This is a genomic window from Proteus sp. STS61-E, from assembly GCF_040932335.1.
Taxonomy (GTDB): domain Bacteria; phylum Pseudomonadota; class Gammaproteobacteria; order Enterobacterales; family Enterobacteriaceae; genus Proteus; species Proteus mirabilis_B.
Genome location: NZ_JBFQGE010000005.1, coordinates 1 through 57,671, shown reverse-complemented (window position 1 = coordinate 57,671; position 57,671 = coordinate 1). Strand labels below are relative to the sequence as shown.

The window sequence follows — 57,671 nt, the reverse complement described above, 5'->3', positions numbered from 1 at the left end:
TGGAATAATCACTTCTTTGCGATCGAAGTCAGTCACTGTGGTTGCCCTAATACGAATTCGGCTAACTGTGCCGGAATAAGTACCAATAGTAACCGTATCACCAATTCTGACGGGTCTTTCGAACAAGATAATTAAGCCAGATACAAAGTTGGCAAATATTTCTTGTAAACCAAACCCTAAACCAACTGTTAAAGCCGCGGCTAACCATTGCAATTTCTCCCATGCTACACCTAATATTCCCAGTGATACGATGGTTCCGATAGCAATAATAATGTAGGTCAAAATGGTTGTGATCGCGTAAGAAGCACCTTGTTGCAGTTTTATACGGGATAAAATTAATACTTCTAATAAACCCGGTAAGTTTCTCGTCATAAACCAAGAAATTGCCATAATAGAAACAGACAATAATAGATCAGCAACAGTAACTGCCTTAACAACATTACCGAGTTCTGTTGGTAAATTGTAACTCCAGAGCGTTATTCCATCTAAATAGGTAAAGACCGTAATAAAATCAGACCAGATTCCATAGAAACTAGAAGCAAAGATGATAAATAAGATCATCGTTGTCAGTCTTAATGATTGCTGATTGATTTGATCCATATCCATTGGTGGCTCTTGAATTGGTTCAAGGCTGTTATCTTCACCTTCTTTTTTCTCTTTTAACATAGCTTGCCTACGTTCAAGAGCTCGGCGATAAGCAAGCCTTCTAGCCGCAACAGTTAATCCGCGTAAACTGGCGTGGTACGCAATAAACCACAACATAAGCAGATATAAACTGTCGATCCAACGATTTGCCAAACGTAACGCCGTATAATAATAACCAAAAATAACCAGCCCCATTAAAATTAAAGGTGAAAACGTTAATAAGGTAATCACAACGGTTCTAACAACATGGTTGCCTTTCTCTTGCCACATTTCACGGCAAAATGGCAGTGCGAAGAAACTAATACCAAATAACGAAATAATCGCAATCAACTGCCCAATAACATCGCCCACCAGTAATAATGGATTATTAATCCCATAAGCAGAAAGCAGAATAATAGGCAACATAGGAAGAGAGAGTCGCAATAAACGTTTACGGTTTTGCTGGACCCGTTCTACTGGAATTTTGAAATGTTTTACTGCAACACCATTGTCAGACATTAAGCGATAAGACCATTCAAACATCAGCCAAAATACCGCAAATTGCCAAGCGAAAGACCAGATAAATTCTTGCTGTACATTAAAGCTATTGATTAGCCAATATCCTATCGCTAAGACGAAACAAGATAGTGGTAATGTTTTTAGAAAGACAATTCCCAGCGCGAGTGGTGTATGTAGCTGTGAATCTTTATTGAGTTTATTAATATCCCCATTGAGTTTTTCAAACTGGATATCAAGTTTCTTACGCTGCCAAATCAGTATTGAACCGAACAAAATTAGCGCAATAAGAACAGGAAGTGATTTCTTAGCCCCGATCAGCAGATTTTCATTTGACCAATTAAGTTTAAAACCTTGAAATTCAGCAACAGCCTGAGCAGGAAATGTTGAGAACCAATTGAGATTAATCGGCTTATTACTGCTTACCCAGAAAATTTGCTGAGCCAATGTATTTTCGAGTGAGCTCACTACACTGCGTAATTGCTGTTGATCCATTTGCAGGTTAATCGAACCTGAGATTTGATTACCCAATTGATTATTGAGCTTATCAAGTAATTCACGTCGAGCGTCAACAAGCAATTCTAATGCACTACGTAGCTCTTTTTGTGCATTAGGATCTGTCACTTCAGGATGAGCTACTTGGTATTCATGCATCAACTGATCAATATAAATACTGGGCTGTATTATCTGATCGCGTTGTTTGTTTATTTCAAATTGTTCTAAACGTAAGTCTGCAATTTTATCCGGTAGATTATTAATGAAAATGCCATCAGGTAAATCGACCTGCTCTTCAAATAAGATACGGGAAAGCAATAAGCTTCCTTTGAGCACATCAATTTGCTCTTTTAAATTTCGCTCAGATTGAATGGCTCTGTCTAAACGATTTTTTACCATTAAGCTATGGCGATTTAACTCATTATTATTTTGCGTTGTAACAATCAGCTTATCACTAAGCTGCTTATTGATTTCTGTTTGCGCTAAATAAAAAAGATTACTATTAATGACCTGATTTTCAAGCCCTGCGCTTTGCGCTTCTTTCGCTGTTTCTTCTGAACTGTCTAAACGCTTATCACTAATCGCTTCTTGAATTAGTTGAGCATGTTCTTGGGAAAGATCGATGTAAGCAGAACTATAATCACGCTGAAGTTGTAATAGGCTTTGCAACTGCACATTAGATTGTAAGGTGCGCTTTTGATAATTATTCTGTTGTTGAAGATAGTATTGCTCCAATTGCAATAACTGTACTGCTGAAGGTCGCATTTGCGCTTTATCTGCACTGCTTTTATTCAATAATGTTCTTATTTGTTGCAGTCTTTCTGAGTTATTAAATAACACAGATTGCGCCCTTTCAGGTTGTGTTTGTAACACAATAAGTTCATTGCTGTAATTTGCTAAATCATCTTGAGCTTTTTGTAATGATTGTAAAACGCTCTCTAATTGTGACTCTAACGTTGCTAACGGTAATGCTTCCAGTGACTTTTGATAGTCTTCCGCTTCTTTATTAGCGACTTTCTGTTTTAATTGATTAAGTTGATATTGTGCATTACGCAGTTTTTCAGGTAATTGCTCTACGGTTTTGTCATAACTCGCTAATTTTTTTTCTAACTGTTGAATGTTATCAAGTAATAAGAGCGATTGTTCAAAGTCAGCAATCGTTAATTTATCTTCTGCACTTAATTCACTACGTTTGTTTAATAAATTAAGCTGGTTTTGGATGCTTTCTTGAGTAGGTAAATTACTGGGGACCGCAGCTAAAACAGAGGTGATGGAGAAACTCCAAATAATAAAAATAATAACCGAGACAGAAACAACCGTCATTATTCGATTATTAAACTGAGAGATAAAAGTTTGAGTACGCATCGTTAAGCAACTTGTTCAATTAATATTGAAAAACTGTTTATTATTATAATCCAATTGCTTTAAATTGGCAGTGTAAACAGCACAAGTTGCTTGATTTGTTTCTCGCCTGAGAAAACGAAATGGCGATCAGAAAGTCAGTATTTTATCAGCGTCTAATGTCCACTGAGCTAAATCTACTAATGTGCCTAACTCTGCACCATCAACAAGTGGTAACTCACTGATACCACGGGTATCTGTGCATGTTTTACAGAGTTTAACTGGAACATTCTGTGCTGTTAAAATTTCCAACATTTGCTGTAAGTTATAACCTTCTTTAGGTTGTTGACGAGCTAAAGCCCCTGTTACGGCATCTGACATTAAAAAAATATTTAATTCAGTTTCTGGATGCTGCTCTTTTAATGTTATTGATAAACGCAGGGCGTTAAATAATGATTCATTACCATAAGCTGCACCATTAGCAATAACTAATACCTTACTCATAAACATCTTCCTCAAGTTTAATAATAAATTAAGATGGCGTCGATATTCTCATATTTGCGCTGTGCTTTATCATATCAATAAAGCTATCAACCAAATATTGACATTCATCTTTGATAGAAAAACTTTCTGGTGAAAATAACCAGTTTTCGGCAAGGCCTGTCATCATTGCTCTTAACATGATGGCGGATCTTCTTAAATTAAGGTCGGCAGGAAGTTGTTTTTTTTCAATACAACGAGATAAAGACTGTTCTATTCTGGAGTGATCGGCTGCACACAATTCTCTGCGAATTTCAACAATTGGTGTCATTTCACCGACAAATTCGCATTTATGGAAATATATTTCTAAAAGTGCATTATGTTTGGGATCTTCGACAATCGATGTCAATATGTAAATAAGCAATTCTCTTAATACAAATAGTGGATCATCTGGGTATTTTGTTTGATACTCTATTTCTAAAGATTCTATTTTTAAGTCGGTGAGTTCGCACGCTTCAGTAAATAAATCCACTTTATTTTTAAAGTGCCAATATATTGCGCCACGGGTAACACCTGCCGCGGATGCAATATCTGAAAGTGATGTGGCAGAAACGCCTTGCACAGTAAACAGCCTAAGTGCAGCATCAATAATCTGCTGTTTTGTTTCTTGTGCCTGCCGTTTAGTTTTTCGTGCCATTAATCCTCGATTTTGACTGAAGTTAATTTACATACATTCATGTATGTTTGTACTATACATCGCAACCAATCATCAACTTAATTATTTTTATCCCGGGAAACAACGTTTGAATAGAGGTTTTCTTATGCGAAAAAACAGAGGGGTTTTGCCTCTGGCTCTGTTAGTGCTATCAGGCAGCTTGGTTCTTGCTGGATGTGACGACAAAGCTAAACAGTCTGCTGGGGGTCCACCTCCTGCACCGGCTGTCGGTGTTGTGACTTTAGGAGCACAAGCTCTGACAATCACCACTGATTTACCTGGTCGTACATCAGCCTTCCGTATTGCTGAAGTTCGTCCTCAAGTTGGCGGCATTATTTTAAAACGCAATTATACCGAAGGTAGCTATGTAGAAGCAGGTACATCTTTGTACCAAATCGACCCAGCTATGTTTGAAGCAACTTTAAATAGTGCACAAGCTGAACTGGCTAAAGCTAAAGCTAATGCTGAAATAGCTCGTCTCACTGTGGAGCGTTATAAGCCTCTGCTGGGTACAAACTATGTCAGTAAACAAGATTTTGACTCTGCAACTTCTCAGTATGCACAGGCTGTTGCCGCTGTTAGAGCAGGCGAAGCTGCTGTAACAACAGCAAAAATTAATCTTGGATATACCAAAGTAACGGCACCAATTTCAGGTCGTTCAGGTAAGTCCAGTGTCACCGAAGGCGCGCTTGTCGCTCCGGGTCAACAAGTTGCACTGACTACTGTTCAACAAATCGATCCGATCTACGTCAATGTGACTCAGTCGAGTGAAGATTACCTGAAGCTCAAAAATGAAATTGAAAGTGGTGTTATTCGTCAAGAGCAAGGCAAACCTGTTGTTCATTTAACACTGACTAATGGGCAAGCTTACGCAGAGAAAGGTCATTTAGAATTTTCTGATGTAACTGTTGATGAGACAACAGGCTCAATTACTATGCGTGCTATCGTACCTAACCCAAATGGGGAGTTATTACCAGGTATGTTTGTTCGCACTAAATTAGAAAATGGTATTCGCCAAAATGCAGTTTTGATCCCACAACAAGCTGTTGTTCGTACTGCTCGTGGTGATGCAACTGCAATGGTTGTTAATAAAGACAACGTTGTTGAAGTTCGTACCATCGAAGTGTCACAAGCTGTTGGTAATAAATGGCTCGTTAATAGTGGTGTTCAGGCTGGTGAGCGCGTTATCGTTTCTGGATTGCAAAAAGCAAAACCAAAAATGACTGTTACGCCTCAAGAAGAGAATTTAGATGCGAAGCCATCACCTGAACAAACTGAGCCAGCTAAGAATCCTCAATAAGGAGTCGGTGATCCATGCCTAAGTTTTTTATAGATAGACCGATATTTGCGTGGGTAATTGCGATAATTACCATGCTCGCAGGTCTTCTGGCACTCATCAAACTGCCTGTTGCCCAGTATCCAACGATTGCGCCGCCAGCGATTTCTATCTCTGCGGTTTATCCTGGTGCTGACGCCACCACTGTGCAGAACACCGTTACCCAAGTTATCGAACAGAATATGAATGGTATCGATAACATGGTGTATATGTCTGCGACCAGTGACTCAGCAGGTATGATGAATATCACTCTGACCTTTGAAGCAGGTACTGACCCTGATATCGCGCAAGTACAGGTGCAGAATAAACTGCAACTTGCCATGCCGTTATTACCTCAGGAAGTGCAACAACAAGGGATTAGTGTTGATAAATCCTCAAGTTCATTCTTGATGGTTGCAGGGTTCATCTCAAGTGACGGCTCAATGTCACAAGATGATATTGCAGACTATGTGGGTGCAACGATTAAAGACCCGTTAAGCCGTGTAACTGGCGTGGGTGAAACCCAATTATTTGGTACCCAATACGCAATGCGTATTTGGTTAGATCCAGATAAATTGGTGAAATATAACATGACAACACTTGACGTTATTGGTGCAATTAAAGCGCAAAATAACCAAGTGGCAGCAGGTCAATTAGGGGGTACACCTCCTGTTCCTGGTCAGCGTTTAAATGTATCAATCATTGCTCAAACTCGACTCAATAACGCAGAGCAATTTAGCGATATCCTGATGAAGGTCAACACAGACGGCTCACAGGTTAAGCTAAAAGATCTCGGTGTAGTTGAAATGGGTGCTGAAAGCTATAGTACCATTGCTCGCTTTAATGGCTTACCTGCTTCTGGTATCGGTATTAAATTAGCAACGGGTGCTAACGCATTAGATACAGCCACCGCTGTGCGTGCTGCATTAGCTGAAATGGAGCCGTTCTTCCCAGCAGGATTAGAGGTCGTTTATCCTTATGATACAACGCCATTCGTTAAGATCTCTATTTTTGAAGTGGTAAAAACGCTTGTTGAAGCTATCATGCTGGTATTCGTAGTTATGTATCTGTTCTTACAGAACTTCCGTGCTACGTTAATCCCAACAATTGCAGTACCTGTTGTATTATTAGGTACCTTCGCCATACTCTCAGCGTTCGGTTATTCGATAAATACCTTGACGATGTTCGCGATGGTACTTGCCATCGGGCTTCTGGTGGATGACGCCATCGTTGTGGTAGAAAACGTCGAACGTGTTATGCAAGAGGAAGGTTTATCACCTAAAGAAGCAACACGTAAATCCATGGGACAAATCCAAAGTGCATTGGTCGGTATCGCCCTTGTACTTTCTGCGGTATTTATTCCAATGGCATTCTTTGGTGGTTCAACAGGTGCGATTTATCGCCAGTTCTCTATCACCATCGTATCAGCAATGGTTCTGTCTGTTTTCGTTGCCTTGATTTTAACACCTGCACTTTGTGCGACCATGTTAAAACCTGTACCGAAAGGCAGTCATGGTGTGCAAACTGGTTTCTTTGGTTGGTTTAACCGTACCTTTGAAAAGAGTAGCCATCACTATACTGACAGCGTATCCCGTACACTTCGTGGTACTGGTCGTTACTTATTGATTTACGTTTTATTAGTAGCGGGTATGGCGTTAATGTTTATTCGCTTACCTGCATCGTTCTTACCTGAAGAAGACCAAGGTGTATTACTGACAATGGTTCAGTTGCCAGCTGGTTCAACGCAAGAACAAACGCAAGACGTATTAGAAAGAGTAAACGACTACTTTAATACCGATGAAAAAGAACTCGTTAAATCTGTCTTTACCGTTAGTGGCTTCGGCTTCGGCGGTCAAGGTCAAAATATGGGTCTGGTTTTCGTTGTATTGAACGATTGGGATGAACGTAAAGCAGATGAAGACAAAGTTCCCGCAATTGTAGGTCGTGCCAATATGGCATTATCCCAAATTAAGGAAGCCTTTGTTTACTCATTTAATATTCCAGCGATTGTTGAGTTAGGCTCTGCCGGTGGTTTCGAATTCGAGTTAGTGGATAAAGCTAACCTCGGTCATGAAAAACTCATGGAAGCTCGAAATCAACTACTTGGAATGGCAGCACAACAGCCTCAAATGTTAATGGGTGTGCGTCCTAACGGTCAGGAAGATACTTCACAGTATCGTCTGTATATCGACCTAGAAAAAGCACAAGCTCAAGGCGTTGCAGTGAGCGATATCTATTCAACATTAGGTACAATGTTTGGTGGTAGCTATGTAAACGACTTTATCGACCGCGGTCGTGTTAAGAAAGTTTACGTTCAAGCGGGATCTGAATTCCGTATGTTGCCACAAGATATTGGTAATCTTTATGTTCGTAACAATGTCGGTCAGATGGTTCCATTCTCATCGTTCATTGATACAAGTAAAGATCCTTGGTTATACGGCTCTCCTCGTTTAGAGCGTTATAACGGTTTACCAGCAGTTCAAATTCAAGGTAGTGCAACGCCAGGTCAAAGTAGTGGTGACGCAATGCTGATGATGGAAGATCTCGCAAGTAAATTACCAAGCGGTATCGGTTATGAATGGACAGGAATGTCATATCAAGAACGTTTATCGGGTAACCAAGCGCCTGCGCTGTATACCATTTCCTTGATAGTTGTATTCCTCTGTCTTGCTGCTCTTTATGAAAGCTGGTCAGTACCATTCTCCGTTATGCTAGTCGTTCCACTCGGTGTTATTGGTGCGCTTGCATTAACATCAATAAGAGGCCTTGAGAACGACGTTTACTTTAAGGTTGGGCTCTTAACAACCATTGGGTTATCGGCGAAAAACGCAATCTTGATTGTTGAATTCGCCAAAGACTTGATGGAGAAAGAAGGTAAAGGACTCATAGAAGCAACGCTAGACTCTGTTAGAATGCGTCTACGTCCAATTCTAATGACTTCACTGGCCTTTATGTTAGGGGTTATTCCTCTAGTATTAAGTAATGGTGCAGGTTCTGGTGCTCAGAACTCAGTAGGTACAGGTGTATTCGGTGGTATGATTGCCGCAACTTCCCTTGCTATCTACTTCGTTCCTATTTTCTTCGTCGTGATCCGTAGACGATTTGCGAAGAAAAATGAAGATTTAGAGCATCCAAATCATTCACACTAATTTGAATGAATTTGAGTAAAAATGCCAAAAAGGTCGCGAAAGCGACCTTTTTCTTTATCTGTTGATGTATTGTTTAAAATGAAAACTTATCTCATTATATTATTTTTAGGAAATATCTCTTTAATCAATAAATTCATTTTATTTTTTTTCTTATATGCGACTTTTTGTCAAAATTAAACAGCTCTGTTATTTATAAATAACAGCGATAATTATGCCTCATTTACACGCTTAAACATTCAAATCACAATAAAAACAAGTATAATCATCACGTTAAGAAGAATAGCCTTTAATTGGGGTTTCTCGATTTTTACGAAAATAGACAAAATTCTGTTGTTCAGATAGTGACTTATGCAATAATAGTGCTATATTAAGCAAAGAAATACTTATTGTATAAATTTTAAACTCATTTGTGTGTAATTGAGTGTTTAGTATTGTCTTTCGATATGCTATTACTTTGTTAGAAATAATAAATATAATTATTAAACTCTTTTAGCATACGAGTAAATATAAACACCCATTTTCAAATTTATGTTTTTTATTAATCCATTAATGAATTATGTGATGTATCCTATTAATAAGCTCATCTTTAAGTATTTATCATTATTAATGAATATTTTCTATTAATTCAATTACGATATGTTATGGACGAATATTCACCAGAAAAAGTAGATTTAGCCGAATTGTCGTTTCTATGCGAAGAGCTATTACAGCAAGCTTTAGGCTCATTAGATAAAGGCAACACAGTTTGGCACAATGATCTGAGTAGCACAAAAAGCGTTGACCTTAATGTCTTAATTGAACACATTATGGACTTCAGTTGGAAATTTAAGATTAAACACCCAGATAAACATGTAATTAACACGCTTATAGAAGAGTACCTTGAAGAGACTTATCGTTTATTTGGTAATACATCAATTTCTTACTCAGATATCAATAATTGGAAAGAGTTAAACCAATCACTTTTAACTCTAATTGCCAAAAACCCAAAAAGTTATATTAAGTAATTTTAATTATCTTTAGTTTTATTTTAATAATAGAGAAAAGACAACATGACTAAGACAGACTATCTAATGCGTTTAAGAAAATGTACTTCAATCGAGACATTAGAACGTGTGATTGAAAAAAACAAATATGAACTCTCTGATGATGAGCTGGAGCTGTTTTATTCAGCAGCAGACCACCGTTTAGCAGAACTCACAATGAATAAGCTATATGATAAAATTCCAGCGTCTGTTTGGAAATTTGTAAGATAATCTAGTTCTATTTAATTGCCTTAGTTTTATTTTTGCTATTTTTATTTTTTATAGTAGTAGGGTTATTAGTTCTTAATTTAGATATCGTTTTATTCACGTTTTCTTATCAGTAGAATGATTACACACCATCATGCCGTTGACTTATTACGGCATGACTGCACTGCTTTGCCCAAATATTCTTTCCATTTATAAACACTGTCGCAGATTTCCCAATAATAATTGATACATTAAGCACACTATTTTCTATTTAATAATATCGATTCTCAAGCCCACAGAAAATGGGGCTAAAAACACACTTATAAAGAGTAAAAATATTAGAAAGAGGGATAAAATTCTTAGAGGATAACATTTATGAAGGGCTAGAAATTGGGTGGGGCCTTGCCAGCGACATCCCGGCACACGCGACACCTGCCATGGCTGCTTCCTTCCGGACCTGACCGAGTTAACAAGTTAGCGTTGCGGGAGAACCAACAAGACCCCATAGATTGTCTTATTGCTAAGACGTCACGCATTATGTTTTAAACTGACTTAAATAGCAAGGAAAGCAAGCCTAAGTGATGATTAATTACCCAAATCTGCACTCACTGATTATTCAATTGCCTTTAACGCTCTTTTTGCCTCTCATAAATTCATCAAAAAGTATTCAATAAGCTGATAAATAATAATCTCCATCAACTCTGTGCGTTTATCACTAGGTTGCGATCTAAGAGAAAAAAGGAGATTATTTTTTATCTTCTTAGGATTGTATATAATCAACTTTATAAAAAATAACCAGATCTAATGATACAGGTACACTATGAGTCAGGCATTGAAAGATCTCATCAATTTGATGGCGCTTGAAAAAATAGAAGAAGGTCTATTTAGAGGTCAAAGCGAAGATTTAGGATTACCTCAAGTTTTTGGTGGGCAAGTTGTAGGACAAGCACTATACGCTGCAAAACAGACAATTGCTGATAACCGTTATATCAACTCATTTCATAGCTACTTTTTACGTCCTGGTGATAGTCATAAGCCTATCGTTTATGATGTGGAGTTTATTCGTGATGGCGGCTCATTTAGCACTCGTAGAGTCAGTGCTATTCAGCATGGTAAACCTATTTTTTATATGACGGTTTCTTTTCAAGAATTTGAAGAAGGTTTTGAACATCAAGATGCAATGCCTGATGTTTCTTTTCCAAATGAACTTATCTCACAACATGAGATTTTAAAGAAATTAGCGCCTAAATTACCTGAACCGATTAAATCTTTAGCGCTACGAGAAACACCTTTTGAGGCGCGTCCAGTACAATATTTTAGCCCTTTCGGCTACTCTAAAGCGCCTGCTGAACGCTATGTTTGGTATCGTAGCCGTGGTGAAATGCCATCTGATCCTTTCTTACATCAATACTTGCTTGGCTATGTTTCTGATTTTGACTTTTTACCAACCGCTCTCCAACCTTATGGTTTAGGCTTTATGGATACAAGTCTGCAAGTTGCTACGATTGACCATTCTATGTGGTTTCATCGTCCATTCCGAGTGGATGATTGGTTGCTTTATGTGATTGAAAGCCCTTCAGCATCAGGCGGTAGAGGATTTGTGAGAGGTAAATTCTTTAATACAAATGGTCAGCTAGTGGCGTCTTCTGTTCAAGAAGGGGTTATTCGCCAAAAACGTACTAAACATTCAAAATAATATCTTGGCATATTCCCCCCTCAAAAGAGGGGGAATAGACAATTACTGTTGATAAGCTCTTTCACCATGAGTTGTTAAATCTAATCCATCATGCTCTTCCTCTTCTGAAACACGTAAACCCACCAGCTTATCTGCGATTTTAAAACTGATATAAGCGACAACACCAGACCAAATCACAGTGATCACAACACTCATGAATTGAATTAAAACCTGTTTAATCAGTGTCATATCATCGCTATATCCCACACCACCTAAAAATGAAGCCGTAAATACCCCCGTTAATAGACAACCTGCAATACCGCAAGTACCATGAATACCAAAAACATCACAAACATCATCAGCTTTTAACCAGCGCTTTAAAACAACAACTCCCCAAAGCCCAATAATTCCGCCCATGACACCAATAAATAAAGCGCCCATCACTCCGACCGTGCCAGCAGCAGGCGTAATCGCCACTAACCCTGCAATACAGCCTGAACAACTGCCTAACATAGAAGGTTTGCCTCTGGTGATCCATTCTGATGCAGTCCAAGAAAGTACGGCTCCTGCGGTTGCAATGACTGTATTTAAAAACGCTAAAGCCGCAATTGCATTTGCACTGCCAGCAGAGCCTGCATTAAAACCGAACCAACCGATATAAAGTACAGCTGTACCTGTAAAAACCATGGGTAAATTATGGGGTTTAAGCGCTGTATGCTGGCTATCACGTCGATTACCAAGTAAGTAAGCACCAACAAGTGCCGCAATAGCAGCATTAATATGTACGACCGTTCCACCAGCAAAATCTAATGCGCCATCATCGATTAACCAGCCACCTTCTCCCCATACCATATGCGCAATAGGAATATAAGAAAAAGTGAACCAAATAATCGTAAAAATAAGTAATGCAGAAAAACGAATGCGCTCTCCTAATGCCCCAACAATTAATGCAACAGTGATAACCGCAAACGATCCTTGAAAAGCAACATGTACATATTGATTAATTGAGCCAGATAGTGAATCCAGTGAGACATTATTCAAAAAAGTAAGTGACCACCCACCCCAGACTTTATTACCCACAGTAAAAGCCAAACTGTAACCAAAAGTTATCCAAAGAATGACCACAACACTAAAGATCATCATCACTTGTGTTATCAATGAAAGTACGTTTTTACTTCTTAGTAATCCCCCATAAAACAATGCAATACCGGGTATAGTCATAAAAAAGACCAAAGCAGTACATATCAACATAAAGCCATTATCCGCCTTATCAACAAGCGCTGTTTCAGTCGCAAATGCAGATGAAGAAAAGTGTGTAAGCACTAACATCAATAGCAAAGAAAGTAAGCGTTTCATCGAATATCTCCTTTAAAGTGCTTCATCACCAGATTCACCGGTACGAATACGAACTGCCTGCAATAATTCCAAAACAAAAATTTTTCCATCACCAACTTTTCCTGTATCCGTTGCTTGCATAATCGCTTGCATAACTGGCTCAAGTTGCTCATCACAAATAGCGAGTTCTATTTTTACTTTTGGGAGAAAATTAACTTCATACTCGGCCCCTCTATACAGTTCGGCATGTCCTTTTTGCCGCCCATACCCCTTTACCTCACTGATTGTCATTCCCTTTATGCCTAACTCAGAAAGTAACTCTCGTACTTCTTCTAATTTAAATGGCTTAATAATGGCGATGATATATTTCATATAAACCTCGTCGATATTTAAAAGAACAAAGTTTATATAGCAAAGCAAAAGACATGCCATTATTTAACTCATTGATAAAATGATTAAATATCGAAACTTAGAATAATTAAAATCGAAAAACTCACAGAATTGGTGCAAAAAAATGACTGCCATTTTGCTCAAAGCAAGATAATCGGGAAATAAAAAAGGGCACATACATAAAGATGATGTGCCCTTTAAAATTATATTTTTTATTTAAGGTTATTATTCTACTTCAATAGGCTCTTGTTCTTGTAAAGACTCTCTGACTTGCTGTAATTGATACATATTATAGTATCTGCCTTTTTGTGAGAGTAACTTAGCATGATCACCCTGCTCGACAATTGCACCACGATGAAGCACTACAATTTCATTGGCTTCAATAATAGTGGAAAGTCGGTGAGCAATAACAATCAGTGTCGTTTTTTCCCTAACCACTTTTAACGCCTTCTGTATGGCTTGCTCTGTTCCTGAGTCAATATTTGCTGTTGCCTCATCCAGAATAAGAATACGAGGAGGTATTAATAGTACACGCGCCAATGCAAGTAACTGCTTTTGCCCAGCAGATAAGCGACTACCTTGCTCACCAAGTTCTGTTTGTAGCCCTTCAGGTAATGCTTTAGCCCACTGATCAAGTTGTACTGTTTCTAGTATCTGCCATAAATGTGACTCATCACATTCACGCCCTAATGTAATATTGTCATGCAGTGAACCTGACAGTAAAACAGGATCTTGCTGCACCATCGCAATACCACTGCGTAATGCGGCGTGAGAGTATGCTTCTAACGGTTGATTATCTAAAGAGATACTCCCTTTTTGCCAAGGGTAATTTCCCATTAATAAACTGGCTAAAGTACTCTTACCGCTTCCTGTGTGCCCAACAAATGCGACAAAATGACGAGCGGGAATAGTTAAATTGATATCTTTTAATACCCATTGCTCATCACGATACGCAAACCACAGAGAGTTAACGTCAATATGACCTTGGGTGATGATATGTGATGATGAACCGTAGTGCTGCAAAGGAGCATCCATTAGTTCAAAAACACGCTCACCAGAGACAACTGCCTGTTGTAAAATCGATTGTTGCGATGTCAGGGTGATCAAGGGTTCATTTAATCGACCCAAATAACTAATAAATGCATAAATAACCCCAACACCAATAACAGCACTGCCTTGATACCCAAACAGCATTAATAAACCACATAGAACCAACGCAGAGAGCATACTTAGTAAAGGACGTAATAACAGGCCATCAAGTTTTAACGCTTTCATACGTGCTTGGTAATGTTGCCAGCTGTCATCTGACATTCTTTCACCAAATCGAGCTTGTTGCCTAAATTGCTGAATAACTGACATACCATTGATGACCTCGTGGAAGCCATCATTTATATTGGCAAGGAAATGGCGCACATTACGAACTATTGGCGTACTAAGTCGCTGATAAAGCATCATCACACCGATAACGGCAGGGAAGATTGTCATCGCGATTAATGCCATTTGCCATTCTAATAAGAACATGGCTATCAGCATTACAACCACTAAAGCAATCGCTCGGAATAATGTCGGTAACACGTTCACAAACAAATCTTTAATCGTCTCGGTATCATTTGTTACACGAGAAATTAACTGCCCCACAGGTTGATTATCGAAAGCACTTAACGGCTGTTTTAGTGCCGCACTCATCACATCCGTGCGTAATTGTTGCACAACCCCAACGGCAGCATGATTAAACACAATAGCTTGATAATAGTGAAGTGTGGCGGCTATCACCTGTAAAAGAATAAAAGCTAACGCCAAACCTAATGATGACATTAATTCCACATTATTTGTGGCGACTTTTGCATCAATAAAATAACCAACAATTAATGGGCCACCCACTTCTGCAACGGCGGCTACCCACAACATAATGACTCCCCATGTCATGGGTTTGCGATAGGTTTTGCCATAAGTCAAAAGACGCTTTAATGCAGGTAATAGCGCTTTAACGGATTTATTTTTATTCATCGTCATCCAGCGCGGCCTCTAATTGCTGATAATGGTACATATCTTGATACCAACCCGGTATTGAAATTAATTGCTGATGTGTACCTTGCTCTATAATCTCACCTTGTTTTAAAACTAAGATATTCGTAGCACCAACTAATGCAGATAAGCGGTGAGCGCTAATAATTAACGTTCTATCTTTTCGCCATTGCGACAAGTTTTGCAAAATTTGATATTCAGTTTGCCCATCAACAGCGGATAGAGCATCATCTAATAATAAAATTTCAGCATCCAATAATAGCGCTCGAGCGATAGAAATACGCTGTTTTTGCCCACCAGATAACATCACGCCCTTTTCACCTACCTGCGTTTGATACCCTTCAGGTAAGCGTAAAATATCCTCATGAATATTTGCCAGTTTCGCAACAGACTCTATTTCTTCTTTTGTCGCATTAGGACGACCTAAGGCAATGTTTCCCGCAATGGTATCTGAAAATAGGAATGGTGTTTGATTAACAACTGCCAAGCGTGCTCGCCATTCATCAAGTTTCAATTGATAAATAGGTATGGATTGAAAACAAATTTCACCTTCAGTCACATCGTAAAGTCGTTGAATAACGGTAAGTAATGTACTTTTTCCACTCCCAGTCATTCCACAAATACCCAACATTTCACCGGGTGATAATGTGAAATGAACATTTTTCAGTGATTCTGTTGTTTGTTCAGGATATTGGAAACGTTTGATATCAACAGATAGCACACCTCGACCTTGCTTTGGTGATAATTCACCATCAATCATATCGAGTTTTTCATCCAATAAACTATTAATTCGGCTATAAGCAGCACTGCCACGCTCAACAATATTGAACATCCATGCTAATGCCAGCATTGGCCAGATCATTTGCCCCAAATACATCACAAAACTGGTTAATTCACCCAATGTCATTTTGCCATTAATAACAAAATAGCTTCCACCCGCAACAGCGAGTAAATTAGCAAAACCAATAGCCATGAAAATAGTAGGATCGAATAGCGCATCAATTCGTGCAACACGCATATTTTGGCGTCCAGTTTCTTTTGCTACATCATCAAAACGAGAGGCATGTTGTTGTTCTAGACCGAATGATTTGATCATGCGAATACTACTCAAGCTTTCTTGTGCTTGATTATTGAGTGAAGAGAAAAGTGCCTGTGCGGTTTTAAAGCGACTGTGTAGTTTATCTCCATATCGCTTAATCAAAATAGCCATGATTGGCATAGGTAATAATGAAATTAGTGTTAGTTCCCAACTTAACTGAATACTCATCATGACAAGCACAGCAAGCCCCATCACCATAGAATCCACTAAGGTCAGTACACCTTCGCCCGCTGCGAAAACGACTTTATCAACATCATTTGTGGTACGTGCAATTAAATCACCAGTACGATAACGGTGATAAAATGAAGAGGATTGTTGGTTAAGTTGTTGGTAAATTTGCATCCGCAGTTTTACTGCGAGTTGATAAGATGCACCAAATAACCAAAGACGCCAAAAATAACGCAAAAGATAAACTGCGAGGGCAATTAATACCATCACACCAATCCAATTCATTACTTGGCTAAACGTCAGACTATGGTTATCGACACCATCCACAATGATCCCAACAATCTTCGGAGGGATCACCTGTAATACTGCGATAACCATCAATAAGAAAATGGCACCTACATAACGACGCCATTCACTGAGGAAATACCAACTGAGCTGTGAAAATAGAGCCACGCCTTAAATCCTAAGGTTATACAAAAAATAAAAGTGCCAGTTGGTAAAGATGAACCTTATTCAGGTATCGGCATTGCCGTTGTGTATTTAATTTTTTCCATTGCGAAGTTAGAAGTCACGTCAATAAGACCCGGTACGCCATTAACCATACGCTTATAAAATAGGTCGTAACTTTTCATGTCTACTACTTCAACATGCATTAGATAATCACACTCACCCGCCATTCGATAGAATGTCAGTACTTCTGGCATTTGCTTAACAAATGAAACAAACTGTTCGTACCATTCGCTATTATGTTGCTGTGTTCTAATCATAACAATAACTGTTAGACCTAGCCCGATTTTTTCACTATCAAGCAGCGCAACACGCTTACGAATATACCCCTCATCCTCTAGTCTTTTCAATCGTTTCCAGCAAGGTGTTGAGGTTAGGTTAACAGCCTCAGCCAAAGTATTCAGTGAGAGGCTTGAATCTTCCTGTAACAGCGCTAATAGTTTACGGTCAATCTTATCTAACATAGATACTCCTTCAAAATATGCCCCTACAAAAAATAATGATAACCTGCCCCTTACTATAAGAGTAATCATCTAATGATAAATCGGTAATAAATTGCCATAATATATGTACTTTTATGCGTACTAATCCTTATAGAAATTCAATATTCAGGAGTATTCTGATGAAAAAAACGGTCGTTGTCTTTAGTGGTGGACAAGATTCGACAACCTGCCTTATTCAAGCGTTGGAAAAGTACGATGAAGTACATTGCATTACGTTTAATTATGGGCAACGCCATAAAGAAGAAATTGAGGTAGCACAAAAAGTTAGTCAATTACTGGGGGCAACTGCGCATAAAGTTTTAGATGTAAGTTTACTTAATGAACTCGCTATCAGTAGCCTAACTCGCGACAATATTCCTGTTCCTGATTTCAAAGAAAGTGAAGAAAGTGATATTCCAAGTACCTTCGTACCGGGTAGAAATATTCTTTTCCTCACTTTGGCGGCAATTTACGCTTATCAAATTGGGGCTGAGAGTGTCATCACAGGTGTTTGTGAGACTGATTTTTCTGGTTACCCTGATTGTCGTGATGAATTTGTAAAAGCACTGAATCATGCTGTCAGCTTAGGTATTGCACGTGATATTAAATTTATCACCCCATTAATGTGGCTAGATAAAGCTGAAACTTGGGCTCTTGCTGATTACTATAAAAAGTTAGATTTCGTTCGTCACGAAACCTTAACTTGCTATAACGGTATTCAAGGTGATGGCTGTGGTGAATGTGCAGCCTGTCATTTAAGACAACGCGGATTAAGCACTTACTTAGCCGATAAAACACCTATTATGCAGGCAATGAAACAGAAAGTGGGCCTTAAATAAGCATCATAATTACTTTGCTTATTATCATGACTCCCCTCTGTTCTATTTGCTTATGCAGTGATAACTCTTCAGATATTATCACTGCATTAAATCATCTTTATTTAGTCTTATATCATTGAGTGGGAGATCTCTAATACTCTCTTTGTGTATTAGGATGATTGACGTACATACTCAAGCTTCTCTCTTAACTGATCTGTTAATGTCAGTGCTTTTTTGGTGTTAATGTCTACAAGAACAAAAGTGATTAATGCATCAGAGATAAGTGCACCGTCTTTTTTTCTCACGATCTTCTGAGAAAGTACGCCACTTTTAATCCCCACTTCAGCAACATTACAATCAATCAGTAACTCATCGCCTAAACTTGCAGGTAAGCGATAATTAATATTGATATTAGCAACGACTAATGCCAAGCCATTGCGCTTAAACCAATCAAAATCTAAATGTTGTTCAATCCAATCCCATCGGGCTTGCTCTAAAAACTCGAGATAACGTGCATTATTCACATGTTCAAAAACATCTAAATGGAAGCCATAAACTTTAATTAATGTACTCATATCAATTTATTACCTCTTGATTATTCTAATAAACTTTTTATAAAGTTTTTTTGCGATACCATAAATATAGCCAAGAAAATAAATTTAGTAATTTCTGATATAGGTTTATTTCGTTTTCTTTCAGAACAGAAAATGCTAAGAAAACGTGTTTCTCTTATCAAAAAAAATCAAAGAGAAACACGGGACTTTCAATCAATATTCACGTTTTTGCTATCACTTATACCTACATCGTATAAGAATGAACACCTTAATTAATAACGATAAAATCACGATTTTGATCAACCAACTTCATACCAATTCCAAAAACTTTTTCAAGTTCATCGATAGAGGTAAAACGTCCTAACTGCTCGCGATAATCAATAATGGCCTGCGCTTTTGCTTTTCCGATCCCTTTCAATCCCATTAATTCATCTACTGTTGCCGTATTTAAATTAACTTTACCTTCTGCATTGGCTTTATTTTCTTTAGCATCACGATCAACTGAGGTGTGAGTTCCGATAGAAACTGTTGGTGTTGAAGTCGGTGTTTCTTCTGCATAAGAGAGAGGAGAAAACCCTAATCCCAAAGCAAGACAAATAGAGGCCATAAAACCTGACAACATTCTTTTATCCATCTTCATAATCATAATTTCCTTTTATTCAATAATTTTAAATTCAATAGCAAACAGAGATTTCTGAATGCAGAAAAATAATGCCAATATATTGATAAATCGACAATTGTATAAAAAGAGAACTACGAGAAAGCAGGAAAAATAAATATGAACAGAAGAAGCATTACAAAAAATTGTCGGGCTTGCTCTCAAATGTGAACTTTTCTAGAAATGGAGTTATTAGCTTAAATTATCAAAGACTGTTCGCCATAAAAAAAACCCAGCTTTATGCTGGGTTTTTAATGTAATAACTCAAAATTGATTATTGATAATCTTTATCAAAAATTTCAATTTTAGCGTTATCTTTTAGGTCACGTAACATAAGTTGTAACGCTTCTTCGCCCATCTGAGCACGATAGAGATTAGTCATAAACTCTAGTTGTTCAGCTGTTGGTTTTCCATCTGTTACGCTGTCTAATTGAATGAGGACGACTTTGGTACCAGGTACATTAGTCATACCATATTCTTTTTTACCTTCAGCAGGTTTTGGCATAGAGAAAATAGCGGTTTGTACTACATCTGTTGCAGATGAGTGAACAATGCTTTCTTCACTACCAAACGAAATATTGGCAGCTTTCAGTGCTTCTTCGCCTTTGCCTTCTTTCAATGCAGCTAAAAGTTTTTGAGCCTGAGCATTCATTGCTTGTGATGCTTTTTGCTGTTTAACTAGCATAACGACTTGATCACGCACTTTATCTAATGGTTGACTTGCTGAAGGCTTATAACCTTCTACACGCACGATAAATGCGCTGTCATTACCCAACGTCACCATGTCTGAATTCATGCCTGTTGGGCCATTTTCATCCACTAATGAACCACCAAAAATTAACTGGGTGAGTTTTTCATTATTTAATGGTGCAGGAACTGTGTTTTCATCAAACCAATCAGTATTAACAACAGTTACATTGCCCGCTTTAGCCGCAGGAGCTAATGTGTCGTTGTCGTTAGATGCAGCTTGACTCACTTTTTGTTGTAATGCGAAGAAATCGTCAATTGCTTTATTTTCACGCATTTTTGCCAGTAAATCTGTTTTCACTTCATCAAACGGTTTTACAACAGATTGTTTAATATCATCAAGGCGGAAAATTGCGTAACCGTTGCTGATTTTAACAGGTGCAGAAATTTGGCCTTTTTCTGTCAAACTTGCATTAGCTAGCTCTGGTAATTCTTGACCGATAGTTATCCAACCTAAAGAACCATTTTGTTTTTTAGAGAAGCTATCAATAGATTTTTCTTTCACTAACGAAACAAAATCAGCGCCTTTTTTCAGCTCTTCTTCTGCTGCTTTAGCGGCTGCTTCATCAGCTAGAACTAAGATGCTGTATTGTTTTTGTCCTGCTGCTGTGAATTCATCAATATTACTATCGTAGTAAGCCTTCGCTTCTTCATCAGTAATGTTGATGTTATTAAAATCTTTTTGAGCATTTAATTGAATATAGCTAATTTTAAATTGCTCTGGCGCGATGAACATTTGGTTATTTTGCTCATAGAACGCTTTCACTTCTTCATCAGATGCCGTTTCTTTTTCAAGGAATGGCTGAATGTCCAATGATGCTAAACGTACATTACGGCTTTGTAGCATCAAGCCTGCAAATTCTTTAACTTCGCTATCTAAGGCAAAATCTGTACCTTGAATAGAAAATTTCAATTGCTGATTGATAAGGTTTTGACGAATACCTTCTGCGAAGGCATCAGCATCAATATTATTGCCTTTCAATAAATCGACATATTTTTTATTGTCAAATTTGCCATCAGTTTGAAAGTAAGGAAGTGCAAAAATAGCATCTCTAATTTGCTGATCACCGGCTGAAATACCCAGATTTTGTGCAAATTGATCAAGTAATGCTTGGTTGATCAGCATATCAAGCGCTTGTTGGCGAATAAGTTTCTGACCTTCTTCCGATGAAGCAAGAGCAGCAAAATTTTCACCCATATCTTGTTGTAATTGAGCACGACGTTGCTGATAAGTTTGCTCTAATTGAGAACGGCTAATTTTATATCCGTTAACTTCAGCAGCATCATTAACGCCTGAACTAAAGAGATATCCGCCCACACCAGTTAGGACGAAGGAGAGGATGATCACAGCTAATAATATCTTTATAAATGGATTATTAGCAGTGGAACGAATGTTGTCCATCATAACGAGACGAGGCTCCGTTTGGTGAAATAAAAATTATTTTTATGGGTGTTACACGACTATTTTGAGCACAGCGAAAAGATAATATGCCCATGCTGGCTTAATATCAAAATGTCGCGACACGCGACAATCATTAAAAACAGCCAGTCCCGTATTAATGCGCAGTCTTAACACGCACTTTCTATAACTAAGAAAAAACTAAACAGCATTATTTGATTCATTGATTACGACAACCATTTAACCCATCACTGAATCATTCATTGTTGTCTATTTCAGTTATAGAACAACGCGTCATTCTATCAAATGACTACTTCAGTTTCACGTCTTATCGCCAGAGAATACAAGGTTTAATCGTGATTTATAACCTAAAAAAAGAAAAGCGCATCTCAAAAAGATGCGCTTCATTTTTTAATTGAGTCGTTTTCTGTTTATCCATAACGTTAAGCTAATAACAAATTGGCAGAAAATAAGTTCAACTATTATTGATTAACTGCGTCTTTTAAGCCTTTACCTGCACGGAATGCAGGAACTTTTGCAGCTTCAATTTGAATTTCTTTACCTGTTTGTGGGTTACGGCCAGTACGAGCTGCACGATCACGTACAGTGAAAGTACCGAAACCTACTAATGCTACATCATCACCTTTTTGTAAAGATTCAGTGATAGAAGCAACCAGAGCATCTACAACACGACCAGCTGCCGCTTTTGAGATATCTGCATTTGCAGCAATTTTGTCGATCAGTTGAGTTTTATTCACGCTTTCATCCCCATAATTTTATGCGTTATTTTTCACCATTAATGGCAAATTTTGCAAACGTCGTTATATCAAGCCTTTTTAGATATAGCAAGACCGATAAAACAGCATTTTTAATTAAAATCCCAATTAAATTAGCGACACAAAAAAAGGCTGGCAAGCTTTTATTACTTATCCAGCCTTTTTTTTAGCTATAATTTATGACTAACATCACTCTTTAGTGTGATTTATCAGTCACAACTTCCATGCCAAACGGCGAATTTTGCAGGGCTAGCGATAAAACTTCCTCAATTGTTTTCACCGGGTGAATATCCAGGTCAGCAACAATATTTTCAGGAATTTCTTCTAAATCACGTTTATTTTCATCAGGGATAAGAACTGTCTTAATTCCACCACGATGTGCAGCAAGTAACTTTTCTTTCAGTCCGCCAATTGGCAATACTTGTCCGCGTAACGTAATTTCGCCCGTCATTGCAACATCCGAACGTACAGGGTTACCTGTTAGGCTTGATACCAATGCAGTACACATTGCGATACCTGCACTTGGACCATCTTTTGGTGTTGCGCCTTCAGGAACGTGTACGTGCATATCACGTTTTTCATAGAAATCGCCATTAATACCAAGTTTATCAGCACGAGCACGAACCACGGTCATTGCCGCTTGAATAGACTCTTGCATCACTTCGCCTAAAGAGCCAGTGAATGTTAGCTTGCCTTTACCCGGTACACTTGCTGTTTCAATAGTCAGTAGATCACCACCAACTTCTGTCCATGCAAGTCCTGTAACCATACCCACTCGGTTTTCTGTATCAGCACGACCGTAGTCAACTTTACGAACACCTAAGTAGTCTTTGAGATTATCTTCGTTAATCTCAATATGTTTGATTGTGCTATCCATTAGCAGTTGTTTTACTGCTTTACGGCATAATTTAGAGATTTCACGTTCTAAACTACGTACACCCGCTTCACGCGTGTAATAACGAATAATGCCCATAATTGCGCTGTCATGGATTGTCAGCTCACTTGGTTTTAACGCATTACGTTCAATCTGTTTTGGTAGCAAATGTTGCTTAGCAATATTCAGTTTTTCGTCTTCGGTATAGCCTGACAAACGAATAACTTCCATACGATCTAACAACGGTGCTGGTATATTCATGGAGTTAGATGTCGCCACGAACATAACATCAGACAGATCGTAATCAACTTCCAGATAATGGTCGTTAAATGCGATGTTTTGCTCTGGATCTAACACCTCTAACAGTGCAGAAGCCGGATCGCCACGCATATCTGATGACATCTTATCAATTTCATCTAACAGGAAAAGTGGGTTTTTGACGCCAACTTTCGCCATTTTCTGAATTAATTTACCTGGCATAGAACCGATGTAAGTACGACGGTGACCGCGGATTTCAGCTTCATCACGTACACCACCTAACGCCATACGAACATATTTACGACCTGTTGCTTTAGCAATAGATTGACCCAGTGAGGTTTTACCTACACCCGGAGGCCCTACCAAGCACAAGATTGGCCCTTTAATTTTGCTAACGCGAGATTGTACCGCGAGATATTCAAGGATACGTTCTTTAACACGCTCTAAACCATAATGGTCAGTATCAAGAACCTCTTGCGCTTTCACTAAGTCTTTTTTAACTTTGCTACGGCTATTCCAAGGAACTTGAACCATCCAATCAATATAACTACGTACAACCGTGGCTTCAGCTGACATTGGCGACATCATTTTTAATTTCTGAAGTTCCGCTTCTGTCTTCTCTTTTGCCTCTTTCGGCATTTTTGCAGCATCGATTTTACGTTTCAGCGATTCCATTTCATCAGGTGCATCATCCATCTCACCTAATTCTTTTTGAATCGCTTTCATTTGTTCGTTGAGATAATACTCACGCTGACTCTTTTCCATCTGCTTTTTAACGCGGTTACGAATGCGTTTTTCAACTTGTAGCAGATCGATTTCTGATTCCATCATCGCCATTAAATATTCAAGGCGTTCTGTAACATCAGACATTTCAAGTACAGCTTGCTTATCTTTTAATTTCAGCGGCATATGAGAAGCAATGGTATCTGCTAATTTCGCTGATTCTTCGATAGCATGTAATGAGGTTAATACCTCTGGCGGAATTTTTTTATTCAGCTTGATATAACCTTCAAACTGATTAATTGTTGTACGATTTAAGACTTCTTGTTCACGCTCATCAACAGCTGGCGTTTCAAGGTATTCTGCTTTCGCCTGAAAGTACTCACCATTATCAGATAACATCGTAATTTTGGCACGACGAATACCTTCAACAAGGACTTTTACTGTTCCATCAGGCAATTTTAGCATCTGTAAAACAGACGCCACTGTACCAACAGAAAAAAGATCATTAACACCTGGTTCGTCAGTAGATGCATCTTTCTGCGCAACCAGCATAATTTGTTTGTTGTCGTTCATCGCAGCTTCTAAGCAATGAATGGATTTTTCACGACCAACGAACAACGGGATCACCATATGCGGATATACAACGACATCACGTAATGGCAATACAGGTATTTCAATACGTTCTGGACGCTCAGGATTCATAGAGCTCTCTCTTCGTTTTTAGCTTAACGCTTTTACAGGTAATTTTATTCGCATGTCACCAAATAAAATTAATTCCACGGATTGTCAAAATATATAAGGGCACTTTTCTGACATTCAATAGCCTTACCCATTAAAAAAACAAAATGAGGGAAAATTCCCTCATTTTTATTGCGTTGGCGCGCTTTATCTTAAATTTCTCTCTTATTTTGAGAGAAAACTAGATAATGTCAGACAAGAGACATTGCCAAATTACGATGCATTATTCACCTGATGCCTGGTTTTCTGGTTGACTATAAATAATCAGCGGCTCAGATTTTCCATTGATGACACCTTCATCAATAACAACTTTCTCTGCATTTTCAAATGAAGGAAGGTCATACATCGTATCAAGTAATGCTGCTTCAACAATTGAACGTAAACCACGAGCACCTGTTTTACGTACCATCGCTTTTTTCGCAATTGCAGTCAGCGCTTCCTTACGGAATTCTAAATCCACACCTTCTAATTTAAATAATGCCTGATATTGCTTAGTCAGTGCATTCTTAGGTTCTTGTAAGATTTGGATTAATGCTTCTTCGTTTAATTCGCCTAGCGTTGCAACAACAGGTAAACGACCAATAAATTCAGGGATAAGACCAAATTTAATCAGATCTTCTGGCTCAACTTGGGCTAATAATTCACCTTCGCTAGCTTTTTCTTTTTGGCTTTTAACTTCTGCACCAAAACCGATACCTGAATGTGTATTTAAACGCTGTGCAACAACTTTATCGAGCCCTGCAAATGCACCACCACAGATAAAGAGGATCTTAGAAGTATCTACTTGTAAAAACTCTTGTTGTGGGTGCTTACGTCCGCCTTGAGGAGGAACAGAAGCCACAGTACCTTCAACTAATTTCAATAATGCTTGCTGTACACCTTCACCAGACACGTCACGAGTGATTGATGGGTTTTCAGATTTACGAGTGATCTTGTCAATTTCATCAATATAAACAATACCACGTTGTGCTTTTTGCACATCGTAATCACATTTTTGTAGCAGTTTTTGAATGATGTTTTCAACATCTTCACCCACATAACCCGCTTCTGTCAGCGTTGTGGCATCTGCCATAGTAAAAGGAACATCAAGGTAGCGTGCTAATGTCTCTGCTAATAACGTTTTACCGCTACCAGTAGGGCCAATCAGCAAAATATTACTTTTCCCTAGCTCAACACCATTGGCTTTATCGCCATTACGCAGACGTTTATAGTGGTTATAAACGGCAACAGCCAAAACTTTTTTAGCCAATTCCTGACCGATAACATAGTCATCAAGGTGCTTACGGATTTCATGTGGCGTTGGCAATTCACTGCGTTCATGATGAGGTGCCAGTTCTTTTATTTCCTCACGAATGATATCAACACAAAGATCGACACATTCATCACAGATATAAACCGACGGACCAGCAATCAATTTTTTTACTTCATGCTGGCTTTTACCGCAGAAAGAGCAATACAGAAGCTTCCCTGAGCTATCTTTGCGCTTATCTGTCATCAGTCAACCTCACTTAGTTATTCCTCTTATCATTTATAAGAAGAAGAAAGTCTTTTTACATAAATATTGATAGCCGCTTCCTTTGCGTCATTGACCAACAAAGGAAACGTATTAATTCAGTTACTATTACAACGTGTAATGATTAGCTACGTTGAGTATAGACTTTGTCCACTAATCCGTATTCTAACGCTTCGTTAGCGGATAAGAAACGATCACGCTCAGTGTCTCTTTCTATTTCTTCAATAGATTTACCTGTATGTTGAGCCATCAGCTCATTCATACGGGATTTTACTTTCAAAATTTCTTGAGCATGAATTTGAATATCTGTTGCTTGACCTTGGTAACCACCTAACGGTTGGTGGATCATCACACGAGAGTTAGGTAAGCAAATACGTTTACCTTTCGCACCAGCAGATAGTAAGAAAGCGCCCATTGAACACGCTTGCCCCATACAAATTGTACTAACATCTGCTTTGATATACTGCATGGTGTCATAGATAGACATACCCGCAGTAATTACGCCACCTGGTGAGTTGATATACAGATTGATGTCTTTCTCTGGGTTTTCTGCTTCTAAAAATAGCATTTGAGCAACGATAAGATTAGCCATGTGATCTTCAACTTGGCCAGTCAGGAAAATAATACGTTCTTTTAATAAACGTGAGTAAATGTCGTAAGAACGCTCTCCTCGCGAAGTTTGCTCTATAACCATCGGCACCAGAGCCATATTAGGTGCGAATTGTTCCTGTGTGTCGTTAAATGACATGTCTGTCTCCTATTGCATTCTTATTGGTGCCAATGACAACAATTTTACTTGAGATAATTGATCATGACCATTTCTAATGATCTAATCTCTCACAAGACATTCAAGGCGCCTCGCGAGGAGTGATAAAGAGAATATAGAATTATCTGGAGATAATCGCTCAAATTTCAAGGCAAAATTTGATAAATATATACAAACTGAAAAAAACCCGTGGTAAAAACCACGGGTTTTTGCTTAAAACCGATATTCGCGGTTAAGAATTAACCCATTTGAACTTCGTTCATCAGTTCAGTGAAGTTAGTTTCTTTTTCAGTTACTTTAGCATTTGCTAAGATTTTTTCTACCGCTTGCTCTTCTAACGCAAGATTACGAATGTTGTTCATCAGTTGTTCGTTCTTGTTGTAGAACTCAACAACTTCTGATGGATCTTCGTAAGCTGAAGCCATTTCGTCGATCAGTGCATTCACACGGTCGTCTTCTGCTTTCAGTTCATTACTATTGATCACTTCACCTAACAGTAATCCAACGATTACACGACGTTTAGCTTGTTCTTCGAACAGTTCACGTGGTAATTGCAGAGCTTGTTTCTCATCACCACCAAAACGTTGAGCTGCTTGACGTTGCAGAACTTCGATTTCGCTGTCAACAGCGGCTGCTGGTACGTCAACTTCGTTTGCTTTAACTAAGCCATCAATAACTTGTGATTTAACACGAGTACGGATTGCATTTTTCAGTTCACGTTCCATGTTTTTACGTACTTCAGCACGTAAACCATCAACAGAACCATCAGCAATACCAAAACGCTTGATGAACTCTTCAGTTAATTCTGGCAGTTCACGCTCTTCAACTTTTTTCAGGTTGATAGCGAATTGTGCTTTTTTACCTTTCAGGTTTTCAGCGTGGTAATCTTCTGGGAAAGTCACATCGATTGTGAATTCTTCGCCAGCTTTATGACCGATAACGCCTTCTTCGAAACCTGGGATCATACGACCTTGACCCATTGCCAGTACGAAATCTTCAGCTTTTCCGCCTTCGAATTCTTCACCGTCAATAGAACCGTTGAAATCAACAGTTACGCGATCTTCTGCTGCAACTTCGCCGTCTTTGTCTTTCCACTCTGCTTGTTGCTTACGCAGTGTTTCTAACATGTTATCAACGTCTTCGTCTTTAACAGTAACAACAGGTTTTACAACTTCAATGCTTTCCAGATCTTTCAGTTCGATTTCTGGGAAAACTTCGAATTCTACAGAGTAAACAAAGTCTTCACCTTCTTTGTATTGCTCTGGTTTGTAGTCAGGCGCGCCAACTGGGTTTACTTTGTTTTCGATGATAGCGTTAATGAAATTACGCTGCATCAGGTCACCCAGAACATCATTCAGTACTGACATACCGTAACGCTGTTTAACCATAGACATTGGAACGTGACCTTTACGGAAACCATCAATGCGAACAGTTTTAGCAGCTTTTTTCAGTTCACTGTCTACAGCAGTTTGGATATCAGCGGCTGGTACGGTGATTGTGACACGACGCCCTAGGCCTTGAGTCGTTTCAACAGAAACTTGCATCTTGTTACCTCAAAATAAGTTTTAGTGCTCGGTCTACTTTAAAGGAAACTAACATGATATTGACATGTTTAGGTTTATTTTCCTTTCAGAACCGGGGCCGCCACATTTAAAAAAACGAGGATCCCTGATATCAGAAGCATCCCGAAACCTTACTGAAAATTAGACGCGACATTATAACGATCTAGAGGGGTTGAGTCGAGAAAGAGCCGTTTTATTCCTCAATTTTTTCATAAAATCGAGTAACTCTCCCCTTTTTTCCTCTATAAAGAACAAAAAATACGCATCTTAGGATCTATTTACTCACGATTAACGATAAGGTTGTTAATCTTCTTGGCTTCCGCCACGACACCCAGGAGAGCGTAATGCTTTATCCTGCTGTTCATTCCATTCGCTCAAAGTAAAGGTGTGCAATGCTAATGCATGAACACCATTTTCCATTTCATGAGCTAATGTTTGGTACACATCACGATGGCGCGAAACACTACGTTTTTCATTAAAATCATCACTAACGATAATGACTTTAAAGTGGCTTTCAGAGCCCTCGGGCACATTATGGCGATGGCTTTCGTTTATTACTTGTAAAAAATGCGGTGAAAAGCGTGAAATCAGCTTATTCTCAATATCATCACGGATCATCTCTGCCCCTAATACTCTAGCCTTTATACCATGGCGAATAAAAAACAAGTCAACCAGACCATATTGATTTAGCCTTTATCAATACAAAATGGTGGGCTTATTCTTTTTAATTTTGCTGACGATAATCGCTTATTTTTCATCTTGAGTAAAACCATTGACCGAATATTGTCAAATATATGAGTAAAAATGAGAGTAATTTGAAATAAAATCAATTGATAAAATCAGATAATTTCGTTCGTTAAAGGGATATTAGCAACCTATCAGCAGTGGTATGATAGGCTAAAGTTTGAAGCCTATTCTACTTGTTAACACAACAGACATATTTAACCGAGATTACCTCATGATTAAAAATTTACTCTGTGCTGTTTTTGCATTAACACTGCTTTCAGGTTGTGCAACTCCTAGTAACAAATTATCTATTGAGCCTGTGATGTCAGTTCCTGCGGCTGATCCAACAATGCGCCCAATTTCATTGAATATCTCAAGCCAAGACAAGCGAGCATCCAAAAATCTAGCGGAAATTAACCGCAACGGTAAATTAGAAGTCCTGGTTCCAACTCGTGATATTGCATTTTTAATGCAAGAAGTTTTACAAAAACAAATGACAGCCCGCGGTTTTATGATGGGTTCTCCGGCTTCTGCTGATGTGATTATTGTTATCAATAAGCTCAATGCAGAAGTGGGAGAAGGCAGTGTTCGTCATAATATCAGTGCGAAAGCGGATATTTCAATTATCGTCACCTTACCGAATGGCAGTTCTAATACCAAAACATTCCGTACTAGCTACAATGTTCAAGGTCCATTTGGTGCAACTAATGAGAAAATTGCCGCTGCGATTAACAATGTCTTAAGTGAACTCGTTAGCGATATGGCAAAAGACGCTTCAGTCAGTCAATTTATCAAATCTAACGCCCGTTAATTTTATTAGAATAAACGACCTGTTATCTCAAACAGGTCGTTGAAAGGAATTTTTGCATGGTTCAGCCCGCCTTCAAACAAACCACTTGGTATAAATCATTTATTCTTCTATTACTTGGCTTTACTTCTGGATTACCGCTGGCATTAACAGCAGGTACATTACAAGCATGGATGACAGTAGAAGACATCGATTTAAAAACCATTGGTTTTTTCTCATTGGTGGGACAAGCCTATGTTTTTAAATTCCTCTGGTCACCCTTTATGGATCGCTATACTCCTTCATTTCTTGGTCGTCGCCGAGGATGGATGTTGCTCACTCAAATAGGATTAGTGATTGGCATTGCAGGAATGGGATTTCTAAATCCTAATGATCATTTATGGTGGCTTGCCTCTTTAGCGGTCATTGTTGCCTTTTGTTCTGCGTCACAAGACATTGTTTTTGATGCCTATAAAACAGATATACTAAAAGCAGATGAGCGTGGTACAGGTGCTGCGGTTTCTGTATTAGGCTATCGCATAGCTATGCTTGTTTCTGGAGGAATGGCACTTTGGTTAGCTGATAAATATATTGGCTGGCAAAACATGTATTGGTTAATGGCAGCCTTAATGGGTATTGGTATTATTGCCACATTACTTGCTCAAGAGCCAGAAACCGCCGTAAAGCCGCCACGTACACTCTATGAAGCTGTTATTGAGCCTTTATATGAATTCTTCTCTCGTAATAATGCTTGGCTAATTTTACTGCTTATTGTGCTGTATAAAATGGGTGATGCCTTTGCCTTAAGTTTAAGTACCACCTTTCTTATTCGTGGTGCTGGATTTGATGCTGGTGAAGTAGGATTAGTGAATAAAACACTTGGACTTGCAGCCACTATTGTTGGGGCATTATTAGGTGGTTTATTAATGCGCCGTTGGAGTTTATTTAAAGCACTGATGATTTTTGGTATTTTGCAAGGTGGCTCAAATATCGGTTACTGGTATTTAGCTATTTCTGAGCAAAGTATTTATAGCATGGGTGCAGTAGTTGCATTTGAAAATATCTGTGGCGGAATGGGTACAGCTGCATTCGTTGCCCTATTAATGACACTTTGCCACCTCTCCTTTTCAGCTACACAGTTTGCGTTGCTCTCAGCTCTCTCAGCCATTGGTCGTGTTTATGTTGGCCCAGTTGCCGGTTGGTACGTTGAAAGTCACGGTTGGGAAGCCTTTTACCTTTTTTCTATTGTTGCTTCGGTCCCCGGTCTTATTTTGTTGTTGATTTCGAAAAACACACTTATTTATACGCAAAAAACGGGTGAATTCCTTAGAAGAACTTTATTTATTAAGCAGTACCGTTTTGCTATTTATGGTTTGATGCTAACCGTTCTCTTCTTTATTTGTAGTTTAATTCTTATTATTACAAATTCACTACCAACTTTAGAAATGTTCCAGTCTGTTGATTTTATTCAGTCAATAGATACGAATAGATTAAGCTCTTGGGCTTCAACACTCTTTTTATACGGTGTTATTATTGGTGCAATAAGCCTTATCTTTGGCACAATTTTAGATTATTTAGCCCTTAAGAAAACAGCATATTAATTTTATTGCTTTCTCAGACTATGCACCATAAAAAAGGACAGCTTAAGCTGTCCTTTTTGCATTCTTAGTAAAGAGAATTTATCTAAACAATCTTACTTTTACTGCTTTACCTTTGATTTTACCTTGTTGCAGCTGTTTCCAAACTTGTTTGGCGATAGATTGTTTTACGGCAACATAAGCATGTGTTGGGTTAATCATAATTTTGCCAATATCGGCACCATTGAAACCCATATCGCCCGTCAATGCGCCTAAAATATCACCTGGACGCATTTTCGCTTTTTTACCACCATCAATACATAATGTTGCCATTGTCGCTTCAAGAGGCGTAATTTGTAACCCAGTTGGTACTGGTAGCCAATTTATCTTCATATGAAGCATCTCTTCTAAAGCGTTAGCACGCTGAATTTCTTCTGGTGCGCAAAAGCTAATAGCCAATCCACTTTCGCCTGCTCTAGCTGTACGACCAATTCGGTGAACATGAACTTCAGGATCCCACGATAATTCGTAGTTAATCACCATTTCTAACGCTTTAATATCAAGCCCACGAGCCGCAACATCTGTTGCCACTAATACACGACAACTCCCATTAGCAAAGCGAATAAGTGTTTGGTCACGCTCTCTTTGTTCCATATCGCCGTGTAGAGCAAGTACACTTTGGTTACTTTCTGTCAGTGTTTCATACACATCTTGGCAATCTCGTTTCGTGTTACAAAATACGACACAAGAAGCGGGTTGCTCACGACTTAAAAGCTTTTGCAGTAATCCTATTTTTCCATGACGAGAGATTTCATAAAACTGCTGTTCAACCGCAGGAAGTTCATCAACAGAGTTTATTTCAATAGTTACTGGATTTTGCTGAATTTTGCGGCTAATTGCTGCGATTTCATTTGGCCAAGTTGCAGAAAAGAGCAATGTTTGACGTGCAGTTGGCATACGAGAAATAATGTCATTGATATCATCAAAAAATCCCATATCCAACATTCTGTCTGCTTCATCCAATACCAATGTTTTCACATCATCTAAAGTAACAGTTTCTTTTTTTAGGTGATCAAGCAATCTACCCGGCGTTGCAACAATAATATGTGCAGCATGAATCAATGAATCACGCTGGATACTAAATGGAACACCACCACACAACGTTAATACTTTGATATTTGGAAGATAACGAGCAAGACGACGTAATTCATTTGCAACTTGATCAGCAAGTTCTCGCGTTGGGCATAAAATAAGTGATTGAGTATTAAACTGTTTTGCATCAATGTGTTGCAATAGCCCCAAACCGAAAGCAGCTGTCTTACCGCTACCTGTTTTTGCTTGAGCGCGAACGTCTTTTCCTTCAAGAATGGCGGGCAAAGCAGCTTCTTGAACTGGAGTCATAGTGAGATAACCCAATTCATTAAGGTTAGCGAGTTGTTCAGCAGGAAGTGCGTTAAGTTCAGCAAATGAGGTCACAATGAAAATTCCAAGTAAGATAAAAACGAATATTGGCTAATGATACTATCCCTTTATTCCTGTGTCGTGAGGTATTTTTACGCGATCCTTGCCACGTTTTTTTCTTTCCTCTTTTACTTCCTTTTTTTCTTGCCAAAAAAGCCAATCACCAAATACTTAATTCATTCAAAAAAGATCAAATTATAAAAATAAACTAAACAATACTAAAATTCCCACTTTTAATTATCAATTTAATATTCTAGAAATAGATCATAATTTCAATATTATGATCTACAAATAGAGATTTAATGGGTTATAGTTTCAAAACATATTAAAAAATAAATTCACTGCAAAATTATTTCATTAAATTTAATTGAGATTATTCATGATAAAAAAAACATTTTTATTAACCATCGCAAGTACACTTTCTTTATCAGCCCAAGCTAGTTATTTAGGTGGTTTCGCTAATACCAGTATCAACTATCTTGATTGGACTTCTCATACAACACACAAAACAGGGCAATCCTCTCATAAAGATGATTTTGCCTATTTAGAACTTGAAGGTGGCGCTAACTTTTCATGGGGTGAGTTTTACGGCTTTTTTGATCTTGAAAATCCATTTAATCCTCGAAAAACACAACCGGGTGATAATCAACGTTATACCGTTAAAGCAACAAGCCGCATTTATTTAGGTGAAAGTCATTTCAATCTATACGGACACGTTTACGGTACATGGTCACTTCCGGGTAAAGAAAACAATGGCAACTTCCATGAAGTTAATACACTTTACGGTTTAGGCTATAACACACAAATTGATAATTTATGGTTTAAACCATTTGTCGCGCTTCATTATGTCGATCAAACTTACTATTCAGGAAATAATGGCTACGTCGTTGGCTGGGTTGCTGGATATGATTTTTCCATTACTAATCAAAATTTTAGCATTAGCAATTGGCATGAAATGGAATTTAGCCGTCATGAGCGATATGGCAATGGTGGGCAAAATGGGTTTAATGGCGCTTTAGCTTTTTGGTGGCACCCAACGACCTCTATTACCACTGGTATTCAATATCGTTATGCTTATAAAAAGTTAGGCGAAGATTTTCTGCAAGACGGCATTGTATATAGCCTGAAATATAATTTTTGATCGCTAATTGTTAATTTTCATTACAGCGAAAGCATTTTTATTCGCTGTAACCTCTTTTTATCACTTAATGAAAATTTTTCTCATTGGATATAAACATTCATTAAATCACTAATTATCCATATTAAAAATCACACAAGCATCAAATATGGATATTAAACATCAATATAAAAAGGATTTTACCCCTCAACTCTCCTCCGACCTCTAATTTGTTACTTTTTTAATCAGAATACGTTTTCTTACACTTTTTATTGAATTTTTATTTGTAAAAATATGTATTTATTTTAAAAACATGGTACTTTATGAAATTATAGTTAATACGCAATAATTAAATTAACATTTATTTAATACTTTGATTACTTGTGATCACATTAACACAAAAGACTAACCAACCACTTACTTACCATTACAATTGTTTACACTGTCGCAACCTTACCGTAAAATGTCCTTACTGATACTGATGAAACAACAATAGAACCTTTGTCATTTGGGTCGTTGGATGAGACTTATGAAATACATAAAAAGTATTGGGACACTCTCGCTATTAGCAGCAGCTCTTCTATTAAGTGGCTGTGATATGGCGTTAATGAATCCCAAAGGCGCTATCGGCGCTGAGCAAAAAACATTAATCCTCATTGCGCTTGGTTTAATGTTAATTGTTGTGATACCGGTAATACTGATGGTGATTGTTTTCGCTTTTCGCTACCGTGAATCCAATACTAAAGCCACCTATCGCCCAAACTGGGCTCACTCAAATAAAATTGAACTCGTCGTTTGGACTGTGCCAATTATCATCATTGTGATTTTGGCAAGCATCACATGGAAAACAACCCATGAGCTTGATCCTTACAAACCATTAGAGTCCACAGAAAAACCTGTCACCATTGAAGTAGTTTCAATGGATTGGAAATGGTTATTTATCTATCCAGAACAAGGTATTGCAACAGTTAATGAACTGGCTTTCCCTACTAATGTTCCTGTTAATTTCAAAATCACTTCTGACTCTGTCATGAACTCATTCTTTATCCCTCGCTTAGGTGGGCAAATCTATGCGATGGCAGGAATGCAAACTAAGTTGCACTTAATTGCTAATGAACCTGGTGAATATCCAGGAATGTCAGCAAGTTATAGTGGACACGGTTTCTCTGATATGAAATTTACAGCGATTGCGACACCTGATCGTGCCGGTTTCGATGCGTGGGTTGAAAAAGTCAAACAATCGTCAGATACGTTAAATACGACCGCTGCATTTAATGAACTTGCTAAACCAAGCCAGAAAAATCCAGTGACCTACTATTCAAGCGTGAAGCCAATGCTATTCCAAGAGACCATTTCTAAATTTGGTCACACAGGTCATGGCGCTCACACCAGTGGCAATCAGACAGCACATGCTGATGCAACAATGAATATGAACATGAGCCATGCGGCGCATGCAGGAGCAGAGGAATAAAGGCATGTTCGGAAAATTAACTCTTGATGCAATCCCGCTACATGAACCAATTATCGTAGTTACTTTACTCGGTATTGTTCTTGGTGGGCTTGCTGTTGTTGGCGCACTAACTTATTTTCGTAAATGGAAATGGTTGTGGACTGAATGGTTAACCAGCGTTGACCATAAAAAAATTGGTATTATGTATATCCTCGTTGCAATGGTCATGATGTTCCGTGGCTTTGCCGATGCGATTATGATGAGAAGCCAACAAGCTCTCGCCTCTGCTGGCGAAGCAGGTTTCTTACCACCTCATCACTATGATCAGATTTTTACCGCACACGGCGTTATCATGATTTTCTTCATGGCAACACCTTTCGTAGTGGGTCTGATGAACCTCGTTGTACCTTTACAAATTGGTGCTCGTGATGTTGCCTTCCCTTTCCTTAACTCATTAAGCTTCTGGTTCTTTGTTGTTGGTGTGGTTCTTATCAACCTTTCTTTAGGTATTGGTGAATTCGCACAAACAGGTTGGTTAGCTTACCCGCCACTTTCTGGTCTGGAATATAACCCAGGAGTCGGGGTCGATTATTGGATATGGAGTTTACAGATATCCGGTATTGGTACGCTTCTAACAGGGGTTAACTTCTTCGCGACTATCTTGCGTATGCGTGCGCCGGGTATGAGCATGATGAAAATGCCAGTATTCTCTTGGGCTGCTTTATGTACTAACGTCCTGATTATCGCTGCATTCCCAATTTTAACAGTCACTATTACGCTGTTAACTTTAGACCGCTATCTTGGTACTCACTTCTTTACCAATGATATGGGCGGTAACATGATGATGTACATCAACCTCGTATGGGCTTGGGGTCATCCAGAAGTTTATATCCTTGTCCTGCCAGTATTTGGTGTGTTTTCTGAAGTTACAGCAACATTCTCTAAAAAACGGTTATTTGGTTACACCTCTTTAGTTGGTGCAACTGTCGTTATTACCGTGTTGTCATTTATTGTTTGGTTACACCACTTCTTTACTATGGGCTCTGGCGCCAACGTCAATGCCTTCTTCGGTATCGCCACGATGATCATCGCAATACCAACAGGGGTTAAAATCTTTAACTGGCTGTTTACGATGTATCAAGGTCGTATCGAATATAAAAGCCCAATGCTGTGGACTATCGGTTTCCTTATCACCTTCTCTGTTGGGGGTATGACTGGGGTTCTGTTAGCCGTTCCGGGTGCAAACTTCGTTCTACATAACAGCTTATTCTTAATTGCTCACTTCCATAACGTTATTATCGGTGGTGTGGTATTTGGCTGTTTCGCTGGTATGACTTACTGGTTCCCTAAAGCATTCGGTTTCACACTGAATGAGAAATGGGGTATCCGTGCATTCTGGTTCTGGTTTATCGGCTTCTTTATGGCCTTTATGCCATTGTACATTCTTGGCTTTATGGGTATGACTCGTCGTATCAGCCAAAACATCAACCCAGAATTCCATCCAATGCTGATGGTTGCTGCGGGTGGTGCTGCACTGATTGCTATTGGTATCGCTTGTCAAGTTGTCCAGATCTACGTAAGTATCCGTGACCGCGATCAAAACCGTGATTTAACGGGAGATCCGTGGGGTGGACGTACTCTTGAATGGTCAATTTCTTCACCTGCTCCTTTCTATAACTTTGCCGTTGAACCTAATGTTCAAACGCGTGATGAGTGGTGGGATCAGAAAGAAAAAGGCACAGCTTATCAGCGCCCAACTAAATACGAACCAATCCATATGCCTAAAAATACAGGCGCTGGTGTGATTATCTCAGCATTTAGCTTAGTACTTGGTTTTGCCATGATCTGGCATATCTGGTGGTTAGCTATCGTTGGTTTCGCTGGCATGATTGTCACTTGGATCGTGAAAAGCTTTGATACAGATGTGGATTACTATGTCCAAGTACCTGAAATTGAAGCTCTCGAGAATAAGCATTATGAAGAACTGAAAAAAGCAGGTGTGAAATAATGTCTACTCAAACTGTAAATAACACAAACGCCCATGAGCATCATGGGCACCACGATGCAGGAGCGACGAAAGTTTTCGGCTTCTGGATCTACCTAATGAGCGACCTTATCCTGTTTGCCAGCTTATTCGCCACTTATGCGGTGCTTGTTAACGGGATTGCGGATGGTCCTTCAGGTAAAGAAATTTTTAGCTTACCGTTTGTTTTAGTTGAAACCTTCTTACTGCTATTTAGTAGTATCACTTTTGGTTTCGCTATGCTGAGTATGAACAAAGGTAGCGTTAGCCAAGTTAATCTGTGGTTATTTGTTACTTTCTTATTCGGCCTAGGTTTTGTCATCATGGAAGTTTACGAATTCCATGAGCTAATCGCAGAAGGTTATGGCCCAGATCGCAGTGCATTCTTATCTGCATTCTTTGCATTAGTTTCAACGCACGGTCTTCACGTAACTGCGGGTTTAATTTGGATTGTTATTATGATGATCCAAGTATCTCGCCGTGGTTTAACTGAAGTTAACCGTACTCGTTTAAGCTGTTTAAGTCTGTTCTGGCACTTCCTTGACGTTGTCTGGATCTGTGTGTTCACCGTAGTTTATCTGATGGGAGCGATGTAATGAGTCATCCAAATACTTCTCCTTCAGGCGCAAGCCACGGCAGCATGAAGTCTTACCTGATTGGCTTTATTCTGTCTGTTATCCTCACCGTTATTCCATTTTGGATGGTGATGGAAGGAACAGCGACACCAGCAACAATTCTATGGACTGTTGTCGGTATGGCAGTTGTGCAAATTGTGGTTCACTTAGTCTGCTTCTTGCATATGAATACGTCATCAGAAGAGCGCTGGAACGTCGTCGCATTCTTGTTCACACTGCTTATTATCGGCATTGTTGTCGTAGGCTCGTTGTGGATTATGTACAACCTGAACATCAATATGATGATGGATTAAGAGTTGTCGCTATGATTAAGCAATACCTACAAGTCACCAAACCAGGAATTATTTTCGGAAATTTAATTTCTGTAATAGGTGGTTTTCTGCTCGCTTCTAAAGGTGAGATTGATTACTCCCTATTTTTCGCGACTCTACTTGGGGTGTCTCTGGTCGTTGCTTCTGGTTGTGTTTTTAACAACTACATTGACCGTGATATTGACCGTATCATGGAAAGAACGAAGAACCGTCCATTAGTTAAAGGATTAATTGACCCTCGAATTAGCCTGATTTATGCCTCAGTATTAGGTATTGCAGGTGTTGTGCTGCTCTATGTAGCAGCCAACCCACTTGCAATGTTTATCGCTGTATTCGGTTTTATTATTTATGTTGGGGTTTATAGCCTCTACATGAAGCGTAAATCTGTTTATGGCACACTGATTGGAAGTTTATCTGGCTCTGCACCTCCTGTTATCGGCTATTGTGCCGTTAGCGGTGAATTCGATGCGGGCGCGGCAATCCTATTACTTATCTTTAGTTTGTGGCAAATGCCTCACTCTTATGCCATTGCTATTTTTCGTTTTAAAGACTACCAAGCTGCAAATATCCCTGTATTACCTGTAATTAAAGGGATCTCAGTCGCTAAACGCCATATCATTCTTTATATTCTGGCGTTTATGATTGCAACTTTAATGCTGACATTAGTTGGTTATGCTGGCTATAAATACCTGATTGTGGCTTCAGCCGTCAGTATTTGGTGGTTAGGCATGGCTTTATCGGGTTATAAAGCAACCAATGATATTGTGTGGGCACGAAAATTATTTATTTTCTCTATTGTCGCAATCACTTCATTAAGCGTAATGATGTCTGTTGATCCAACAAGCTCAACAGAAGCGGTTCTTGCGTATCTAAGATAATGTATTTATTAAAGTAACCTAAATACCAGTCAGCCTTCTGACTGGTATTTTTTTATCTCTTTTACGACTTCGCATGATATCAGTACAGTTTTGTCTTTTTTGTATCCCATTTATTGATTAACCTCACTAGAAAATGTCATTACAATGGGGATATCAGTAATACGAGGTAATCCATGAATGATAATAAAATGACCCCATTAGAACGCAAAGCAACATGGGGACTAGGCACTGTTTTCTCTCTTCGCATGCTTGGCATGTTTATGGTACTCCCAGTTTTAACCACCTACGGGCTTCAACTACAACACGCAACAGAATCTCTTATTGGATTAGCCATCGGTATTTATGGATTAACACAAGCTATATTCCAAATTCCTTTTGGTATTTTCTCTGATAAATTTGGTCGAAAACCTATGATTGTTTTTGGCTTAATTATTTTTATTATTGGTAGTCTAATTGCGGCTCTCAGTGACAATATCTACGGCATTATTATTGGTAGAGCATTGCAAGGAGCGGGAGCTATCTCGGCCGCGGTAATGGCTTTATTATCAGATTTAACACGAGAACAAAATAGAACAAAAGCAATGGCATTTATTGGTATTAGCTTTGGGATAACGTTCGCTTTAGCCTTAGTTTTAGGGCCTATTTTAACGCATATTTTTGGCTTACATGGCCTGTTTTGGGGAATTGCCCTACTCGCCTTTGGTGGTATTATTATTACGCTTTTTACTGTGCCGAATAGTGAACACCATATTCTTAATCGAGAGTCTGGTTTTGTTCGTGGTAGCGTAAAAAAGGTTTTATTTGATGCACAACTTCTTAAATTAAACACAGGTATTTTTTCACTACATACTTTATTAATGGCCGCATTTGTTGCACTTCCTCTGGTTATGAGTAGCGCAGGTTTAGCGAAAGAAAAACATTGGGTTGTTTATCTAGTCACCATGCTTATTGCCTTTATTACTGTACTTCCTTTTATTATCTATGCAGAAAAGAAACGAAAAATGAAACAAGTTTTCTTATTCTGTATTTCCTTACTTATTATTGCTCAAGTTATTTTGATTATTTCAGGCTCTAGCTTGTGGTTAATTATTGCGGGTATTCAAGTTTTCTTTATTGGATTTAATATTATGGAAGCGCTTCTTCCTTCATTAATCAGTAAAGAAGCACCAGCAGGTTATAAAGGCACAGCAATGGGAATTTATTCCACCAGCCAATTTTTAGGTGTGGCATTAGGCGGAATTTTAGGAGGATGGCTTTATCAACATTATAGTGCGCAAATTGTATTTTTAGGCTGTTTAGTGATTGGTCTTATTTGGTTTTTTATTAGCCTAACATTACGCCAACCCTCTTATGTCAGTAGCTTACGTGTTGAATTACCTGAAAGTTTATCGTCAAGCCAACAACAGCAACTACAACAATTATTTAAGCAACAACCCGGTGTTAATGAAGTTGTGATTATGGCTGATGAGCAAAGTGCCTATATCAAGGTTGATACTAAACAGACGCCAAGAGCAACATTAGAGGCTCTGATCCCTTTAGTTTGAAGGTCAATAAGCTTATTAGATGAAATAAAAATGCGCTGGTTCAGCAGCGCATTTTTGTATGACTAAAGGGGTAAACAATTAGTCACGGAAATTGTTAAATTGGAATGGCTGCCCTAACTCGCCTTCTCTTACTAATTTCATCACAGCTTGTAAGTCGTCGCGCGATTTACCTGTAACACGAACTTGTTCACCTTGAATTTGGGCCTGAACTTTCAATTTACTGTCTTTGATCAGCTTAACAATTTTTTTCGCTAAGGCTGTATCAATACCTTGCTTTAAGGTGGCTTCTACGCTGTACATTTTTCCGCTGTGAGTCATCTCTTCAGGGATATTTAATACTGCACCATCAATCCCTCTTTTTGCCATTTTCTCACGCAGAATATCTAATAATTGTTGAAGCTGAAATTCAGATACACTAGTCGTTTTCACCGACTCTGCTTTTTCGTTTAATTCAAAGCTTGCTTCAACGTTACGAAAATCCCAGCGAGTAGTCAGTTCACGTTGTGCGTTTTCTACCGCATTTCGCACTTCATGTAAGTCAACTTCAGATACGATATCAAAAGATGGCATTCTTTCTTCCTCAATAAATAAATACAACCCAAATAATAGCTTCTTTTAGGGTTGCAAAAAAGCATTGCACATTCAATAACAAGTTTATCTCTTTAATTTTCTCTCACAGTAAAGCACAAACATACTTTAAACAGAGAAGTGTAATCAATGTTATAATTTTAGCTAAATAGTCTAATGACCGTCAGTAGCCACCTTACGCTATTACGATTTGCAAAAAGAGGCACAATGAAAATTACCGTTTTAGGGTGTGGTTCGATTGGTAAACTTTGGGTTGCAGCTTTAACACTTCAATCTCATGAAGTACAAGGTTGGCTAAGAGTGCCTCAGCCTTTTTTGGACGTGAGTGTTGATAACATTAATGGCAAGCCTTTTTATCAACGTATTACCGCAAATCAACTTGAATGGTTAAAACAAAGCGAATTATTAATTGTCTGCTTAAAATCTTGGCAAGTATCAGATGCAGTTAATGCGCTACTACCTTATCTTTCTGCACAATGTCCTATCTTGTTAATTCATAATGGTATGGGTACTGCCGATGAATTAACAGCAACACCGCACCCCGTTATCAGACCTATTTTGCAAGGCATTATTACTCATGGTGCTTATCAACAAGGGCAAGATGTTATTCATACAGCAACTGGAATAACACATATAGGTCCATTAAATCATGCAGCTCAACAATACAGTTATTTAGCCGAAATCTTGCATCATGCCTTACCCGATGTCGCTTGGCATAATGATATCCACACGATTAGTTGGCTAAAACTTGCGGTTAATTGTGTTATCAACCCTCTTACCGTTTATTATCAATGCCGTAATGGAGATTTATTGCGTTATCCTGAACATATTCAAAAAATATGTGATGAAGTTTATCAAGTTATGGAGCGCGAAGGGGTTGTACCAACATCTCAAGCCCATCTTCATGGTTATATTATTGATACGATAGAACAAACAGCAAATAATTATTCGTCTATGTATCAAGATGTGAGATATCAACGTCATACAGAGATTGACTATATTACTGGTTATTTATTACGTCGGGCTTCAGAACAAGGGCTTGTGTTACCAGAAAATAACCGCCTTTTTCAATTTATTAAACAACAGGAAGGCAATTATGACCATATCAGCGCTCATCTGCCTAGCTAATGGAAGTGAAGAAACCGAAGTCGTTACCACCGCAGATTTACTGGTAAGAGCCGGTATTAATGTTGTACTTGCAAGTGCAGAAGATGATGTTGATGATCTTGTTATCACTTGTTCTCGTGGTATTAAAATTGTAGCTGATGCGCCTTTAGTTCGTGTCGTTGATCATCATTACGACGTTATTATTCTACCCGGAGGGTTACAAGGTACTGAAACCTTAAGAGACAGCCCTTTAGTGGTTGAGAAAGTGCGCCGTATGCACAGTGAGAATAGACTTGTCGCAGCCATTTGTGCAGCACCTGCCATTATTCTTGAATCTCACAATATTTTTCCCATCGGCAACATGACGGGCTTTCCTGCATTAAAAGATAAAATATCACCGAAAAAATGGGTTGATTATCGAGTCTATTTTGATGAAAGAGTTAACTTAATTACTAGCCAAGCACCTGCAACATCTATCGATTTTGCACTAAAAATTATCGAGCGCTTAAAAGGCAAAGAAGTCGCTGCCGATGTTGCCAAACAACTTGTATTACCACCCGGCATTTATAATTACCAAGATGAATTTACAGGCTTTGGGGATAGGTAATTAACTTACATACTAGAAAACGTCCCCATTTAATAAAATCACATTATTAATATATTATTTATTAGTTGGGGATTAATTTTTAAGACTTATTTCAGCTGTTATTTCTTCTTATCATATTTAAAAATAATTATTGAGAGGCTAAGATAGAGCCAATTTCTAAAGGATGTGGCAAAATGAAAACTCTGCAATATCATAAAAAATTACCTAGGCTTGTTACTTTAATTTCTATGGGATTAGCCACTGTCCCAGCAGAAAGTTTTAAACATAAACAATCATCGTTAATCTCCAATGTTCAATACTCTTTTGCATCTCCGGTATCTAATCAACTTGTTGCTATTCCAATTAATGATGCCACTGAAAAAATGAACAAATTAGCTGAGTTACTCAATAGTGACTTAAACAGATTAAAAGAAGAGTGGGAAAAACATGAAAGTTTATTTATTAGCCAACACATCTATGAACAAATAAATAAAAATATAAAAGGTATAGATACCTCTTTAGCTGATATAAAAAATGTCCTTATTTCATTTTCAAATAATGATATCTCAAAAAAACAGAGTATTCTTTTATTTGGCCGCTCATTAGCAATATATAGAAGTGCATTAGCTGAGGTTGTTTCATTTATAGAACAAACTCATCAGCCATTAAAAACAACGAATAAAAAACCCAATATAACAGATGCTGAGATGAGAAAACTAATACAATCTGAGCATACTAAATTAGGGCTTGATACACCTAAATTTGATAGCAATTAATGTGTTATGATTCAAATATCAATACATCCTGATATTGAATATAAAGCTATCGCTGATGAGTATGCTCTCTTATTAAAGCTCTGGAAAAAAGAGAAAATATTATCTAATTATTTAGGTGCTGATGGTCGATGGGAAAGTAATGCTAAATTATGTCAATCTCTAATTTCTAAAATACATATTAGAATGCCAATTGAGCCTGAATGGAATAAAAGAACACCACAAATACAAAGAAAATCCAATCATTACTTAGTTTACTGCCAGCATTGGCTCAACCCTGACAGATATCAAATTATTGCTATTATGTCACCAAATGCCCATGAAATAGCAAAAACATCATTTTTGGCTGTACTAGAAAAAAGAGCTGAAGAATTTCAAAATCTCTTTTAATAAATCATTATCAACAACCAATTAAAAAGCCACTCCATAGTGGCTTTTTTATCAACAATATAAACGTTATATATTATTTTTTACGATAGACTTTAACGTTCTCAAAACCTTGCTCACGTAAATAAAGCGCCTGTAAACGGCTCATCATTCCACGATCACAATAGAGTAAATAGGTTTTTGCGTTATCTAAATCACCAAACTGAGTGCTTAGTTTATAGAAAGGTAGCTCTTTAACATCAACACCTTCTATCTTTAATGGTGAAGTCTCTTGCTCTTCTGGTGAGCGAATATCCAGAATAACGTCGTTAGCGCCAAATTCAGAGACCATTTCAACTTCAGTAACTTGCTGTACGGTTTCTTCTGCAATACGACGAATATCCATATTCTTAGCATTTTCAACAACGCTATCAAGAATAGAAAAATCAAACTTCTCTTCTTCTGCTTCGATCTTCGCTTTTACCGCTTTCACTGTTGGGCTTTTTGAAATCACACCACAGAATTCAGGCATTGTGCGAGCGAAATCTTCTGTACCAATTTGACGTGCGATATTGATAATGTTCTCTTTATCATGAGTGATAAGAGGACGTAAAATTAACGTATCTGTCGCATTATCAATTAAACGTAAATTAGTTAAGGTTTGGCTAGAAACCTGCCCTAATGCTTCGCCAGTAACAATTGCTTGAACACCATAACGTTCTGCCACTCTTGATGCTGCACGTACCATCATACGTTTTAATACAACACCCATTTGACCATCATCGACTTTTTCTAAGATTTCTGCGACAACAGGCTCAAAATCAACAGCAACGAAATGCACTTTATGTGAACGACCAAAACGGTTCCATAAATAATGCGCAACTTGTTTAACGCCAATTTCGTGAGCAGAGCCACCTAAGTTAAAGAAACAATAGTGAACTCGGCTACCACGACGCATTAACATATAGCTCGATACACCTGAGTCATAACCACCAGAGATCAGTGATAAAACATCTTCTTGTGTACCAATTGGGAAACCGCCAATACCTTCATAACGCGCATTTACCAGAATCAGTTTGTCATCTTCAATTTCCAAATTAATGGTGACATCTGGACGGGTTAATTTCACTTTAGCGCTTTCAACGTGTTGGTTAAAACCACCACCAACATAGCGCTCAACTTCATTTGAAGTAAAACTATGTTTGCCGCGGCGTTTGGCGCGAACACAAAATGTTTTGTTTTCAACTAAATGCTTAAATGCTGCAAAAGTTTGCTCAAAAATATTGTGTAGATCAGTGTACGGATGCTCTTCTACTTGTAAAAAGTGATGAATACCAGGAATACGCGTTAATGCATCACATACCGCTTCACTTTTGCTTTCATCTTTGCTGACAACAACAATGTTATCCCAATTACGGACAACAGTAATTTCATCACCTAATGTATTAAGTACATTACGAATATTGCTAGTGAGGATCTTGATAAAACGTATACGAACTGATTGGCTTTTGATCGTAATTTCGGGGAATAATTTAATAATAAACTTCATAGTCAATGGTCATAGGTTATTAAGTAGAAACATAAACTACAGTGATGTAAATTGACTGGAGTTTATAAAAGTCACAAAGTATATCACCAATATTTAGGGCTCACCCGCAAAAATCATCGACTGAATAAGAAATTTTCTTCTCAATTGTAGTAAGATGATCGCTATTATTCAGCGCTAACATGCTTTATTATCAAAAATATTATGGCTAAGAAAACGACACCAATTAACGAAGACATCGCACAAGCACCAAGTTTCGAAGCATCTATGCAAGAACTTGAGCAAATCGTAAACCGTTTAGAATCCGGTGAACTCCCTTTAGAAGAAGCGCTTAATGAATTTGAACATGGCGTTCGTCTAGCCCGTGTTGGACAAAAAACATTACAAGACGCAGAACAGCGTGTTCGCATTCTTCTTAAAGAAGATGATAATGCAACTCCTGATGATTTTATCCAAGAGGCAGAATAATTGAGTAACGCAACTTCAAGTACGGATGCGTTCCGTCATAAATTAGATTCCGCCCACCAGCGTGTTGACGATGCATTAAACCAAGCGCTATCCGCTTTACCATTTACTGACATGCCTCTAGGTAAAGCCATGCATTATGGTGCCCTTTTAGGTGGAAAGCGCTTACGTCCTTTCCTTGTTTATGCAGTAGGTGAAATGTTTAAAATCCCTGCTCTTAACCTTGATGCACCAGCCGCCGCAGTAGAATGTATTCACGCTTATTCTCTTATTCATGATGATCTACCTGCGATGGATGATGATGATTTACGTCGTGGTAAACCTACATGTCATATTGAGTTTGGTGAAGCCAACGCAATTTTAGCGGGCGATGCATTACAAACACTCGCCTTTGAGATCTTAGCAAAAAATCCAATGCCTGATGTTGCAATGAGTGATCGGGTTGCAATGATTGCTGAATTAGCAACAGCCAGCGGGCTTGCTGGTATGTGTGGTGGTCAAGCTCTTGATCTTGAAGCCGAAGATAAATCCATTGATCTTGCATCTCTTGAAAAAATCCATTTACACAAGACAGGTGCATTAATTCGTGCAGCTGTTCGCTTAGGCGCATTTAGTGCTGGCTCAAAAGGTCACGATGTATTACCCGCACTAGATAAATATGCCCACTCAATTGGCCTTGCATTTCAGGTACAAGATGACATTTTAGATGTCATTGGTAGTACTGAAGAAACAGGAAAGCGTCAAGGTAGCGACCAAGAGTCAGGAAAAAGCACATATCCTGCACTTCTTGGGTTAGAGCAAGCTCAAAAGAAAGCACAGGAATTGTATAACGAAGCACTGGATGCCTTAGCGTTTCTTGAGCAATACGAGTACGATACGACCACGCTTAAACAATTAGCGAGTTTTATCGTCGAACGGAAAAACTAATAAAAAATAAAGAGAGCAGCTTACCTGTTCTTTCCCTATTACAAGTGATTAATTAATAGGCATCACATGAGCATTGATATCGAAAAATATCCCACATTGGCGTTGGTTGAAACACCAGAAGATTTGCGCCTATTACCAAAAGAGAGTTTACCTAAACTCTGTGATGAGCTAAGGCTATTTCTTCTTAACAGTGTCAGCCGCTCAAGTGGTCACTTCGCCTCAGGTTTAGGTGCTATTGAGTTAACGGTTGCTCTTCATTACGTCTATAAAACCCCTTTTGATAATCTTATTTGGGATGTGGGTCATCAAGCCTATCCCCATAAGATCTTAACAGGTCGCCGTGACCGCATTGATACTATCCGCCAAAAAAATGGGTTACATCCCTTCCCTTGGCGAGAAGAGAGTGAATACGACAAACTTTGTGTCGGTCACTCTTCAACCTCTATTAGTGCAGGTTTAGGTATGGCTGTTGCAGCTGAACAAGAAAAGCTGAACAGAAAAACAGTTTGTGTGATTGGTGATGGTGCAATTACTGCGGGTATGGCTTTTGAAGCAATGAACCACGCAGGTGATATTGAGCCAGATATGCTCGTTGTACTTAATGACAACGAGATGTCAATCTCCGAAAACGTTGGTGCATTGAATAATCATCTTGCACAATTGTTATCAGGCAAACTGTATACCACCTTACGTGAAGGTGGAAAAAAGGTCTTTTCTGGTATTCCACCGATTAAAGAATTACTGAAAAAGACAGAAGAACATATTAAAGGCATGGTTGTTCCCGGCACCATGTTTGAAGAATTGGGCTTTAATTATATCGGTCCAGTTGATGGTCATGATGTTATTGCGTTAGTGCAAACACTCGCTAATATGCGTGATCTAAAAGGCCCTCAACTCCTGCATATTATGACTAAGAAAGGTCGTGGATATGCACCTGCTGAACGTGACCCTATTAGCTGGCATGCTGTACCTAAGTTTGATCCACAAGCAGGTACATTACCTAAAAGCCCTAATGCACGACCTACATTTTCTAAAATTTTTGGTGACTGGTTATGTGAAGAAGCCTCAACCGATCCAAAACTCATGGCAATTACCCCTGCTATGCGTGAAGGCTCTGGTATGGTGCGTTTCTCAAAAGAATACCCATCACAATACTTTGATGTTGCGATCGCAGAACAACACGCCGTTACCTTTGCAGCAGGTTTAGCAATTGGTGGTTATAAGCCTATTGTTGCTATCTACTCAACATTCTTACAACGCGCTTACGATCAAGTGATCCACGATATTGCCATTCAAAAACTGCCTGTTTTATTTGCTATTGATCGTGGTGGTATTGTGGGAGCAGATGGTCAAACTCACCAAGGTGCTTTCGATCTCTCATTCTTACGCTGTATTCCTAATATGGTCATTATGGCACCAAGTGATGAAAATGAGTGTCGCCAAATGCTTCACACGGGTTATCACTATCAAGATGGCCCTGTTGCAGTACGTTACCCAAGAGGCTCTAGTGTTGGTGCGCAATTACAACCACTCAGTCCATTGCCTATGGGTAAAGGCATTATTCGTCGCCAAGGTAAAGGTATTGCTATTCTAAACTTTGGTACATTACTGCCTGAAGCGTTAGAAGTCGCTGAAAAACTTGATGCAACTGTCGCCGATATGCGTTTTATCAAGCCTCTTGATAAATCACTTATCCTTTCTCTGGCAGAACAACATGATATGTTGGTAACGTTAGAAGAGAATGCGATTATGGGTGGCGCAGGCAGTGGTGTTAATGAGTTACTGATGCAAGAGCGTTGCCTAGTGCCTGTCTTAAACTTAGGTATACCTGATCTGTTTGTACCACAAGGTGGACAAGAAGAGATCAGAACTGACTTAGGATTAGATGCAGACGGTATTGAAAAATCAATTAAAGCCTATCGAGCTAACTAATTGAATTAAAATGATTAAAAACAACCTCTCCTAATTAACTATAGGAGAGGTTAATGTATTTTCTAAGCTAAAATCTGCCTACTTTTATATACTGGTTCACGTTTTCACACCTCATATTTTCTTCAATTATAATCTTGTCCATCATCACATTTTTATGAAACTCACTGAAAATAACCACTTTCCTTATTGAATCCATTCAGCGTTAATTTATTCAATCAGTTAGATTTTTCTTTCTTTTTGTTTGCCAACGAAACGTTTCGATCATGCTCACAATATGAATAAATCAAACTTGTTTTCCCGCCTTTCTTTTCTACTATGTAGACAGCGAAACGTTTCGCTGAGGAGAAAACATGAAAAAAGGTGTATTACTTAATAGTCCTATTTCGAGTGTAATTTCACGTTTAGGACACACTGACAAAATCACTATTGCAGATGCCGGATTACCTATTCCCTCCTCTGTTGAACGTATTGATCTTGCTCTCACTCAGGGTATTCCGGACTTTATGTCCGTGTTGCAAACAATCACTCATGAGATGCAAGTGGAAGCCGTGATGCTGGCGGAAGAAATTAAAACCATCAATCCCTCTCTTTTTAATGAAATCCTCTCTTATCTCTATTTATTAGAGCAAGAGCAGAAGAAATCTATTCAAATAATGTATGTTTCACATGAAGCATTCAAAAAGCAACTTACTGAAAATAAAGCTGTTATTAGAACTGGTGAATGTACGCCTTATGCCAATATTGTGTTGTTTTCTGGTGTGACTTTTTGAGGACAATATGGAACCTTTACTTGAACTTAAAGATATTGATAAGTCATTCCCCGGTGTAAAAGCACTATCAGGCGCTACTTTACGAATTTACCCTGGTCGAGTAATGGCTTTAGTCGGTGAAAATGGCGCAGGAAAATCAACACTAATGAAAGTACTCACTGGGATCTATAAAAAAGATGCCGGTGAAGTGATTTATCAAGGTGAAAGTTGTGCTTTTAATGGTCCCAAATCTTCTCAAGAAGCAGGGATAGGTATTATTCACCAAGAGCTTAACCTTATTCCTGAATTAACCATCGCAGAGAATATTTTCTTAGGTCGTGAGTTTACCCGTGCTTTTGGCGCTATCGATTGGAAGAAAATGTATGCAGAGGCCGATAAGTTATTAGCCCGATTAAATCTTGCTTACAGTAGTCACCGTTTAGTGTCTGAATTATCGATTGGTGATCAGCAAATGGTAGAAATCGCCAAGGTACTTAGTTTTGGTTCCAAAGTCATTATTATGGATGAACCAACAGATGCATTAACTGACACTGAAACTGAATCGCTATTTAGTGTTATTCGTGAACTAAGAGCTCAAGGTTGCGGCATTGTTTATATCTCACATCGTTTAAAAGAGATCTTTGAGATTTGTGATGATGTAACTGTACTACGAGACGGTCAGTTTATTGGTGAAAAACCTGTCGCCTCATTAAAAGAAGACACTCTGATTGAAATGATGGTTGGTCGTAAGTTAGAAGACCAATACCCTCGTATTAATATCCCTCAAGGTAAAACCAAACTCAACGTCATTAACCTCAGTGGCGAAGATGTTCATGATGTCAGTTTCTCATTACATGAAAGCGAAATTCTTGGTATTTCAGGCTTAATGGGTGCGGGTCGTACTGAATTAATGAAAATTATCTACGGAGCATTACCCAAAACCAATGGCACCGTTGAGTTAGATGGTAAACCTTGCCAAATCAAAAAGCCCGCTGAAGGTTTAGAACAAGGTATTGTTTACATCTCTGAAGATAGAAAGCGTGATGGTTTAGTGCTCGGTATGTCGGTGAAAGAAAATATGTCTCTGACTGCACTACGCTATTTTAGCCGCGGTATGGGTGTGCTTAATCATAAAGAAGAGCAACTCACTGTTGGCGATTTTATTAAATTATTCAATATAAAAACCCCTTCAATGGATCAAACCATCGGTTTCTTATCAGGGGGAAATCAACAAAAAGTGGCTATCGCAAGAGGCCTAATGACTCGCCCTAAAGTACTTATTCTTGATGAACCCACTCGTGGCGTCGATGTGGGCGCTAAAAAAGAAATTTATCAGCTAATTAATAAATTTAAACAAGAAGGATTAAGCATCATCTTAATTTCTTCTGAAATGCCTGAGGTAATGGGAATGAGTGACCGTATTTTGGTTATGCATGAAGGTCGTATTAGTGGTGAGTTCTCCGCTCACAATGTCACACAAGAAATGCTAATGGCTGCGGCTGTTGGTAAACAATATGACGCTAAAGTAGGAGTTTGATATGAGCACGAATTCAATTCCAGCGTCAAAACGTTGGTTCTCAAAAGCTTGGCTATTAGAGCAAAAATCACTGATTGCTCTGCTTATCCTGATTGTCGTCGTTTCCACACTCAGTCCTAATTTTTTCACCTTAAATAATATTTTCAACATTCTTCAACAAACATCGGTCAACGCCATTATGGCGGTTGGGATGACTCTGGTTATTTTGACATCTGGCATCGACCTATCTGTTGGTTCATTGCTTGCATTAACAGGTGCTGTTGCTGCTTCTATGGTAGGTGCTGATGTTAACGCACTTGTTGCTGTTGTTGGAGCATTGGCGTTAGGTGCAGCCATTGGTGGTGTAACAGGGATTATCGTTGCTAAAGGTAAAGTTCAAGCCTTTATTGCTACGCTAGTCATGATGTTATTGCTGCGCGGTGTTACTCGTGTCTATACCGACGGTAGCCCAATTAATACCGGCTTTAGCGATAATGCTGATCTGTTTAGCTGGTTTGGTATTGGTCGCCCATTTGGTATTCCAACCCCAATCTGGCTGATGATGATTGTCTTTTTGAGCGCATGGTATTTATTACATCATACTCGTTTAGGCCGTTATATTTATGCGCTTGGCGGTAATGAATCAGCAACACGTTTATCCGGCATTAGCGTCGATAAAATCAAAATCATTGTTTATGCACTGTGTGGTTTATTAGCTGCCCTTGCCAGTGTCATTGAAGTTGCTCGCCTTTCATCAGCGCAACCAATGGCAGGTAATGGTTATGAGCTAGATGCTATTGCCGCCGTTGTTCTGGGTGGTACCAGTCTTGCAGGTGGTAAAGGTCGTATTATCGGTACATTAATTGGTGCGCTTATTCTAGGCTTCTTAAATAATGCACTGAATTTATTAGGAATATCATCAAACTATCAAATGATAGTAAAAGCGGTGGTCATCTTACTTGCTGTTTTGGTAGATAACAAAAAATAACTCTCTATTCTCTTAATCCGAATCCCGACAGGAACTTATATTATGAAACTCAAAAAAATGGCGACACTTCTTTCTGTTGTTGCATTAAGCGCTACAATCAGCGCCAACGCATTTGCAAAAGAGTCGATCGCGCTTGTTATCTCAACACTTAACAACCCTTTCTTTGTCACCATGAAAGACAGTGCACAGAAAGAAGCTAATCGATTAGGCTACGATCTTGTTGTTCTAGATTCTATGGACAACCCAGCTAAAGAGCTTGCTAACGTGCAAGATCTGACAGTAAAAGGCACACGCTTAATGCTCATTAACCCAACAGACTCTGATGCTGTGGGTAACGCCGTTATTTTAGCCAATAAAGCTAAAATCCCTGTTATCACTTTAGACCGAGTTGCAAATAAAGGTGAAGTCGTCAGCCACGTTGCTTCAGATAACCGTCTTGGTGGTAAAATGGCGGGTGATTATATTGCAGAGAAAGTGGCTAGTGATGCCAAAGTTATCCAACTAGAGGGGATCACCGGAACATCTGCATCTCGTGAACGAGGTGAAGGCTTTAAACAAGCGGTTGATGCTCACAAACTGAATGTACTTGCCAGCCAACCTGCTGATTTTGACCGCACAAAAGGTCTTAACGTGATGCAAAATCTATTAACTGCTTATCCTGCGGTTCAAGCTGTTTTTGCACAAAATGATGAAATGGCATTAGGTGCATTACGTGCATTGCAAACTGCCGGTCGTACCGATGTATTAGTGATTGGTTTCGATGGTACAGATGATGGGATCAAAGCGGTAAACCGTGGCATGTTAGGCGCAACCATTGCTCAACGCCCAGACCAAATTGGTATTATCGGCATTCAAACCGCAGATAAAATTCTCAAAGGCGAAAAAGTGGATGCAACAATCCCCGTCGAACTTGAGTTAGTTATTAAAAAATAACAACAATAAATACCACGGGGTAATATTGCTCCGTGGTAGCTTTGATCATTAAAACACGTTTTCACAAGGATAAAGGCTATGACAACACCTCGCCTTGCTGTTCTAGGTAGCATTAACGTTGACCACATTATGAATATTTCACAATTTCCAAAACCTGGTGAAACCATTATTGGTCATCAATACAAAATAGCCTTTGGTGGTAAAGGTGCAAATCAGGCAGTAGCTTGTGGTCGCAGTGGTGCCGATATTACCTTTATTGCTTGTGTCGGTGATGATGCGATTGGTAGTGAGATAATTTCACAGCTTAAAACAGATAATATTCATATTGATGCAATTAGTATTATTCCGCAAACACCAACAGGTGTGGCGATGATACTTGTTAATGAACAAGGTGAAAACGTAATTAGTATTGTTGCAGGTGCTAATGGCGCACTAACACCTACTTATTTTCAGCAATATCATCATGTTGTTGAGCATGCTGATGCCTTGCTGATGCAATTAGAATCACCATTAGAGACTGTTTTTGAAGCTGCAAAACTAGCAAAATCACACCAAACTCAAGTCATTTTAAACCCAGCACCAGCACAACCTTTATCTGATGAATTTCTGAGTTTTATTGATGTTATCACTCCAAATGAGACGGAAGCCGAAATATTAACAGGCGTTTCTGTGCATGATGAAGCGGGTGCTGCAAAAGCTGCCGAAATTTTACATCAAAAAGGTATCAAACAAGTGCTTATCACTTTGGGTAGCCGTGGTGTATGGTTTAGTGAACAAGGGAAAGGCATGATAATTCCTGGATTTCGCGTCGATGCTGTTGATACCATTGCCGCAGGTGATACATTTAACGGTGCATTTGTCACTGCAATATTAGAAGGGAAACCTTCCGTTGAGGCTATCCGTTTTGCTCACGCAGCAGCTGCCATTGCAGTTACACGTCATGGTGCGCAATCATCTGTTCCTTGGCGTCATGAAATCGAATCATTTTTAGCAGAGCGAGCATAGTACTTTGGCAACAATGAAAGATGTCGCCCGTTTGGCGGGCGTTTCGACATCAACTGTTTCTCACGTTATCAATAACAATCGTTATGTTAGCGAAGGTATTCGTAAAAAGGTTAACGATGCTATCGAAACCTTAAATTACGCGCCTTCTGCTTTAGCGCGCAGTTTAAAAATGAACTGTACTCACACTATTGGTATGTTAGTGACAGCCAGTAGTAACCCTTTTTATGCAGAAGTTGTGCGTGGTGTTGAACGTAGTTGCTACGAAAAAGGTTATAGCCTAATTTTATGTAATACCGAAGGGGATTACGAACGTATGGATAGTAGCCTTGAAACGTTGCTACAAAAACGTGTCGATGGTTTATTATTGATGTCAACAGAAGCCCGAGCGCCCTCTCATGAAGTGCTAAATCGTTATCCTCGTTTACCTATGGTCATGATGGATTGGTCTCCGTTTGAATACGGCGGAGATATTATTCAAGATAACTCCCTGCTTGGGGGAGAAATCGCCACCAATTATCTGATTGAAAAAGGCTTTACTGAAATAGCATGTATTGCGGGCCCACAAGATAAACTCCCAGCAAAGCATCGTTTGCAAGGCTATTACAATGCAATGCAAAAAGCAGGGCTCACTGTTCGAGAAGAGTTTGTATTAACCAGTGATTTTGAATTTGCAGGTGGGTTTAGCGCAATGCAAAAATTACTCTCACATTCTGTCTTACCACAAGCGGTTTTTACCTGTAATGACGCAATGGCTGTTGGTGCTTATCAAGCTATTTATCAAAAAGGTTTGCGTGTACCTGATGATATTTCAGTCATGGGTTATGACGATATCGACCTAGCCTCTTATATGATCCCTCCTCTTTCTACCATTCACCAACCTAAAGATGAATTGGGTAAACTTGCTGTCAGCCAATTATTACATCGTATGGAAAATATCGACGCTGATGACAATGTTTTGGTTCTTACACCCAAACTTATAGAGCGTGGATCGGTGATAGAAAATAAAAAAATAATCTATTAACATTAAAGTGTTAAAACTTTTAGTATAGATTTCATACAACTCATTTAGTATCCTTTCTAAACTGCTATATACTTATGCCATATAGCAGTTATTGAGAGGAGGCTATCATTATGATCCAGCATGGCAAAGTATTTATGAGCAATAGAACACAAAATGTTCGTTTACCTGCTGATACTCGTTTTCCTGATGATGTAAAAGACGTTGTTGTTCGTGTAAAAGGAAAAGAGAGAATTATCACACCGATACAGAATGCATGGGATAGCTTTTTCTTATCTGAAAAGTCTGTAACAGATGATTTTTTATCTGAAAGACCAGATCAAGTCACAAGCGAAAGAGAATCCTTTGATGATTAAATATCTGCTAGATACGAATATTGTTATATTTACAATTAAACGTAGACCTGAATTTCTGTTACCAAAATTTAATCAGTATGTTGAACAACTCGCTATTTCAACAATAACACTTGCTGAACTACTATATTGTGCCGAGAAAAGCTCAAATTCAGCAAAAAATTTAGCTACTGTTAATGATTTTGTTTCTAGACTAAGTATTTTACCTTATGACGAACTTGCAGCCTTTCACTATGGTGATATAAGAGCAACACTCGAAAAGCAAGGTAAACGTATTGGTGATAATGACTTGCATATAGCAGCACATGCCAGAAGCAAAGGACTAGTCGTTGTTACAAATAATACCAGAGAATTTGAGAGAGTTGATGGTTTAAGAATCGAAGATTGGACTCATAATTAACTCAAATACCAAACTTATAGAGCGTGGATCGGTAAGTAAATTTGTAAAATCATAATAAGAAGATTAACACTATTATTGATGATGCTCTCTTTTAAGATGGGGGCATTTATTTTTAGTTATATTTATAAAATTATGACTTTAAAATCATTAGATTAGAAAATATTTAAAACCACTTCTATTTATCTTTATTTTCTATTTAACTCTCTATATTTAGCCTACTTTTCCTCACTCTTTGCGTCATAATCTGTGAAAGATGCAAATTTCCATCAAATCCATTATACTATTGCCCTTTCGCATTATCAGAAGCAGTACCATTTAGGGGATTGCTTAGAACTTTCACTCTTAAATGATAATGTGTCCTTTAATTTATGGGGCAAGTGTTATCCTCATTGTGACGATTAATCACTTCCCATTTTGATAAAATTTGAGAGTATTATTATGTCATTACCTTCTTGTCCTAAGTGCAATTCTGAATACACCTATGAAGATGGTGCAATGTATGTTTGCCCTGAATGCGCACACGAGTGGAACGATGCAGAACCAACTGTTGATAACGATGAGTTAGTGGTTAAAGATGCTAACGGTAATTTATTAGCTGATGGCGATTCAGTGACTGTGATTAAAGATCTCAAAGTCAAAGGTAGCTCAACCATGCTAAAAATTGGTACTAAAGTAAAAGGTATCCGTTTAGTGGAAGGCGACCATAATATTGATTGTAAAATTGATGGCTTTGGACCAATGAAATTGAAGTCTGAATTTGTGAAAAAGAACTAAGATAATAGATTATTAATAATCTCTTTAAACATAGATTTAGATATTATCAAGATCATCAAAGGCGCTAATAAAGCGCCTTTTAAATATATTTAAGTATTTAAGTATTTAAGTATTTAAGTATTTAAGTATTTAAGTATTTAAGTATTTAAGTATTTAAGTATTTAAGTATTTAAGTATTTAAGTATTTAAGTATTTAAGTATTTAA

Annotated in this window: 51 protein-coding genes and 1 other RNA gene (1 of these 52 running past the window's edge); 31 read left to right on the top strand and 21 right to left on the bottom strand. The window is 38.5% G+C overall.

From position 1 onward, the window contains the following. From mscK to acrR, 3 genes are all read right to left on the bottom strand, one after another. Positions 1–3,000, bottom strand: the 5' portion of a protein-coding gene (gene mscK, locus AB4J89_RS12615; RefSeq protein ID WP_368469460.1) for a mechanosensitive channel MscK. 423 nt of this gene lie to the left of the window's left edge; 3,000 of the gene's 3,423 nt are visible here — the first part of the coding sequence; its start codon is at positions 2,998–3,000; its stop codon lies off the left edge, out of view. A 126-nt stretch (positions 3,001–3,126) separates the two neighbouring features. Next, positions 3,127–3,480 carry a DsrE/DsrF/TusD sulfur relay family protein gene (locus AB4J89_RS12610; RefSeq protein WP_088493666.1) on the bottom strand — a complete coding sequence of 118 codons (354 nt, stop codon included), beginning with the start codon at positions 3,478–3,480 and terminating at the stop codon, positions 3,127–3,129. A gap of 28 nt (positions 3,481–3,508) precedes the next feature. Next, positions 3,509–4,153, bottom strand: a complete 645-nt coding sequence (acrR, locus tag AB4J89_RS12605; protein ID WP_088493667.1) for a multidrug efflux transporter transcriptional repressor AcrR — start codon at positions 4,151–4,153, stop codon at positions 3,509–3,511. A gap of 124 nt (positions 4,154–4,277) precedes the next feature. Here acrR and AB4J89_RS12600 point away from each other — a divergent pair, with 124 nt between their 5' ends. From AB4J89_RS12600 to AB4J89_RS12585, 4 genes are all read left to right on the top strand, one after another. Then, positions 4,278–5,471 (top strand): efflux RND transporter periplasmic adaptor subunit, encoded by a 1,194-nt coding sequence (locus AB4J89_RS12600; protein WP_088493668.1) that lies wholly within the window; start codon positions 4,278–4,280, stop codon positions 5,469–5,471. A gap of 14 nt (positions 5,472–5,485) precedes the next feature. Further along, a complete protein-coding gene (locus AB4J89_RS12595) occupies positions 5,486–8,635 on the top strand; it encodes an efflux RND transporter permease subunit (protein WP_088493669.1) in 3,150 nt (1,049 codons plus the stop codon). A gap of 641 nt (positions 8,636–9,276) precedes the next feature. Beyond that, entirely contained in the window at positions 9,277–9,639 is a 363-nt protein-coding gene (tomB, locus tag AB4J89_RS12590; RefSeq protein ID WP_088493670.1) for an Hha toxicity modulator TomB, read from the top strand. A gap of 45 nt (positions 9,640–9,684) precedes the next feature. Then, complete coding sequence (locus tag AB4J89_RS12585; RefSeq protein WP_006535062.1) at positions 9,685–9,888, top strand: HHA domain-containing protein; 204 nt, start codon at positions 9,685–9,687, stop codon at positions 9,886–9,888. A 376-nt stretch (positions 9,889–10,264) separates the two neighbouring features. Here the strand turns inward: AB4J89_RS12585 and ffs are convergent. After that, an RNA gene (ffs, locus tag AB4J89_RS12580) (signal recognition particle sRNA small type) lies at positions 10,265–10,361 on the bottom strand. Between the two features lie 323 nt (positions 10,362–10,684). Between ffs and tesB the strand changes: the two genes are divergently transcribed. Then, positions 10,685–11,560: an acyl-CoA thioesterase II gene (tesB, locus tag AB4J89_RS12575; protein WP_368469456.1), complete on the top strand. Its 876-nt coding sequence runs from the start codon at positions 10,685–10,687 to the stop codon at positions 11,558–11,560. 42 nt (positions 11,561–11,602) lie between these two features. Here tesB and amtB read toward each other — a convergent pair whose 3' ends face one another. The 5 genes from amtB to AB4J89_RS12550 form a co-directional block, all read right to left on the bottom strand. Further along, positions 11,603–12,895 (bottom strand): ammonium transporter AmtB, encoded by a 1,293-nt coding sequence (amtB, locus tag AB4J89_RS12570; protein ID WP_349473520.1) that lies wholly within the window; start codon positions 12,893–12,895, stop codon positions 11,603–11,605. A gap of 12 nt (positions 12,896–12,907) precedes the next feature. Next, on the bottom strand, positions 12,908–13,246 hold the full coding sequence (locus AB4J89_RS12565; RefSeq protein ID WP_088495958.1) for a P-II family nitrogen regulator: 339 nt from the start codon (positions 13,244–13,246) through the stop codon (positions 12,908–12,910). A gap of 243 nt (positions 13,247–13,489) precedes the next feature. Further along, a complete protein-coding gene (locus AB4J89_RS12560; protein WP_318619966.1) occupies positions 13,490–15,277 on the bottom strand; it encodes a SmdB family multidrug efflux ABC transporter permease/ATP-binding protein in 1,788 nt (595 codons plus the stop codon). After that, positions 15,264–17,009, bottom strand: a complete 1,746-nt coding sequence (locus tag AB4J89_RS12555) for a SmdA family multidrug ABC transporter permease/ATP-binding protein (protein WP_311755350.1) — start codon at positions 17,007–17,009, stop codon at positions 15,264–15,266. Before AB4J89_RS12555 ends, AB4J89_RS12560 begins: the two co-directional genes overlap by 14 nt. A gap of 56 nt (positions 17,010–17,065) precedes the next feature. Further along, positions 17,066–17,527 (bottom strand): Lrp/AsnC family transcriptional regulator, encoded by a 462-nt coding sequence (locus tag AB4J89_RS12550; RefSeq protein ID WP_036911686.1) that lies wholly within the window; start codon positions 17,525–17,527, stop codon positions 17,066–17,068. Between the two features lie 158 nt (positions 17,528–17,685). Here AB4J89_RS12550 and queC point away from each other — a divergent pair, with 158 nt between their 5' ends. Then, a complete protein-coding gene (gene queC / locus AB4J89_RS12545; RefSeq protein ID WP_088493675.1) occupies positions 17,686–18,384 on the top strand; it encodes a 7-cyano-7-deazaguanine synthase QueC in 699 nt (232 codons plus the stop codon). Positions 18,385–18,533: 149 nt separating this feature from the next. Here the strand turns inward: queC and AB4J89_RS12540 are convergent, their stop codons facing one another. From AB4J89_RS12540 to bolA, 9 genes are all read right to left on the bottom strand, one after another. Next, positions 18,534–18,938 carry a thioesterase family protein gene (locus tag AB4J89_RS12540; protein ID WP_088493676.1) on the bottom strand — a complete coding sequence of 135 codons (405 nt, stop codon included), beginning with the start codon at positions 18,936–18,938 and terminating at the stop codon, positions 18,534–18,536. Positions 18,939–19,185: 247 nt separating this feature from the next. Beyond that, on the bottom strand, positions 19,186–19,557 hold the full coding sequence (locus tag AB4J89_RS12535) for a ComEA family DNA-binding protein (protein WP_368469452.1): 372 nt from the start codon (positions 19,555–19,557) through the stop codon (positions 19,186–19,188). Positions 19,558–19,849: 292 nt separating this feature from the next. Further along, positions 19,850–21,727 (bottom strand): peptidylprolyl isomerase, encoded by a 1,878-nt coding sequence (gene ppiD / locus AB4J89_RS12530; protein WP_088493677.1) that lies wholly within the window; start codon positions 21,725–21,727, stop codon positions 19,850–19,852. Positions 21,728–22,203: 476 nt separating this feature from the next. Then, positions 22,204–22,479 (bottom strand): nucleoid-associated protein HU-beta, encoded by a 276-nt coding sequence (gene hupB / locus AB4J89_RS12525; RefSeq protein ID WP_036911695.1) that lies wholly within the window; start codon positions 22,477–22,479, stop codon positions 22,204–22,206. A gap of 214 nt (positions 22,480–22,693) precedes the next feature. Then, positions 22,694–25,054, bottom strand: coding sequence for an endopeptidase La (lon, locus tag AB4J89_RS12520; RefSeq protein ID WP_088493678.1), 2,361 nt, complete (start codon positions 25,052–25,054; stop codon positions 22,694–22,696). 259 nt (positions 25,055–25,313) lie between these two features. Further along, on the bottom strand, positions 25,314–26,585 hold the full coding sequence (clpX, locus tag AB4J89_RS12515) for an ATP-dependent protease ATP-binding subunit ClpX (RefSeq protein WP_088493679.1): 1,272 nt from the start codon (positions 26,583–26,585) through the stop codon (positions 25,314–25,316). A gap of 142 nt (positions 26,586–26,727) precedes the next feature. Then, complete coding sequence (clpP, locus tag AB4J89_RS12510; protein WP_004245088.1) at positions 26,728–27,351, bottom strand: ATP-dependent Clp endopeptidase proteolytic subunit ClpP; 624 nt, start codon at positions 27,349–27,351, stop codon at positions 26,728–26,730. A 257-nt stretch (positions 27,352–27,608) separates the two neighbouring features. After that, positions 27,609–28,913 (bottom strand): trigger factor, encoded by a 1,305-nt coding sequence (gene tig, locus AB4J89_RS12505; RefSeq protein ID WP_023580863.1) that lies wholly within the window; start codon positions 28,911–28,913, stop codon positions 27,609–27,611. 321 nt (positions 28,914–29,234) lie between these two features. Next, entirely contained in the window at positions 29,235–29,549 is a 315-nt protein-coding gene (bolA, locus tag AB4J89_RS12500) for a transcriptional regulator BolA (protein ID WP_075671985.1), read from the bottom strand. A 340-nt stretch (positions 29,550–29,889) separates the two neighbouring features. On the opposite strand from bolA, the gene AB4J89_RS12495 reads away from it, so the two are divergent. Next, on the top strand, positions 29,890–30,468 hold the full coding sequence (locus AB4J89_RS12495; RefSeq protein ID WP_088493681.1) for a YajG family lipoprotein: 579 nt from the start codon (positions 29,890–29,892) through the stop codon (positions 30,466–30,468). A gap of 56 nt (positions 30,469–30,524) precedes the next feature. Beyond that, the gene (gene ampG / locus AB4J89_RS12490) at positions 30,525–32,045 is read left to right on the top strand and encodes a muropeptide MFS transporter AmpG (RefSeq protein WP_368469447.1); all 1,521 of its coding nucleotides are present in this window, start codon (positions 30,525–30,527) and stop codon (positions 32,043–32,045) included. Between the two features lie 78 nt (positions 32,046–32,123). Here the strand turns inward: ampG and dbpA are convergent, their stop codons facing one another. Continuing rightward, the gene (gene dbpA / locus AB4J89_RS12485; RefSeq protein ID WP_088493683.1) at positions 32,124–33,497 is read right to left on the bottom strand and encodes an ATP-dependent RNA helicase DbpA; all 1,374 of its coding nucleotides are present in this window, start codon (positions 33,495–33,497) and stop codon (positions 32,124–32,126) included. A 364-nt stretch (positions 33,498–33,861) separates the two neighbouring features. Here dbpA and AB4J89_RS12480 point away from each other — a divergent pair, with 364 nt between their 5' ends. The 7 genes from AB4J89_RS12480 to AB4J89_RS12450 all read left to right on the top strand — a co-directional run bounded on the left by AB4J89_RS12480 (position 33,862) and on the right by AB4J89_RS12450 (position 41,440). Beyond that, positions 33,862–34,623 carry an outer membrane protein OmpK gene (locus AB4J89_RS12480; RefSeq protein WP_088493684.1) on the top strand — a complete coding sequence of 254 codons (762 nt, stop codon included), beginning with the start codon at positions 33,862–33,864 and terminating at the stop codon, positions 34,621–34,623. Between the two features lie 496 nt (positions 34,624–35,119). Beyond that, positions 35,120–36,070, top strand: coding sequence for a cytochrome o ubiquinol oxidase subunit II (cyoA, locus tag AB4J89_RS12475; protein ID WP_088493685.1), 951 nt, complete (start codon positions 35,120–35,122; stop codon positions 36,068–36,070). Between the two features lie 4 nt (positions 36,071–36,074). Continuing rightward, positions 36,075–38,057, top strand: a complete 1,983-nt coding sequence (cyoB, locus tag AB4J89_RS12470; protein WP_088493686.1) for a cytochrome o ubiquinol oxidase subunit I — start codon at positions 36,075–36,077, stop codon at positions 38,055–38,057. Next, the gene (locus tag AB4J89_RS12465; RefSeq protein ID WP_036932890.1) at positions 38,057–38,668 is read left to right on the top strand and encodes a cytochrome o ubiquinol oxidase subunit III; all 612 of its coding nucleotides are present in this window, start codon (positions 38,057–38,059) and stop codon (positions 38,666–38,668) included. The genes cyoB and AB4J89_RS12465 overlap by 1 nt, the downstream gene beginning before the upstream one ends. After that, positions 38,668–39,000 (top strand): cytochrome o ubiquinol oxidase subunit IV, encoded by a 333-nt coding sequence (locus AB4J89_RS12460; RefSeq protein ID WP_006535101.1) that lies wholly within the window; start codon positions 38,668–38,670, stop codon positions 38,998–39,000. The genes AB4J89_RS12465 and AB4J89_RS12460 overlap by 1 nt, the downstream gene beginning before the upstream one ends. An 11-nt stretch (positions 39,001–39,011) precedes the next feature. Continuing rightward, positions 39,012–39,896 carry a heme o synthase gene (gene cyoE, locus AB4J89_RS12455; protein WP_069368580.1) on the top strand — a complete coding sequence of 295 codons (885 nt, stop codon included), beginning with the start codon at positions 39,012–39,014 and terminating at the stop codon, positions 39,894–39,896. 173 nt (positions 39,897–40,069) lie between these two features. After that, positions 40,070–41,440: an MFS transporter gene (locus AB4J89_RS12450; protein ID WP_088493687.1), complete on the top strand. Its 1,371-nt coding sequence runs from the start codon at positions 40,070–40,072 to the stop codon at positions 41,438–41,440. A gap of 78 nt (positions 41,441–41,518) precedes the next feature. On the opposite strand, the gene AB4J89_RS12445 is transcribed toward AB4J89_RS12450, so the two are convergent. After that, a complete protein-coding gene (locus tag AB4J89_RS12445; protein WP_368469443.1) occupies positions 41,519–42,010 on the bottom strand; it encodes a YajQ family cyclic di-GMP-binding protein in 492 nt (163 codons plus the stop codon). A gap of 225 nt (positions 42,011–42,235) precedes the next feature. On the opposite strand from AB4J89_RS12445, the gene panE reads away from it, so the two are divergent. The 4 genes from panE (at position 42,236) to AB4J89_RS12425 (ending at position 44,884) form a co-directional block, all read left to right on the top strand. After that, positions 42,236–43,156: a 2-dehydropantoate 2-reductase gene (gene panE / locus AB4J89_RS12440; RefSeq protein ID WP_088493688.1), complete on the top strand. Its 921-nt coding sequence runs from the start codon at positions 42,236–42,238 to the stop codon at positions 43,154–43,156. Then, positions 43,125–43,742: a protein deglycase YajL gene (yajL, locus tag AB4J89_RS12435; protein WP_088493689.1), complete on the top strand. Its 618-nt coding sequence runs from the start codon at positions 43,125–43,127 to the stop codon at positions 43,740–43,742. Before panE ends, yajL begins: the two co-directional genes overlap by 32 nt. A 173-nt stretch (positions 43,743–43,915) precedes the next feature. After that, on the top strand, positions 43,916–44,497 hold the full coding sequence (locus tag AB4J89_RS12430; RefSeq protein WP_098941114.1) for a hypothetical protein: 582 nt from the start codon (positions 43,916–43,918) through the stop codon (positions 44,495–44,497). 6 nt (positions 44,498–44,503) lie between these two features. Further along, entirely contained in the window at positions 44,504–44,884 is a 381-nt protein-coding gene (locus AB4J89_RS12425) for a type II toxin-antitoxin system YafO family toxin (protein WP_098941115.1), read from the top strand. A gap of 73 nt (positions 44,885–44,957) precedes the next feature. Here the strand turns inward: AB4J89_RS12425 and thiI are convergent, their stop codons facing one another. Beyond that, positions 44,958–46,409, bottom strand: coding sequence for a tRNA uracil 4-sulfurtransferase ThiI (gene thiI, locus AB4J89_RS12420; RefSeq protein WP_088493692.1), 1,452 nt, complete (start codon positions 46,407–46,409; stop codon positions 44,958–44,960). Positions 46,410–46,610: 201 nt separating this feature from the next. Between thiI and xseB the strand changes: the two genes are divergently transcribed. The 12 genes from xseB to AB4J89_RS12360 all read left to right on the top strand — a co-directional run bounded on the left by xseB (position 46,611) and on the right by AB4J89_RS12360 (position 57,466). Further along, positions 46,611–46,874 carry an exodeoxyribonuclease VII small subunit gene (xseB, locus tag AB4J89_RS12415; RefSeq protein WP_023580876.1) on the top strand — a complete coding sequence of 88 codons (264 nt, stop codon included), beginning with the start codon at positions 46,611–46,613 and terminating at the stop codon, positions 46,872–46,874. Beyond that, complete coding sequence (ispA, locus tag AB4J89_RS12410; RefSeq protein WP_088493693.1) at positions 46,875–47,798, top strand: (2E,6E)-farnesyl diphosphate synthase; 924 nt, start codon at positions 46,875–46,877, stop codon at positions 47,796–47,798. Between the two features lie 66 nt (positions 47,799–47,864). After that, positions 47,865–49,730: a 1-deoxy-D-xylulose-5-phosphate synthase gene (dxs, locus tag AB4J89_RS12405; protein ID WP_311755342.1), complete on the top strand. Its 1,866-nt coding sequence runs from the start codon at positions 47,865–47,867 to the stop codon at positions 49,728–49,730. Positions 49,731–50,080: 350 nt separating this feature from the next. Then, positions 50,081–50,500 carry a D-ribose pyranase gene (gene rbsD / locus AB4J89_RS12400; protein WP_088493695.1) on the top strand — a complete coding sequence of 140 codons (420 nt, stop codon included), beginning with the start codon at positions 50,081–50,083 and terminating at the stop codon, positions 50,498–50,500. 7 nt (positions 50,501–50,507) lie between these two features. Continuing rightward, on the top strand, positions 50,508–52,016 hold the full coding sequence (gene rbsA, locus AB4J89_RS12395) for a ribose ABC transporter ATP-binding protein RbsA (RefSeq protein ID WP_368469438.1): 1,509 nt from the start codon (positions 50,508–50,510) through the stop codon (positions 52,014–52,016). A gap of 1 nt (position 52,017) precedes the next feature. Further along, complete coding sequence (rbsC, locus tag AB4J89_RS12390) at positions 52,018–52,983, top strand: ribose ABC transporter permease (protein ID WP_088493697.1); 966 nt, start codon at positions 52,018–52,020, stop codon at positions 52,981–52,983. Positions 52,984–53,025: 42 nt separating this feature from the next. Continuing rightward, positions 53,026–53,916 carry a ribose ABC transporter substrate-binding protein RbsB gene (gene rbsB, locus AB4J89_RS12385; protein ID WP_088493698.1) on the top strand — a complete coding sequence of 297 codons (891 nt, stop codon included), beginning with the start codon at positions 53,026–53,028 and terminating at the stop codon, positions 53,914–53,916. A 78-nt stretch (positions 53,917–53,994) separates the two neighbouring features. Further along, positions 53,995–54,921, top strand: coding sequence for a ribokinase (gene rbsK, locus AB4J89_RS12380; RefSeq protein WP_368469435.1), 927 nt, complete (start codon positions 53,995–53,997; stop codon positions 54,919–54,921). A 4-nt stretch (positions 54,922–54,925) separates the two neighbouring features. After that, the gene (rbsR, locus tag AB4J89_RS12375) at positions 54,926–55,942 is read left to right on the top strand and encodes a ribose operon transcriptional repressor RbsR (RefSeq protein ID WP_368469433.1); all 1,017 of its coding nucleotides are present in this window, start codon (positions 54,926–54,928) and stop codon (positions 55,940–55,942) included. Positions 55,943–56,052: 110 nt separating this feature from the next. Then, a complete protein-coding gene (gene vapB / locus AB4J89_RS12370; RefSeq protein ID WP_088493701.1) occupies positions 56,053–56,295 on the top strand; it encodes a type II toxin-antitoxin system VapB family antitoxin in 243 nt (80 codons plus the stop codon). Beyond that, positions 56,288–56,692 carry a type II toxin-antitoxin system VapC family toxin gene (locus AB4J89_RS12365; protein ID WP_088493702.1) on the top strand — a complete coding sequence of 135 codons (405 nt, stop codon included), beginning with the start codon at positions 56,288–56,290 and terminating at the stop codon, positions 56,690–56,692. Before vapB ends, AB4J89_RS12365 begins: the two co-directional genes overlap by 8 nt. A gap of 438 nt (positions 56,693–57,130) precedes the next feature. Then, positions 57,131–57,466: a zinc ribbon domain-containing protein YjdM gene (locus AB4J89_RS12360; RefSeq protein ID WP_088493703.1), complete on the top strand. Its 336-nt coding sequence runs from the start codon at positions 57,131–57,133 to the stop codon at positions 57,464–57,466. Positions 57,467–57,671: the final 205 nt, after the last annotated feature.

Bases quoted from the DNA above. Each gene is read 5' to 3' on its own strand.
- AB4J89_RS12610 (WP_088493666.1), bottom strand. From the start codon at position 3,480: ATGAGTAAGGTATTAGTTATTGCTAATGGTGCAGCTTATGGTAATGAA.
- acrR (WP_088493667.1), bottom strand. From the start codon at position 4,153: ATGGCACGAAAAACTAAACGGCAGGCACAAGAAACAAAACAGCAGATT.
- AB4J89_RS12600 (WP_088493668.1), top strand. From the start codon at position 4,278: ATGCGAAAAAACAGAGGGGTTTTGCCTCTGGCTCTGTTAGTGCTATCA.
- AB4J89_RS12595 (WP_088493669.1), top strand. From the start codon at position 5,486: ATGCCTAAGTTTTTTATAGATAGACCGATATTTGCGTGGGTAATTGCG.
- tomB (WP_088493670.1), top strand. From the start codon at position 9,277: ATGGACGAATATTCACCAGAAAAAGTAGATTTAGCCGAATTGTCGTTT.
- AB4J89_RS12585 (WP_006535062.1), top strand. From the start codon at position 9,685: ATGACTAAGACAGACTATCTAATGCGTTTAAGAAAATGTACTTCAATC.
- tesB (WP_368469456.1), top strand. From the start codon at position 10,685: ATGAGTCAGGCATTGAAAGATCTCATCAATTTGATGGCGCTTGAAAAA.
- amtB (WP_349473520.1), bottom strand. From the start codon at position 12,895: ATGAAACGCTTACTTTCTTTGCTATTGATGTTAGTGCTTACACACTTT.
- AB4J89_RS12565 (WP_088495958.1), bottom strand. From the start codon at position 13,246: ATGAAATATATCATCGCCATTATTAAGCCATTTAAATTAGAAGAAGTA.
- AB4J89_RS12560 (WP_318619966.1), bottom strand. From the start codon at position 15,277: ATGACGATGAATAAAAATAAATCCGTTAAAGCGCTATTACCTGCATTA.
- AB4J89_RS12550 (WP_036911686.1), bottom strand. From the start codon at position 17,527: ATGTTAGATAAGATTGACCGTAAACTATTAGCGCTGTTACAGGAAGAT.
- queC (WP_088493675.1), top strand. From the start codon at position 17,686: ATGAAAAAAACGGTCGTTGTCTTTAGTGGTGGACAAGATTCGACAACC.
- AB4J89_RS12540 (WP_088493676.1), bottom strand. From the start codon at position 18,938: ATGAGTACATTAATTAAAGTTTATGGCTTCCATTTAGATGTTTTTGAA.
- AB4J89_RS12535 (WP_368469452.1), bottom strand. From the start codon at position 19,557: ATGAAGATGGATAAAAGAATGTTGTCAGGTTTTATGGCCTCTATTTGT.
- ppiD (WP_088493677.1), bottom strand. From the start codon at position 21,727: ATGATGGACAACATTCGTTCCACTGCTAATAATCCATTTATAAAGATA.
- lon (WP_088493678.1), bottom strand. From the start codon at position 25,054: ATGAATCCTGAGCGTCCAGAACGTATTGAAATACCTGTATTGCCATTA.
- clpX (WP_088493679.1), bottom strand. From the start codon at position 26,585: ATGACAGATAAGCGCAAAGATAGCTCAGGGAAGCTTCTGTATTGCTCT.
- clpP (WP_004245088.1), bottom strand. From the start codon at position 27,351: ATGTCATTTAACGACACACAGGAACAATTCGCACCTAATATGGCTCTG.
- tig (WP_023580863.1), bottom strand. From the start codon at position 28,913: ATGCAAGTTTCTGTTGAAACGACTCAAGGCCTAGGGCGTCGTGTCACA.
- bolA (WP_075671985.1), bottom strand. From the start codon at position 29,549: ATGATCCGTGATGATATTGAGAATAAGCTGATTTCACGCTTTTCACCG.
- AB4J89_RS12495 (WP_088493681.1), top strand. From the start codon at position 29,890: ATGATTAAAAATTTACTCTGTGCTGTTTTTGCATTAACACTGCTTTCA.
- ampG (WP_368469447.1), top strand. From the start codon at position 30,525: ATGGTTCAGCCCGCCTTCAAACAAACCACTTGGTATAAATCATTTATT.
- AB4J89_RS12480 (WP_088493684.1), top strand. From the start codon at position 33,862: ATGATAAAAAAAACATTTTTATTAACCATCGCAAGTACACTTTCTTTA.
- cyoA (WP_088493685.1), top strand. From the start codon at position 35,120: ATGAGACTTATGAAATACATAAAAAGTATTGGGACACTCTCGCTATTA.
- cyoB (WP_088493686.1), top strand. From the start codon at position 36,075: ATGTTCGGAAAATTAACTCTTGATGCAATCCCGCTACATGAACCAATT.
- AB4J89_RS12465 (WP_036932890.1), top strand. From the start codon at position 38,057: ATGTCTACTCAAACTGTAAATAACACAAACGCCCATGAGCATCATGGG.
- AB4J89_RS12460 (WP_006535101.1), top strand. From the start codon at position 38,668: ATGAGTCATCCAAATACTTCTCCTTCAGGCGCAAGCCACGGCAGCATG.
- cyoE (WP_069368580.1), top strand. From the start codon at position 39,012: ATGATTAAGCAATACCTACAAGTCACCAAACCAGGAATTATTTTCGGA.
- AB4J89_RS12450 (WP_088493687.1), top strand. From the start codon at position 40,070: ATGAATGATAATAAAATGACCCCATTAGAACGCAAAGCAACATGGGGA.
- AB4J89_RS12445 (WP_368469443.1), bottom strand. From the start codon at position 42,010: ATGCCATCTTTTGATATCGTATCTGAAGTTGACTTACATGAAGTGCGA.
- panE (WP_088493688.1), top strand. From the start codon at position 42,236: ATGAAAATTACCGTTTTAGGGTGTGGTTCGATTGGTAAACTTTGGGTT.
- yajL (WP_088493689.1), top strand. From the start codon at position 43,125: ATGACCATATCAGCGCTCATCTGCCTAGCTAATGGAAGTGAAGAAACC.
- AB4J89_RS12430 (WP_098941114.1), top strand. From the start codon at position 43,916: ATGAAAACTCTGCAATATCATAAAAAATTACCTAGGCTTGTTACTTTA.
- AB4J89_RS12425 (WP_098941115.1), top strand. From the start codon at position 44,504: ATGATTCAAATATCAATACATCCTGATATTGAATATAAAGCTATCGCT.
- thiI (WP_088493692.1), bottom strand. From the start codon at position 46,409: ATGAAGTTTATTATTAAATTATTCCCCGAAATTACGATCAAAAGCCAA.
- xseB (WP_023580876.1), top strand. From the start codon at position 46,611: ATGGCTAAGAAAACGACACCAATTAACGAAGACATCGCACAAGCACCA.
- dxs (WP_311755342.1), top strand. From the start codon at position 47,865: ATGAGCATTGATATCGAAAAATATCCCACATTGGCGTTGGTTGAAACA.
- rbsD (WP_088493695.1), top strand. From the start codon at position 50,081: ATGAAAAAAGGTGTATTACTTAATAGTCCTATTTCGAGTGTAATTTCA.
- rbsA (WP_368469438.1), top strand. From the start codon at position 50,508: ATGGAACCTTTACTTGAACTTAAAGATATTGATAAGTCATTCCCCGGT.
- rbsC (WP_088493697.1), top strand. From the start codon at position 52,018: ATGAGCACGAATTCAATTCCAGCGTCAAAACGTTGGTTCTCAAAAGCT.
- rbsB (WP_088493698.1), top strand. From the start codon at position 53,026: ATGAAACTCAAAAAAATGGCGACACTTCTTTCTGTTGTTGCATTAAGC.
- rbsK (WP_368469435.1), top strand. From the start codon at position 53,995: ATGACAACACCTCGCCTTGCTGTTCTAGGTAGCATTAACGTTGACCAC.
- vapB (WP_088493701.1), top strand. From the start codon at position 56,053: ATGATCCAGCATGGCAAAGTATTTATGAGCAATAGAACACAAAATGTT.
- AB4J89_RS12365 (WP_088493702.1), top strand. From the start codon at position 56,288: ATGATTAAATATCTGCTAGATACGAATATTGTTATATTTACAATTAAA.
- AB4J89_RS12360 (WP_088493703.1), top strand. From the start codon at position 57,131: ATGTCATTACCTTCTTGTCCTAAGTGCAATTCTGAATACACCTATGAA.